The 57,671-nt window shown below is 38.4% G+C and carries 54 protein-coding genes, 1 other RNA gene and 1 other annotated feature (2 of these 56 cut by a window edge); of the genes, 49 read left to right on the top strand and 6 right to left on the bottom strand.

The window, feature by feature from the left end; translation table 11 throughout:
* The 12 genes from mreC to IPU53_RS13755 form a co-directional block, all read left to right on the top strand.
* Positions 1-379 carry the final stretch of a rod shape-determining protein MreC gene (mreC, locus tag IPU53_RS13810; RefSeq protein WP_207451598.1) on the top strand. The gene continues 488 nt to the left of window position 1, outside the view, so 379 of the gene's 867 nt are visible here — the last part of the coding sequence; its start codon lies beyond the left edge, outside the window; the stop codon is at positions 377-379.
* Complete coding sequence (gene mreD, locus IPU53_RS13805; protein ID WP_207451596.1) at positions 376-897, top strand: rod shape-determining protein MreD; 522 nt, start codon at positions 376-378, stop codon at positions 895-897. The genes mreC and mreD overlap by 4 nt, the downstream gene beginning before the upstream one ends.
* A gap of 176 nt (positions 898-1,073) precedes the next feature.
* Positions 1,074-1,754 (top strand): septum site-determining protein MinC, encoded by a 681-nt coding sequence (gene minC, locus IPU53_RS13800; protein WP_207451634.1) that lies wholly within the window; start codon positions 1,074-1,076, stop codon positions 1,752-1,754.
* Position 1,755: 1 nt separating this feature from the next.
* Positions 1,756-2,562 (top strand): septum site-determining protein MinD, encoded by an 807-nt coding sequence (minD, locus tag IPU53_RS13795; protein ID WP_207451594.1) that lies wholly within the window; start codon positions 1,756-1,758, stop codon positions 2,560-2,562.
* A 381-nt stretch (positions 2,563-2,943) separates the two neighbouring features.
* On the top strand, positions 2,944-3,699 hold the full coding sequence (locus tag IPU53_RS13790) for a M23 family metallopeptidase (RefSeq protein WP_207451593.1): 756 nt from the start codon (positions 2,944-2,946) through the stop codon (positions 3,697-3,699).
* Positions 3,692-4,558, top strand: coding sequence for a M50 family metallopeptidase (locus IPU53_RS13785; protein ID WP_207451592.1), 867 nt, complete (start codon positions 3,692-3,694; stop codon positions 4,556-4,558). The genes IPU53_RS13790 and IPU53_RS13785 overlap by 8 nt, the downstream gene beginning before the upstream one ends.
* A gap of 89 nt (positions 4,559-4,647) precedes the next feature.
* Positions 4,648-4,733 (top strand) — a sequence feature (ribosomal protein L21 leader region).
* Between the two features lie 13 nt (positions 4,734-4,746).
* Complete coding sequence (gene rplU, locus IPU53_RS13780) at positions 4,747-5,055, top strand: 50S ribosomal protein L21 (RefSeq protein ID WP_207451591.1); 309 nt, start codon at positions 4,747-4,749, stop codon at positions 5,053-5,055.
* Positions 5,056-5,069: 14 nt separating this feature from the next.
* Complete coding sequence (locus tag IPU53_RS13775) at positions 5,070-5,405, top strand: ribosomal-processing cysteine protease Prp (RefSeq protein WP_207451590.1); 336 nt, start codon at positions 5,070-5,072, stop codon at positions 5,403-5,405.
* Between the two features lie 134 nt (positions 5,406-5,539).
* Positions 5,540-5,821, top strand: a complete 282-nt coding sequence (rpmA, locus tag IPU53_RS13770; protein WP_207451589.1) for a 50S ribosomal protein L27 — start codon at positions 5,540-5,542, stop codon at positions 5,819-5,821.
* A gap of 113 nt (positions 5,822-5,934) precedes the next feature.
* Positions 5,935-6,486: a Spo0B C-terminal domain-containing protein gene (locus tag IPU53_RS13765; RefSeq protein WP_207451587.1), complete on the top strand. Its 552-nt coding sequence runs from the start codon at positions 5,935-5,937 to the stop codon at positions 6,484-6,486.
* Positions 6,487-6,491: 5 nt separating this feature from the next.
* Positions 6,492-7,784 (top strand): GTPase ObgE, encoded by a 1,293-nt coding sequence (gene obgE, locus IPU53_RS13760; protein WP_207451585.1) that lies wholly within the window; start codon positions 6,492-6,494, stop codon positions 7,782-7,784.
* A 12-nt stretch (positions 7,785-7,796) separates the two neighbouring features.
* A complete protein-coding gene (locus IPU53_RS13755; protein ID WP_207451583.1) occupies positions 7,797-8,267 on the top strand; it encodes an ACT domain-containing protein in 471 nt (156 codons plus the stop codon).
* 107 nt (positions 8,268-8,374) lie between these two features.
* Here the strand turns inward: IPU53_RS13755 and IPU53_RS13750 are convergent, their stop codons facing one another.
* Complete coding sequence (locus IPU53_RS13750) at positions 8,375-8,929, bottom strand: transcription repressor NadR (RefSeq protein ID WP_207451581.1); 555 nt, start codon at positions 8,927-8,929, stop codon at positions 8,375-8,377.
* 186 nt (positions 8,930-9,115) lie between these two features.
* Between IPU53_RS13750 and safA the strand changes: the two genes are divergently transcribed.
* From safA to IPU53_RS13735, 3 genes are all read left to right on the top strand, one after another.
* Complete coding sequence (gene safA / locus IPU53_RS25450) at positions 9,116-10,165, top strand: SafA/ExsA family spore coat assembly protein (RefSeq protein ID WP_207451580.1); 1,050 nt, start codon at positions 9,116-9,118, stop codon at positions 10,163-10,165.
* Entirely contained in the window at positions 10,158-11,132 is a 975-nt protein-coding gene (locus IPU53_RS13740) for a phosphotransferase (RefSeq protein WP_207451578.1), read from the top strand. Before safA ends, IPU53_RS13740 begins: the two co-directional genes overlap by 8 nt.
* A 78-nt stretch (positions 11,133-11,210) precedes the next feature.
* On the top strand, positions 11,211-11,939 hold the full coding sequence (locus IPU53_RS13735) for a YebC/PmpR family DNA-binding transcriptional regulator (protein WP_207451576.1): 729 nt from the start codon (positions 11,211-11,213) through the stop codon (positions 11,937-11,939).
* On the opposite strand, the gene IPU53_RS13730 is transcribed toward IPU53_RS13735, so the two are convergent.
* The gene (locus IPU53_RS13730) at positions 11,918-12,262 is read right to left on the bottom strand and encodes a hypothetical protein (RefSeq protein ID WP_207451574.1); all 345 of its coding nucleotides are present in this window, start codon (positions 12,260-12,262) and stop codon (positions 11,918-11,920) included. The two genes, IPU53_RS13735 and IPU53_RS13730, sit on opposite strands and share 22 nt — an antisense overlap.
* A 430-nt stretch (positions 12,263-12,692) precedes the next feature.
* On the opposite strand from IPU53_RS13730, the gene IPU53_RS13725 reads away from it, so the two are divergent.
* From IPU53_RS13725 to yajC, 8 genes are all read left to right on the top strand, one after another.
* Complete coding sequence (locus IPU53_RS13725) at positions 12,693-13,109, top strand: hypothetical protein (RefSeq protein WP_207451572.1); 417 nt, start codon at positions 12,693-12,695, stop codon at positions 13,107-13,109.
* Positions 13,110-13,354: 245 nt separating this feature from the next.
* Positions 13,355-13,912, top strand: coding sequence for a BofC C-terminal domain-containing protein (locus IPU53_RS13720; protein ID WP_242698292.1), 558 nt, complete (start codon positions 13,355-13,357; stop codon positions 13,910-13,912).
* Between the two features lie 102 nt (positions 13,913-14,014).
* The gene (ruvA, locus tag IPU53_RS13715) at positions 14,015-14,623 is read left to right on the top strand and encodes a Holliday junction branch migration protein RuvA (protein ID WP_207451570.1); all 609 of its coding nucleotides are present in this window, start codon (positions 14,015-14,017) and stop codon (positions 14,621-14,623) included.
* Between the two features lie 240 nt (positions 14,624-14,863).
* Entirely contained in the window at positions 14,864-15,865 is a 1,002-nt protein-coding gene (gene ruvB, locus IPU53_RS13710) for a Holliday junction branch migration DNA helicase RuvB (RefSeq protein WP_207451569.1), read from the top strand.
* A complete protein-coding gene (locus IPU53_RS13705) occupies positions 15,862-16,068 on the top strand; it encodes a DUF2905 domain-containing protein (RefSeq protein WP_207451568.1) in 207 nt (68 codons plus the stop codon). The genes ruvB and IPU53_RS13705 overlap by 4 nt, the downstream gene beginning before the upstream one ends.
* A gap of 2 nt (positions 16,069-16,070) precedes the next feature.
* A complete protein-coding gene (gene queA, locus IPU53_RS13700; RefSeq protein ID WP_207451567.1) occupies positions 16,071-17,099 on the top strand; it encodes a tRNA preQ1(34) S-adenosylmethionine ribosyltransferase-isomerase QueA in 1,029 nt (342 codons plus the stop codon).
* A 22-nt stretch (positions 17,100-17,121) separates the two neighbouring features.
* Entirely contained in the window at positions 17,122-18,261 is a 1,140-nt protein-coding gene (tgt, locus tag IPU53_RS13695) for a tRNA guanosine(34) transglycosylase Tgt (protein WP_207451566.1), read from the top strand.
* 30 nt (positions 18,262-18,291) lie between these two features.
* Positions 18,292-18,570: a preprotein translocase subunit YajC gene (yajC, locus tag IPU53_RS13690; protein WP_207451565.1), complete on the top strand. Its 279-nt coding sequence runs from the start codon at positions 18,292-18,294 to the stop codon at positions 18,568-18,570.
* Between the two features lie 42 nt (positions 18,571-18,612).
* Here the strand turns inward: yajC and IPU53_RS13685 are convergent, their stop codons facing one another.
* The gene (locus IPU53_RS13685; protein ID WP_207451564.1) at positions 18,613-19,005 is read right to left on the bottom strand and encodes a TIGR04086 family membrane protein; all 393 of its coding nucleotides are present in this window, start codon (positions 19,003-19,005) and stop codon (positions 18,613-18,615) included.
* Positions 19,006-19,197: 192 nt separating this feature from the next.
* Between IPU53_RS13685 and IPU53_RS13680 the strand changes: the two genes are divergently transcribed.
* The gene (locus tag IPU53_RS13680; protein WP_207451562.1) at positions 19,198-19,851 is read left to right on the top strand and encodes a DUF421 domain-containing protein; all 654 of its coding nucleotides are present in this window, start codon (positions 19,198-19,200) and stop codon (positions 19,849-19,851) included.
* 107 nt (positions 19,852-19,958) lie between these two features.
* Here the strand turns inward: IPU53_RS13680 and spoVB are convergent, their stop codons facing one another.
* Complete coding sequence (gene spoVB / locus IPU53_RS13675; protein ID WP_207451560.1) at positions 19,959-21,506, bottom strand: stage V sporulation protein B; 1,548 nt, start codon at positions 21,504-21,506, stop codon at positions 19,959-19,961.
* A gap of 114 nt (positions 21,507-21,620) precedes the next feature.
* Here spoVB and IPU53_RS13670 point away from each other — a divergent pair, with 114 nt between their 5' ends.
* The 6 genes from IPU53_RS13670 (at position 21,621) to dtd (ending at position 30,330) form a co-directional block, all read left to right on the top strand.
* The gene (locus tag IPU53_RS13670; RefSeq protein ID WP_207451558.1) at positions 21,621-21,944 is read left to right on the top strand and encodes a post-transcriptional regulator; all 324 of its coding nucleotides are present in this window, start codon (positions 21,621-21,623) and stop codon (positions 21,942-21,944) included.
* Positions 21,945-22,075: 131 nt separating this feature from the next.
* Entirely contained in the window at positions 22,076-24,346 is a 2,271-nt protein-coding gene (secDF, locus tag IPU53_RS13665; protein WP_207451556.1) for a protein translocase subunit SecDF, read from the top strand.
* 216 nt (positions 24,347-24,562) lie between these two features.
* On the top strand, positions 24,563-26,923 hold the full coding sequence (gene recJ, locus IPU53_RS13660) for a single-stranded-DNA-specific exonuclease RecJ (protein WP_207451554.1): 2,361 nt from the start codon (positions 24,563-24,565) through the stop codon (positions 26,921-26,923).
* Complete coding sequence (locus IPU53_RS13655; RefSeq protein WP_207451552.1) at positions 26,914-27,426, top strand: adenine phosphoribosyltransferase; 513 nt, start codon at positions 26,914-26,916, stop codon at positions 27,424-27,426. The genes recJ and IPU53_RS13655 overlap by 10 nt, the downstream gene beginning before the upstream one ends.
* A gap of 258 nt (positions 27,427-27,684) precedes the next feature.
* A complete protein-coding gene (locus tag IPU53_RS13650; protein ID WP_207451549.1) occupies positions 27,685-29,877 on the top strand; it encodes a RelA/SpoT family protein in 2,193 nt (730 codons plus the stop codon).
* Between the two features lie 15 nt (positions 29,878-29,892).
* Positions 29,893-30,330, top strand: coding sequence for a D-aminoacyl-tRNA deacylase (gene dtd / locus IPU53_RS13645; protein ID WP_207451547.1), 438 nt, complete (start codon positions 29,893-29,895; stop codon positions 30,328-30,330).
* A 504-nt stretch (positions 30,331-30,834) separates the two neighbouring features.
* Here dtd and IPU53_RS13640 read toward each other — a convergent pair.
* Entirely contained in the window at positions 30,835-32,070 is a 1,236-nt protein-coding gene (locus IPU53_RS13640) for an N-acetylmuramoyl-L-alanine amidase (protein ID WP_207451545.1), read from the bottom strand.
* A 569-nt stretch (positions 32,071-32,639) separates the two neighbouring features.
* Here IPU53_RS13640 and IPU53_RS13635 point away from each other — a divergent pair.
* The 9 genes from IPU53_RS13635 to IPU53_RS13595 all read left to right on the top strand — a co-directional run bounded on the left by IPU53_RS13635 (position 32,640) and on the right by IPU53_RS13595 (position 44,323).
* Positions 32,640-32,816 (top strand): hypothetical protein, encoded by a 177-nt coding sequence (locus tag IPU53_RS13635; protein ID WP_207451543.1) that lies wholly within the window; start codon positions 32,640-32,642, stop codon positions 32,814-32,816.
* Positions 32,817-33,425: 609 nt separating this feature from the next.
* On the top strand, positions 33,426-34,688 hold the full coding sequence (hisS, locus tag IPU53_RS13630; RefSeq protein ID WP_207451540.1) for a histidine--tRNA ligase: 1,263 nt from the start codon (positions 33,426-33,428) through the stop codon (positions 34,686-34,688).
* 14 nt (positions 34,689-34,702) lie between these two features.
* Entirely contained in the window at positions 34,703-36,472 is a 1,770-nt protein-coding gene (gene aspS, locus IPU53_RS13625) for an aspartate--tRNA ligase (protein ID WP_207451538.1), read from the top strand.
* Positions 36,473-36,844: 372 nt separating this feature from the next.
* Positions 36,845-37,033, top strand: a non-coding RNA gene (gene ssrS, locus IPU53_RS13620) — 6S RNA.
* A 177-nt stretch (positions 37,034-37,210) separates the two neighbouring features.
* Positions 37,211-37,978 carry a tRNA threonylcarbamoyladenosine dehydratase gene (locus IPU53_RS13615; protein ID WP_207451536.1) on the top strand — a complete coding sequence of 256 codons (768 nt, stop codon included), beginning with the start codon at positions 37,211-37,213 and terminating at the stop codon, positions 37,976-37,978.
* A gap of 365 nt (positions 37,979-38,343) precedes the next feature.
* Positions 38,344-39,309: an ABC transporter permease gene (locus IPU53_RS13610; RefSeq protein ID WP_207451534.1), complete on the top strand. Its 966-nt coding sequence runs from the start codon at positions 38,344-38,346 to the stop codon at positions 39,307-39,309.
* 188 nt (positions 39,310-39,497) lie between these two features.
* Complete coding sequence (locus tag IPU53_RS13605; RefSeq protein WP_207451532.1) at positions 39,498-40,355, top strand: carbohydrate ABC transporter permease; 858 nt, start codon at positions 39,498-39,500, stop codon at positions 40,353-40,355.
* 84 nt (positions 40,356-40,439) lie between these two features.
* Positions 40,440-41,942 carry an extracellular solute-binding protein gene (locus IPU53_RS13600; RefSeq protein WP_207451530.1) on the top strand — a complete coding sequence of 501 codons (1,503 nt, stop codon included), beginning with the start codon at positions 40,440-40,442 and terminating at the stop codon, positions 41,940-41,942.
* Between the two features lie 152 nt (positions 41,943-42,094).
* Positions 42,095-44,323 (top strand): helix-turn-helix domain-containing protein, encoded by a 2,229-nt coding sequence (locus IPU53_RS13595; RefSeq protein WP_207451528.1) that lies wholly within the window; start codon positions 42,095-42,097, stop codon positions 44,321-44,323.
* A 44-nt stretch (positions 44,324-44,367) separates the two neighbouring features.
* On the opposite strand, the gene IPU53_RS13590 is transcribed toward IPU53_RS13595, so the two are convergent.
* The gene (locus IPU53_RS13590; protein WP_207451632.1) at positions 44,368-45,618 is read right to left on the bottom strand and encodes a replication-associated recombination protein A; all 1,251 of its coding nucleotides are present in this window, start codon (positions 45,616-45,618) and stop codon (positions 44,368-44,370) included.
* Between the two features lie 535 nt (positions 45,619-46,153).
* Here IPU53_RS13590 and IPU53_RS13585 point away from each other — a divergent pair.
* From IPU53_RS13585 to alaS, 10 genes are all read left to right on the top strand, one after another.
* The gene (locus tag IPU53_RS13585; protein WP_313886496.1) at positions 46,154-46,813 is read left to right on the top strand and encodes a YczE/YyaS/YitT family protein; all 660 of its coding nucleotides are present in this window, start codon (positions 46,154-46,156) and stop codon (positions 46,811-46,813) included.
* Positions 46,810-47,229: a cysteine metabolism transcriptional regulator CymR gene (gene cymR / locus IPU53_RS13580; protein ID WP_207451526.1), complete on the top strand. Its 420-nt coding sequence runs from the start codon at positions 46,810-46,812 to the stop codon at positions 47,227-47,229. Before IPU53_RS13585 ends, cymR begins: the two co-directional genes overlap by 4 nt.
* Before the next feature lie 41 nt (positions 47,230-47,270).
* A complete protein-coding gene (locus IPU53_RS13575; protein ID WP_207451524.1) occupies positions 47,271-48,413 on the top strand; it encodes a cysteine desulfurase family protein in 1,143 nt (380 codons plus the stop codon).
* A gap of 14 nt (positions 48,414-48,427) precedes the next feature.
* Positions 48,428-49,543, top strand: a complete 1,116-nt coding sequence (gene mnmA, locus IPU53_RS13570; RefSeq protein ID WP_207451522.1) for a tRNA 2-thiouridine(34) synthase MnmA — start codon at positions 48,428-48,430, stop codon at positions 49,541-49,543.
* Between the two features lie 159 nt (positions 49,544-49,702).
* Complete coding sequence (locus IPU53_RS13565) at positions 49,703-50,371, top strand: tetratricopeptide repeat protein (protein WP_207451520.1); 669 nt, start codon at positions 49,703-49,705, stop codon at positions 50,369-50,371.
* Between the two features lie 20 nt (positions 50,372-50,391).
* Entirely contained in the window at positions 50,392-52,791 is a 2,400-nt protein-coding gene (gene recD2 / locus IPU53_RS13560) for an SF1B family DNA helicase RecD2 (protein ID WP_207451518.1), read from the top strand.
* A gap of 26 nt (positions 52,792-52,817) precedes the next feature.
* Positions 52,818-53,333, top strand: coding sequence for a PRC-barrel domain-containing protein (locus IPU53_RS13555; protein WP_207451516.1), 516 nt, complete (start codon positions 52,818-52,820; stop codon positions 53,331-53,333).
* A complete protein-coding gene (locus tag IPU53_RS13550) occupies positions 53,305-53,493 on the top strand; it encodes a hypothetical protein (protein ID WP_057989149.1) in 189 nt (62 codons plus the stop codon). The genes IPU53_RS13555 and IPU53_RS13550 overlap by 29 nt, the downstream gene beginning before the upstream one ends.
* Before the next feature lie 252 nt (positions 53,494-53,745).
* Complete coding sequence (locus IPU53_RS13545; protein ID WP_207451514.1) at positions 53,746-54,816, top strand: AI-2E family transporter; 1,071 nt, start codon at positions 53,746-53,748, stop codon at positions 54,814-54,816.
* Between the two features lie 309 nt (positions 54,817-55,125).
* A protein-coding gene (alaS, locus tag IPU53_RS13540; RefSeq protein ID WP_207451512.1) for an alanine--tRNA ligase crosses the window boundary here: on the top strand, positions 55,126-57,671 show its 5' portion. The gene runs 79 nt beyond the window's last position; 2,546 of the gene's 2,625 nt are visible here — the first part of the coding sequence; its start codon is at positions 55,126-55,128; the stop codon falls past the right edge of the window.

Here is a 57,671-nt window from a genome sequence, read left to right as displayed (position 1 = left end):
TGTCTCCAAAATGACGGCGACAGTTGAGTTATTGACATCAGAAAATACACAAAATAGAGTATCAGCTGAAATACAAGGAAAAGAAGACATCTACGGGTTGATAAATGGGTATGATGCCGACAAAAAGCTATTATTAATGAAGGACATCCCGGTTGATAAAAAATTAAAAGAAGGACAAAATGTAGTTACCTCTGGGCTTGGCGGGGTCTTTCCAAAAGCACTTGATATTGGAAAAGTAAAATCGGTAGAAATGGATCGTTTTGGTCTAACCCAAATTGCTTATATTGAGCCATCAGCTCAATTTTATGATTTTGAACATGTTATGGTTGTCGCACGCACAATGGGGAAGCAAACCGATTTAGATGAGGGGGAAGAATGATGCAACGATTGATTCTTCCTCTTCTTTTAACAGTATGCTTTTATTGTGAAAGTGTTTTTGTCGAGCTAACTCCACCTGGAACAATTAAAAACGATATTCTATTGGTCCCTCATTTTTTGTTAGTCCTCTTGATTGTTATGGGGATTTTCTATCTGCGAAACCGAACCCTGATTTATGCAGCGATTTTTGGTCTTTTATTCGATGTGTATTATACGGAGATTATTGGTGTTTATTTATTTCTACTCCCAATTGTTGTCTATTTAGCTTCTAAGATGGCTAAAGTGGTCCAAGTAAACATTCTTACCACCTTTTTTATTGCTCTTTTATCTGTGGGAATAGTTGAATTTGTTGTATATGGTTTGAATGTATTTGTACTTCAGCATAATATGGGGATTCAGGAATTTCTAAATCGAAGACTATGGCCTACACTGATCGTCAATCAAATCTTTTTCTTGATTATTTATTTTCCATTTAAAAAATTATTGACGCAACGTAAAAAGATTGAACTGCATGAATAAAAATCTTGCGCTTTTCTTAAAAAAGAGGGTTTTTTCAAGATTTGTCGAATGAGCAAGAGATGACGATTTTGGTTATTTGCGTTAAAATATAGGAAATGAACCACGATGGAAGTTAGTTGTTGAAAGGAGATAAGAGGGCACAGTCAACGATTGAACGTCTCCTTTGCCCGCTATATATGAAAAATAGACAAAATGTCATGATAAAAGGAACGAAAGATGGTCTTTCATTACAATTAAATGATACTTGTTCTTATGAAGCATTATTACAAGAGCTGGACGAGAAGTTAGTGAATTTACATGGGCGAGAGAACGATAGTCCGCTTATTTCTGTACGCATTCTCGCTGGAAATCGATTGTTAACGGAAGAGCAACAGCAGGAATTGAAGGAACGAATACGCGATCAAAAAAACCTTGTAGTGGAAGAAATTGTGAGTAATGTTTTAACAAAGGAAGAATCGCAGCGAATTATAGATGAACAACTGATTACCTCTGTTACGACAATTGTCAGATCAGGACAGGTCTTGGAAGTGGCAGGTGATTTATTACTTGTAGGAGATGTGAACCCTGGTGGAACCGTTCGAGCTGGTGGGAATATTTTTATCATGGGCGCTCTCAAAGGAATTGCCCACGCTGGTTTCGCAGGTAAAAAGGAAGCAGTCATTGTCGCTTCTTTTATGACACCTTCACAATTACGGATTGCTGACTGTATCACACGTCCCCCTGATGATCGTGATCAGGAAGGACATCATCAAATGGAATGTGCCTACATAGATGAATCGCAACAAATTATGATTGATAGATTGCAAAATTTGAAACATATTAGACCAAATATTACAAGATTCAAAGGGGGACGTTAAAATGGGTGAGGCGATTGTGATTACATCAGGTAAAGGAGGAGTTGGGAAAACAACTACCTCCGCAAATCTTGGAACAGCCCTTGCCCTGCAAGGGAAAAAGGTATGTTTAATTGATACGGATATAGGCTTACGTAATCTTGATGTTGTATTAGGATTGGAAAGTCGCATTATTTATGATCTTGTTGATGTTGTGGAAGAAAAATGTAAACCGCATCAAGCCTTAGTGAAGGATAAGAGATTTGATGATCGTTTATACCTATTACCAGCTGCACAAACAAGTGATAAGACTGCTGTATCGCCTGAACAAATGAAACAACTCATCTCCAATATGAAACAAGATTATGATTATATTTTAATTGATTGTCCAGCTGGAATCGAGCAAGGATACAAAAATGCAGTCGCTGGTGCAGACCGCGCCATTGTTGTCACTACACCTGAAATTTCGGCTGTCCGTGATGCAGATCGGATTATCGGCTTATTGGAAAAGGAAGACACATTAGAACCGCCAAAATTAATTATAAATAGAATCCGTAGCCAAATGATGAAGGATGGCGATGTCCTAGATGTTGATGAGATCGCCCAGCATTTATCGATTGATCTACTGGGGATTGTTCAAGATGATGCAGAAGTGATAAAATCATCGAATCAAGGAGAGCCGATTGCGCTTAATCCTAATAGTAAAGCTTCCATTGCATATAGGAATATAGCCAGACGAATTTTAGGAGAGTCTGTCCCCTTACAATCGCTTGATGATGAAAAAACAGGCTTCTTTGTAAAATTGAAGAGGTTATTTAGTAGCTCATCCTAAATCTACCAACGAAACTTTCACATCTTTTGATGTGGAAGTTTTTTTGTATTGCAAGATAAAAAAGTATAAATTTTGGCTAGTGCTTGATCCAGCTCCAGGCGCCATCGGCTTGAGGCTCGCAGGAGTGATTCCACCGGCGTTGCGACGTACAGGATGTGACTAGTGCAGACGAAGCGACAGGACATCGCGCTTGAGTCTGCCGCCAGGACGTGGCGACCTTAGCTGATGTTCGAAATAACCTGAACCGAAGAAAGGCAAAGAGCGCCTTCCTTTGGTTCAGAACATTTGCTTGTCGGGCGCCTTGCGCTTTTCCTAACTTATCGCATATTTGCTCTGGACAAGTCATATGGTAGTAAAAATGGCTAAGGGGGATGGGGGAGAATGGACCGCCATAAATTGGAACAAATTCGGAGAGAAATGAATAAAAGAAGGAAACAATATGGCATTACTCATGATCGGAAATTAGAAGAGACATTTTTTCAACAGGATGATGGGGAAAACTCTGTTTTTGAATCAGACCCTAACGAATCGGTGCATCCACTTTTTAAAAAGGAAGTCTTTTTTATGAAAATCTTTATTTCAGCCATTCTTGTCCTGCTTGTTGCTATTATTTTTCAATCACCCTCTTCAAAGATGGAAGCGGCAAAGGCTGAGATAAAAAAAACATTTGAACGTGAATTTCAATTCGCGGTTGTAGCAGATTGGTATGAAGAAAAATTCGGACAACCATTGGCCCTTTTTCCTGCACAATCGGATTCTAACAAGGAGGAACTGAAGGAAAACTTAGCTATGCCTGTAACAGGAAAAATACTAGAACCTTTCTCCGAGGAGCATCAGGGAATTATTATGGAGACAGGAACTGAAGCGAAGGTGGAGGCAATGTCATCAGGGACGGTCACGTTCGCCGGAAAGAAGGAGGGAATCGGCAATACCGTTATTATTCAGCATCCTGATTATTCTGAATCATGGTATGGTATGCTGGATCATATCTCTGTCAAATCAATGGAAAAAGTGACGGCGGAACAACTGATTGGCACTGTTTCTTCAGGGGAAGATGGAGAAACCGGGCAGTTTTATTTTGCGATTAAACAACATGATACATTTATCGATCCTATCCAGGTGATGAAATTTGAATAAGTATGGGCGCCTTTTTACAAAAATAAGAATTCATCCATTAATGTGGGGAATAGCTGGGCTAAGTGTGCTCACTGGATACTTCTGGGAGTTACTCGCCCTTTTCTCGATCGTCTTTATTCATGAAATGGGTCATGCTGTTGTCGCTCAATTTTTTAATTGGAAGATAAAAAAGGTCATGCTTCTCCCCTTTGGGGGTTTTTGTGATGTTGATGAGCATGGAAATCGAACGCTGGTTGAAGAGTTTTGTGTGATTATCGGAGGGCCCCTTCAACACCTATGGATAGCTGGAATCATTCCTCTTCTTCATATGGGCGGACTAATATCAGCAGAGTATGCCCAGCAAATTAGCCACTATAATTGGATGATTATGATCTTTAATCTTCTGCCAATTCGCCCACTTGATGGTGGGAAATTAGTTCATTTATATCTCTCAACTTATAAATCTTATCTTGATTCCGTACGAATGTCTGTAGTTATTTCATTTGTTATTTTATTGATGTTCCATATACTTGTTCTTTTGGTGGCACCTCTTCATATCAACATTTGGGTGATTTTAATGTATTTAAATGTTTGTTTATGGACGGATTGGAAACAGCAAAAATATCTCTTAATGAGATTCTTGTTGGAACGCCATTTTGGAGAACAACAAAGCATTTCACGATTACAAACAATACAGGCTGATAGCGAGGATTATGTTTTTGATATATTAAGCAAGTTTAAACGAGGCTATAAACATTTAATTGATATTGATGGAAAAACGGATCGTGAATGTCAATTAGATGAAAATGAACTCCTCCATGCGTACTTTTCGGAGAAAAAAGTACGAGCGCGCTTAATCGATCTCATGTATGCAAGCTAACGATTTTTGCCATGTATATCTTTTATACTTAAACCGCTATTGACAGTTGAACATTGTATATGCTAAAATTTTTATGTTAGTTTGTAGCGCCTGAGCTACAACCGCGCATACCAGGTATGAAAGTTTCTATTTTTTGAAAATAGAGCACCTGCAAATGGCGAGTCTTAGTCTAATAAGGAGGTGCGATTATGTACGCAATTATTGAAACTGGTGGAAAACAAGTAAAGGTAGAAGAAGGACAAGTAATCTACGTTGAAAAGGTAGATGCGACTGAAGGAGATTCCTTTACTTTTGACAAAATTCTTTTCGTTGGTGGCGAAGATGTAAAAGTAGGGAGCCCATTTGTAGAGGGAGCTACTGTTACAGCTAAAGTTGAAAAACAAGGCCGTCAAAAGAAAATTGTTGTTTTCAAATATAAGCCGAAGAAAAATTATCATAAAAAACAAGGGCATCGTCAGCCTTACACAAAACTTGTCATTGAAAAAATCAATGCTTAAGAGAAGATGTTCCTATGATTCAAATTAGAATTAGCCGTACAGCTGATGGCGACATTAGTGGCTTTACAATGCAAGGTCATGCTCAATTTGCCGATAAAGGGAAAGATATTGTTTGTGCAGGTGTTTCAGCTGTCGCCTTTGGCAGTTTAAATGCAGTTATTGCCCTGACTCCAATTGAACCGGATATCACGATAGAAGAAGATGGTTTTCTAAAGTGTTCCCTTTCTCAGCCTTTGGAAGGAGAAGGGAACAAGCAGGTTCAATTATTATTAGAAGGAATGATTGTTTCCTTACAAACAATTGAAAGAGAATATCCTGAGTATGTAAAAATTAAATTTATGAAAAGTTAATTTGGCTAGAATTAGATCTAGCTCCAGTGCCAAGCCACGAAAAAAGTCAAAACCGGACTTTTCCCGTCTCAGAACATTTGCTTGTCGGGGCTGATCAAAGCACTTGCGCTTTTCTAAAAATGGAGGTGAATCAAATGCTAAAATTGGATCTTCAGTTTTTTGCTTCGAAAAAAGGAGTAGGTTCTACTAAAAACGGTCGTGATTCAGAATCAAAACGATTGGGTGCGAAACGAGCAGATGGTCAACTTGTATCAGGTGGCTCGATTTTATACCGTCAACGTGGAACAAAAATTCATCCAGGGGAAAATGTTGGCCGTGGAAGTGATGATACACTATTTGCCAAAACAGATGGTGTGGTTCGCTTTGAACGTGTTGGTCGCAACAAGAAAAAAGTCAGCGTATACCCAGTAGCATAAGACAAATCACAGAAAGGCTCTAACCAACTATGGCTAGAGCCTTTTTTATTTCTACTCATTCGCTTCTTTTTATTATACAATAGAGACGATTGAAGAATGTTGGGAAGGATATAATGATGAAAGATAAAGAAGAAACACTTACTTTATTACAGCACGCTCGCCATGATTGGTTAAATCGAATTCAATTGATTAAAGGCTATCTAGCTTTAGGAAAAACGGAAGAAGCTGAACGAGTGATTGAAGAAATCGTTTTAGAATCTCAACAGGAAACGAAATTAACAAAATTAGGTTTGCCAGAATTTGCGACATTGTTTCTGCTTCATAATTGGGGCTGGGAAGGCCATACATTTCAGATAGAATATGAGTTCATCAATGATTTACCTGCCCAATTCATCAATGATGTAACATTGACGGATTGGATGAAAAGCTTTTTTCAAGTAATCTCAGATGCTCTTCATCCATTATATGCGAATCAATTATATGTTTCGATTGAACCGTTGGAAAAAAGCCTTTCCTTGCATTTTGATTTTGAAGGAAAGTTAAAGGATTTAAGAAGTTTAGAGAAATGGTTATTACATTATGAAGATAAACAGATTCACATTAACCTTAAAGAAGTAAGTGAAACGAATTTTATTTGTAACGTTATTTTTAGTGGAATGGAGTGATCATTGTGTTTGTCGATCAGGTGAAGGTTTATGTGAAGGGTGGAGATGGCGGCAATGGGATGGTTGCCTTCCGCAGAGAAAAATATGTAGCGATGGGCGGACCAGCTGGTGGAGATGGCGGAAAAGGCGCAGATGTTGTTTTCCAGGTAGATGAAGGATTACGTACGCTCATGGATTTCCGCTATCAACGGCATTTCAAGGCGCTCCGAGGTGAGCACGGGATGTCTAAAAGCAAGCACGGAAAGGGTGCAGAAGATTTAGTTGTCAAAGTACCACCAGGAACTGTTGTAAAGGATCTTGTAACAGAAGAGGTGATTGCCGACCTTGTCGAACATGACCAGCAAGCTGTAGTGGCTAGAGGAGGACGTGGAGGTAGAGGAAATGTCCGCTTTGCTACACCGGCAAACCCAGCTCCAGAAATGGCAGAAAATGGAGAGCCGGGACAGGAAAGAGATGTTGTTCTTGAACTAAAAATTCTTGCTGATGTAGGACTTGTTGGTTTTCCAAGTGTGGGGAAATCCACTTTGCTTTCTATTGTTTCAGCAGCCAAACCTAAAATAGCAGAATACCATTTCACAACCATCGTTCCGAATCTAGGTGTTGTAGAGACTGAAGATGGTCGTAGTTTTGTTATGGCTGATTTGCCAGGCTTGATAGAAGGGGCTCATCAAGGAGTGGGGCTTGGTCATCAATTTCTTCGCCATATTGAGAGGACGAGAGTAATTGTTCATGTGATCGATATGTCTGGTATGGAAGGAAGAGATCCATTTGAAGATTTCCAGACCATTAATCAAGAATTAGAAAGATATAATCTTCGCTTGCTTGAGCGCCCGCAAATTATTGTGGCTAATAAAATGGACATGCCTGAAGCAGAGGAAAATTTAGCTGTTTTTCGTACTAAACTTAAGGAAGAGTATCCAATCTACCCAATCTCCGCGTTGACAAGGAGTGGAATCCGGGATTTATTATTTGAAGTAGCGAATCAATTGGAAACAACCCCAGAATTTCCGCTCTATGAGACCGAAGACGCTGATTCGGACATTCATCGTGTTGTATACCGCTATGAAAAAGACCCGGATCAATTTTCGATTACAAGAGACCCAGATAGTGCTTTTGTGATAAATGGAGATTCAATCGAGCGTCTGTTTAAGATGACAGATTTCTCAAGGGATGAATCGGTCCGCAAGTTCGCTAGACAAATGAGGGGAATGGGCGTCGATGATGCATTGCGAGAACGTGGAGCGAAGGATGGAGACATTATTCGAATTCTAGAATTTGAATTTGAATTTATTGAATAACACCTATGGTGAATGGGGGAGAGGATATTGGGAGAGAAAGAATATCAAAAAAAGTTTTATCTGGTGCGAGAAGATGTTTTACCCGAAGCAATGAAAAAAACATTGGAAGCAAAAGAGTTAATTGAGCGGAAAAAGTCCGTTTCTATTTGGGATGCTGTCCAACAAGTTGATTTAAGTCGTAGTGCGTTTTATAAATATCGAGACACAGTTTTACCTTTTCACAGGGTTGTAAAAGAGAAAATTATTTCGTTGTTCTTTTATCTTGAAGATCGGCCAGGGTCTCTTTCTACATTATTAGCAATTGTTGCCAAACATGCTTGCAACGTATTAACCATACATCAAACGATTCCTTTACAAGGACGAGCAAATGTAACTCTTTCACTGGATATCGCGAATATGAGTGATGAAATTGATGATCTCCTTGCCGAACTGAATCGACTGGAATTTGTTGATCGAGTTGATGTATTGAGTTCAGGTGGATAATCACATCAGAAGTCAGATCCCACTAAATCTCACTTAGATGAAAATTTAGTGGGAAAGATGAATTAGATTGTTGCAAAAGAAACACCTTATCCAGAATCATGGTCTGGTTAAGGTGTTTCATTTTCATCGACAAGTATCCCTGCGGCTTTTAATTCTTTTTCCGCTTTTTCGATAGCTTCCTTACTAGGTGCTGCTATCGTATGTAAATGAATACCTGATGTGAGATCCGCCAAAAGGGAGGAATTCGTTAATTTTACTTTATTGAGGAAATGTTCCACTTCTTTTCGATTAGAGACCATCAGGGAGGCAGTAAGATCTCCATAAATGGGATGTTCGACAGCCACAGTCTTTACTGTGATGCCGTGATCGACTAAAATATTCAGTTCCTCTTCTGTTTGGCTACGTGCGTGTAGGCAAACGATGGTTTTTTCAATAAGAAGGTTCTCCTGAGGGGAGCGCATATACAAATAGCCTTGACTTGTAGCAATAATAGGGATATTCCGTGCCTTCAATAAATTTATATCTCCAACGATAACTTGTCGACTGACCCCTGTTTTTTCGGCTAACTCACTTCCCGTAATGGGAGAATTCTTTTCTTTTAATAAAGAAAGCAATGTTTCTCTTCTTTCTTCTCCTAGAATCTTTTTTCCTTCCTTCTGCATTTAACCCCTCCATTCCATATTTTAAGCCTATTTTATCATATTCTTTGTTCTTTCTTCATTAATGAAGAAGGACAAACTAGATTTGTCATAAATAACCGCCCAATCTCATAAGTTTTGATGAAGATTATTAGCATTTTGCCCAATCATTCATACACTATATAGACTGAGCTTGAGGAGGGAAAATTTGTGAAGATCCATATTGTACAAAAAGGAGAAACATTATGGAATATTGCCCAAAAGTATGGTGTGAATTTTGATGAACTGAAAAAGTTAAATGCGCAATTGTCCAATCCAGAAATGATTATGCCGGGAATGAAAATTAAAGTCCCTGGTCATTCAGGTGGAGGGGCGAAGGAGAAACCGGTTCATCACCAGCAATCCGGACAGAAGGAAATGCCTAAGGCAGAACATCCTTTTGCGCCTAAAAAGGAAGCACCGATGCCCGTTGCGAAGCCACCGAAGGAAAAGCCAAAGAAGGAGAAACCACAGTATATCTATCAACCGGTAATGCCTCAACCACAGCCATTACCAGAGATTGATATTAACAATTATTATACGATGAATATGCAACAAATGCAGAGTCAACAAATGCCACAACCGGTGCCTCCAAAGGAAAAACCTGTACAACATGAAGAGGAATCTCCTATACAGGAAATGCCAGTTCAGCAACCTATGTATGGGTGTTATCCGATGCCACAACCGTGTTTTGATCCTTGTTATCCGTATCCACAACCGCAGCCATATCAAGGATATATGATGCCACAAGTGCAAGGGGCGATGACAGGGGCTCCGATGATGCCTTATCAACCTCACATGCCGATGCCTGGTTATGGCCCGCAAACGCAATGGGAAGTGGATGAATCTTCGGATGACTATGTAGGAATGCAACAACCATATTATGGTGGGACACAGCATCAAATGGAAAGTTCTTCCGATAATCAACATATGGGAATGGGAATGATGCATGGTATGGCTCAACCTTACCCCCAACCTGGTATGCAAATGGCTGGCTTCCAACAACCGATGCCACCACAAGCTAACTATATGAATCAAGCAGGGGGGGATTGTGGGTGTGGAAATCAAATACCTCAGTTCCATCCACACCCCTACGGTATGCAAGGACAGCCAATGCCTATGCAAGGGCAAATGTATCGAGGATATCCACCTGTAGGAACAGCAATACCGCCCACCTATGCTATGCCTGTTCGTCCCAATCATGGGGAAGGAAATGAATAATAATTTTTCAGAAGAGAGAGACGGGATACAACGCCGTCTCCTTCTTTTATTGAGGGAGAATTTTGAACTTCCTTTTATTCGAATCAAGCCAATAAAAAAAATGGTATGGCAAGCTAGTACAAAAAATCAACATTGGATTTTGAAAGAATTTTCTACATTGTCCCTTTTTAAAAGACAAGTATTTTTTACAGAAGAATTAAAGGAGAATGGATTTACCCAAACCTATTCCATCCACCCGAAACCAATTATACTAAGCGATAGAGTTTTTGGACTCATCCAATTTATCGAAGCTGGGTCAGGGGGGAACGTTAATTATCAGCATAGATCTGATATTAAGGATGTTTTCTTATTGCTGCAAACATATCATCAAGCAACCAGCAATATATCCAACACCGTAAGAGAGCAAATGCCTGTTTTTGAACAAATAAATAAATGGAAAAAAAGATTAACCGACTTTAGGCAGACACTTTCTCTATATACTCAGCATCCGCTCCGTCCTCAGTTAAGTTATTTTGCAGATCTCGGCGATTGGGCTCTTGATAAAATGCAAAAGCAGGCTTCCTTTTTCACGGAAGAACCCCATTGTATTATACATGGAGATGTCGCTAGTCATAATTTTATTCGTGATAAAAAAAATCGATTATGGCTAATTGATTTTGATTTAATTGCTTTAGCACCAGCACATATTGATTATTTGCAGCTTTCTAATCGGATTCTCCCCCATCTGAATTGGGAGCTTGAACGTTTAATTTCATTTCAGCCTATCCAGCCATTCCAAACAAAAGCAGCATTTATAACAGCCCTTGTGTACCCAACTGATATTTTTAGAGAGTGGCTTCATTTTACACGGAGTCATTCACTTGAGCAAAAAAGAAGATGGCCGATGATGGAGACTTTATTACTTAAACAATTTAAGCAAAGAATGAAATTTAATAAGGAGATCATGAAGAAAGTTGAATCTTTATAATATGTGTGGAAAGATTGCTCGTTATTCCAACTTTCGATATAGTTAAGGAAATGAAGTCATGGGAGAGGGGAGTTTAACATGGCAGGACATTCGAAATGGAAAAATATTCAAAATAGGAAAAATGCACAAGATGCCAAACGGGGGAAAGTATTTCAAAAATTAGCCAAGGAAATCTATGTGGCCGCAAAATTGGGTGGTCCTGATCCAAGTACAAATCCTTCCTTGCGACTTGTGGTGGAGAAAGCAAAGGCAGAAAATATGCCTAACGATAATATCGGGCGGGCGATTGACAAGGCAGCTGGGAACAAAGATACGGAACATTATGAAGAGATTATCTATGAGGGATATGGCCCAAGTGGTTCAGCTGTGATGGTGATGTGTTTAACCGATAATAAAAATCGAACGGCGACAAATGTGAGAGTGGCATTCAATAAAAATGGCGGGAATCTTGGTGAAACAGGCTGTGTCGCTTATATGTTTGATCGAAAGGGATATTTAGCCATAGATCGTCAAGATATAAATATAGCCGAAGATGATATGCTTTTATCAGTCATTGAAGCAGGTGGCGAGGAAATGGAAACAAGCGAAGAAGCTTTTGAAATTTATACAGATCCTGAAAGTTTCATAGAGGTAAAAGAAACCCTAGAAAACCAAGGTTTTACGTTTGCCACTGCTGAAATCACAATGGTGCCACAAACCTATACGCAACTTGAGGGTGAACAAGCGGAGAAAATGCAAAAATTGTTAGATGTGCTGGAAGATGATGACGATGTGCAGGAAGTGTATCATAATTTTGCAAATGAATGATAACCTTGAGCATCATTTTCGGATGGAGGAACTGCGCCGTCCCCCGGATAATGGACGAAAAGCTGTTCATCCGGGATGGCTTCGATCATGGAGTCGACCCGGGCGACATGGTGCTCCGGAATCAATGATTCGACATCCAGGATGACGAAGGACTGGCGGTTGTTGTAGGGGCGGAATACAGGCGCAAGCTTGCGTTTCGGTCGTTCACAGGCTATCTCTTCTATCTTTATCGAAAAAGCCAATTGTGTGGGATACTCTTCAGTAGCAGTCTTCGGATTGCACATAAAAAATCGCTTCTTTGGATGTTGTGGTGGTAACTTCATTCTACTAAAGGAAGCGATTTTTTCTATTTATCCCGCATTAACGGGCAGTAATACCCCCCACCTCAAGAATTTAGAGATTACGGAGAAGCATAGGTGTGGGATACACTGCCCGTCCGTTGCTGGGAGTGCAGAGGCCGACTCCTGCGGGACAAGCATCCCGCAAGGCGCACAGCGACTGAGGAAGCTCAAGCCTTGCCCCGGAACGGAAGGCAACCGGAAACCGCACACCAACTTTTACATACTTAGAAAAAGGGTTGTCACAGAAAAGCTCAGTTTTCACTGACTTTCTGGACAGCCCCATTATTTAATATAGGATTGAAATCCGAATGAAGGTCTGCGGCTTGGACACTTTTCTACTATAGGGACAGCCCCAATCATGACTTATAAATACTGCGCTATTTTTTGGAAACAATATCATCGAGGTGTCCAAATGCTAAAAAAGATTCTGGTTTATATCTTTGCTTTTCATTTTATTGCAACTAACCCTATGGCGCAAACTAACCCGCAAATAGAAATATTCGATATACAGCAAGGTAAGGTTATAAAATATGTACAAAAAGACACAGATATACAAGAAGAAGTAGAGAAATTTCTTGAAGGTATAACAGGTGTATATGTTCATCACAACCCGATTCCAAATAAAGGGTGGATGATCAGAATTCCTTTGGAGCCTAATATTATGGTGAAAAACCAATGGTTTGATGATCTTGTAGATGAAGTGATTATTATTTTTTCTGGTCAAGAAAGTCCATATTTAATGATGCTTGACGAGGAAAACAAACCATATTTCTTCACATTTGAGGGCAATACAGCAAATTTAATGGCATTATTAAACTTTAAACCATAGATCTAGCCATGGACTGATGTGCTATTGCAATGAACTGATGTGCTATTGCAATGAACTGATGTGCTATTGCAATGAACACATGCAACCCAGAAGCAACTCTCTCTATTTAACAGTTCAATTATTTGGGCATTCGGATTCCTGTGTGGGAATATGAAAAGAGTCAAAATAAAAATATGGATATGAATGTTATTTTATGGGCAATATAGATTCTAAGAATTAAATTTATAGGCAAAGAGGTGATCCGTATGAAACTTACGGGAAAATTGCTTATTTCATTTATGATCTTAGTAGTAGTGAGTTTAGCGAATCAGCCATCATTAGATATGCAGAGGACTCAAGCACAATCAACAGCTGAGGAAGATCCAGTTTACATCCCTGAAAGCCCGCTTGAGATTGAGGTTTTGCTAAAAAGGAAATATTTAGATGGCGACATAAGTGAAGAAATAGTAAGCGAAACCATATGGGCACTAGAGGATTTTTGGTCTAAATATGAAAAATGGCAGCTAATTGATATAGATGAAAAACGAGTTATTTTTGAAAGGGAAGTAAATGATATTTCCCCCTTATTAAAAGTCAATGGCTTCTTTGGTCTGCAAGAGGACGGTACCTTATCGATTTTTAATGGCAGCCCTGATCAAGAGGATATTATCCATTCCTTTTTTCAAATTGATATGAAAAAATTAGAAGGGAATAAAAGGGAAGAGCTTAAGAAGGGAATCCCGATCCAAACAAAAGAGACCTTTACAGAAGTATTAGAAACAATGAAACAGTATTCAACTGAAAAGAAAAGCCTGACTTTTTAGGGAGTCAGGCTTTAAGTTTGCAGTAACAGAAGGAATTTTATCCCTCATTAATGGAAAGTTTTATGTTACAATAAAGGTTAGTATGAAAGAGGAGAGAAACTAGTGTACGAGTATATAAAAGGGATAATTGAACACACTGGACCTGAGTATATTGTGTTAGAAAACAATGGGATTGGCTACCAAATTTTAACACCTAATCCATTTGTTTTTTCAAAGAATCAGGACGTTGAAACGATTGTTTATACATATCAACATGTTCGGGAAGATCTTATCGCATTATATGGTTTTACGACATTTGAAGAAAAGATCCTATTTAAGAAGCTTTTGAATGTCTCAGGGATTGGCCCCAAAGGAGCATTGGCCATTTTGGCTTATGGAGAACCGGCTCAGGTGATCCAGGCAATTGAAAATGAAGATGAGAAGTTTCTTGTTAAATTTCCTGGTGTAGGAAAGAAAACAGCGAGGCAAATGATCCTTGATTTAAAAGGAAAATTACAAGATGTTGTGACTTTACCTGAAGTGGCTGCGACTGTTCAAAGAGAAGAGGCTGTACTAGATGATGCTGAAGATGAGTTGAAAGAAGCATTATTAGCATTGGGCTCACTTGGCTACTCCGAACGTGAACTAAAAAAGGTCGAACCAAAACTACAAGGAAAGGACTTAACAACAGATCAGTATATTAAACAGGCTTTACAATTATTGATGATTTGATAGATAAGGATGTTCAAAAAGTCCATGAAAATGACACTGCAGGATATATGATCTTCGACTAAGTGCCGACACATCCTGTGTCGAACGTCGAAGTCAGCATAACACGGGCAAGTCCGCCTTGAATTTTCGACGTACAGGATGTACTAGTGTCGGCGTTAGTGATTGACGTCAGCGTCGTAGTCGCCGACTTGGTCCTTTTTATCCTTCTTTTTGAACATTCATTAGAAAGGAAGAGATGGGATGGAAGAACGAGTATTATCTAGTGAAGCAATAGTAAATGATCTTTCTTTTGAACAGAGTCTCCGTCCGCAAACTTTATCCCAGTATATCGGACAAAATGAAGTAAAGAAAAATTTAGCTGTTTTTATTGAAGCAGCAAAATTAAGAAAAGAAACCTTAGATCATGTGCTTCTCTATGGACCGCCAGGACTTGGGAAGACGACTCTAGCGGTTGTGATTGCTAATGAAATGGGCGTCAATGTGCGGACAACTTCTGGACCTGCTATTGAAAGACCTGGTGATTTAGCAGCTATCTTAACGTCTCTTGAACCAGGAGAAGTATTATTTATCGATGAAATTCATCGTTTACCTAGAGCAATCGAAGAAGTGTTATATCCCGCAATGGAAGACTATTGTTTAGATATTGTCATCGGAAAAGGGCCAGAATCTCGATCTGTTCGTCTTGATCTTCCACCTTTTACGCTTGTAGGGGCAACAACAAGAGCTGGTTCCGTCTCAGCACCATTACGCGATCGTTTTGGGGTATTAAGTCGTTTAGAATATTATACTGAAGATCAATTAACAAATATTATCCATCGTACAGCGGAAATATTAGAAACAGAGATTGAGGGGCAAGGTGCAATTGAAATTGCTCGGCGCTCACGTGGAACGCCAAGGATTGCAAATCGATTATTGAGAAGGGTTCGTGATTTTGCGCAAGTGAGGGGAGATGGAGTAATCACTCAACAACTTGCAGATCAAGCCTTAGAGTTATTACAGGTCGATCGTTTAGGTCTTGATAATATTGATCATAAGCTTTTAAAAGGGATGATTGATAAGTTTCGAGGAGGGCCGGTTGGATTAAGCACTATCGCCGCGAGCATCGGGGAAGAAGCGATGACCATAGAGGATGTCTATGAGCCTTATTTAATGCAGATCGGCTTTTTGCAAAGGACACCAAGGGGAAGAATCGTGACAGAGCTTGTGTACGAACATTTTCATTTAGAGGTGCCAGAACGGTGAATGGAGCAGCAAAAGTTCTTATGATTATAGGAGGAGTTATTTTTGCGATTGGTTTTATTGCGCAATTTGTAAAAATAGGTAAACTACCTGGAGATATTATTGTTAAGAAAGAAAATTTCACATTTTACTTTCCAGTTGTAACATCCATTCTCCTAAGTGTAATATTAACAGTGGTGCTGTATTTGATTGGGAGGTTTAAATAGTTGTGAAATTGGATCAATTTGATTTTGAATTGCCGGAAGAATTAATCGCACAAGTCCCGCTGAAAGACCGCGCATCCAGTCGTTTGATGGTTTTAGATAAACAGACAGGAAAGGTCACACACGAGACTTTTCATAACCTAATGACTTTTTTACGCAAAGGCGATTGTTTAGTTTTAAACGATACAAAGGTGCTCCCTGCGAGATTATTTGGTTTAAAAGTTGAAACAGGCGCGAAAGTTGAAGTATTATTGTTAAAACAATTAAATGGGGATCAATGGGAAACATTAGTAAAGCCTGCTAAGCGTTTAAAAAAAGGCATGACATTAACTTTTGGAGACGGTCAGTTAAAAGCGGTCTGCCTAGATGAATTAGAGCATGGTGGACGTATTCTTGAATTCCATTATGATGGAATTTTTTACGAAGTGCTCGATCAGCTTGGTAAAATGCCGCTTCCCCCTTATATTAAAACACAACTTGAAGATCAAGACCGCTATCAAACCGTTTATGCAAAGGAGCGAGGATCGGCAGCAGCTCCAACAGCTGGATTGCATTTTACCGAAGAGCTCCTTGAGGAAATACGTGAAAAAGGAATACATATTGCCTATATTACTCTTCACGTAGGACTAGGAACATTTAGGCCAGTTAATGTTGATGATATTGAGGAACATGATATGCATTCAGAGTTTTATCGAATATCAGAAGAGACGTCGGCGTTATTGAATCAGACAAGGAAACAAGGGGGAAGGATTATTTCGGTGGGCACGACTTCTACAAGAACCCTTGAAACGATTGCATCCGCTCATAATGGTTATTTTACCAAAGGCAATGGGTGGACTGATATTTTCATTTATCCCGGTTATGAATTTAAAGGCATAGATGGAATGATTACAAATTTCCATTTGCCAAAATCGACCCTCATTATGCTTGTGAGCGCACTTGCTGGTCGAGAGCAGGTCCTCCATGCATATGAAGAAGCAGTGAGAGAAAAATATCGTTTTTTTAGCTTTGGAGATGCAATGTTATTGATTTAAGTTGTAGAAAGGATTGGAAAGCTTGAGCGCGATCACATATGAATTAATAAAAACATGTAAACAAACTGGCGCCAGACTAGGAGTCCTGCATACTCCTCATGGGTCTTATGAAACTCCCATGTTTATGCCTGTAGGAACACTTGCGACAGTCAAAACGATGTCACCTGAAGAATTGAAAAAAATGGGGGCAGGTGTGATATTAAGTAATACTTATCACCTTTGGCTCCGGCCTGGGCATGAACTTATAAAAGAAGCAGGTGGCCTACATTCTTTTATGAATTGGGATCAAGCGATCTTAACAGATTCAGGTGGGTTTCAAGTCTTCTCTTTAAGTGAATTTAGAAGGATTGAAGAGGAGGGCGTCCATTTTCGCAATCATTTAAATGGGGACAAACTGTTTCTTTCTCCCGAAAAATCGATGGAAATTCAAAATGCCCTTGGCTCAGACATTATGATGGCTTTTGATGAATGTCCACCATATCCTGCTACGCATGAATATATGAAAAAATCAGTTGAACGAACTTCCCGCTGGGCCGAGAGATGTCTAAACGCTCATAATCGTACAGAAGATCAGGGGCTTTTTGGAATCGTCCAAGGCGGAGAATTTGAGGATCTTCGGAAACAAAGTGCTAATGATTTAGCATCTCTCGATTTTCCTGGTTATGCTGTTGGTGGATTATCCGTTGGTGAACCAAAAGATATTATGAATCGAATGTTAGAGTATACTACACCCTTATTGCCTAGTAACAAACCGCGTTATCTTATGGGTGTTGGCTCTCCGGATTCTTTAATTGATGGGAGTATACGGGGGATTGATATGTTTGACTGTGTATTGCCAACAAGGATTGCTAGAAATGGAACATTGATGACGTCGAATGGTCGCTTAGTCGTAAAAAATGCAGCCTATGCCCGTGATTTTAATCCAATCGATGAAAACTGTGATTGCTATACATGTAAGAATTATAGCAGAGCCTATATTCGTCATTTAATCAAATGTGACGAAACGTTTGGAATAAGACTTACGACTTACCATAATTTGCATTTTCTGTTAAAATTGATGGAGCAAGTCCGACAAGCGATAAGAGAAGATCGCCTAGGTGACTTCAGAAAAGATTTTTTTGAGCGTTATGGATTTAATTCTCCCGACGCGAAAAATTTCTAATATAGATTTTATAAGAAAAGGAGGGTTTTTATGGAACAATTAATCGGTTTATCACCTTTTATTATTATGATCATCTTGTTTTACTTCTTATTGATCCGGCCAAATCAAAAGCGTCAAAAGGCTGTGAATTCAATGCAAAGTAGCCTACAAAAAGGAGATAAAATTGTCACGATTGGCGGCTTACATGGTCGAATCGAAGCATTGGATGAAGGAACTATTGTAATTAAATGTGGCGATGGCAGTAAACTTACATACGATCGTAATGCGGTCCGTGAAGTGTTAGAATCAAATAATAGTATACAATCCTAAATCTTTTAAAAAGAAGCTGCTCAATGACAGCTTCTTTTTTCTTTATTTATGATCTGAATTGGATAAAATATTTACCCCAAGAACACCTCCCATTGTTGCTGTTAAAATATAACAAATGTGATAAACCAATTGTTCTAAGGAGAATAAAGAGCTATGTCCTAAAAATTGGTAAGATAAGAGGATAAGCGAGTATAATATCCCTGTGGCTCCCCCAATGATCCAACCTTTTTGTTTTCGTTTTCCTCCACTTATAAAACCACCGAAAAATACAGCGAAAAATGAAATAATTGTGATTAACAGGCTTACAGATTGTTCTTGCGTATTACTAAAATACAAAATGAGTGAAAAAATAAGACTGGATAGTACTGCAAAAACTAGGATGGTCATTAATCCATAAATAATTGAAACAGCAAAGTTTTTAATTTCGATTCCCAATCTCTCCCTTCTACCAACACCATATATCCCTCTGTACAAGCATATTCACAAAAGAGTTTTTTAGAAGTACTTGTCTCTCTTTTTTAGTAGGATTCATAAAACAAATGACCTTTTTGTTATGATGAAGATTCTTTCATAATTCTTTTTTTTAGTCACATACTAAAAATGCGATAAATGAGGGGGGATTGTGATATGGAAAATTTTTTTGTTATTATTGCACGAGTGGTTGTTTTATATATTGTATTACTTGTCATTTTTAGATTGATGGGTAAGCGGGAAATCGGTGAGCTAAGTGTTTTAGATCTTGTTGTATTTATTATGATGGGGGAAATGGCGGTTATTGCGATCGAGCAACATGAAGATCCTTTAGCCCATACTATTATTCCAATGGTCACACTTATGTTAATTCAATTAGGATTAGCGGTAATTTCTTTAAAAAGTCGCAAGTTTAGAAGGCTAATGGATGGAAAGCCTGCTTTAATCATTAACAAGGGAAAAATCGATGAAAAGGAAATGAAAAAGATTCGCTATAATTTTGATGACTTGCTTATGCAGTTACGACAAAAGGATGTTGCTAATATTTCTGATGTTGAATTCGCTATTCTAGAGCCTTCGGGTAACCTTTCTGTCATTAAAAAAGATAAAAAGACCAAGACAGGATCTTACACCCTCCCTCTTATTCTTAATGGCGAAATTCAACAAGACCATTTGGAAGAGGTAAGAAAGGATGAATCTTGGTTAAGAAAAGAATTAGAACGACGCGGTCATCAAGATATCGAGCAAATTTCCTTTTGCAGTTTTCAGGACGGAAAGTTCTTTATTGATTACGATGATTTAAAATCATGACAACGCCGTTAAAAAGTCTCACTCTTACAGGAGGATGTAGGGATGTAGACGAAGCGACATGATGACACTGTTTAGTCTGCGCCAGGACGGCACGAGTTTAGCATTTTTTATTTAAGAATCCGATTAAACAAAGGCAAGCGAATGAGATCACTTCTTGTTAATAATTTAAAACAAAATATAAATATAAGATAGATGAAAGTGACGAGCACAATCCCAATAACTAGGAAAGGAAGAGTATGGTATTGCTCAAGCACATATTGCATATAAAGAATACCTGAAATCCCGGATAGTAAGGTGGCGAAAATAAATTTTGCATACATGCCTAAATAGACAGTGAATTGTATTTTTTTTAGTACGGTCGCAAAATGTAAAAGTGTGACAAGCACTGTCCCTGCAGCCATTCCTAGAGCGACGCCATTTATACCAAACGCCGGTTGTGAAGCAAATACAAAGATAACGAGTATTTTTAGAACTGAACCGATAAGACTATTGATCATCGCTGCACTGGCTAAATTTAGCGCTTGTAATATGGCGCTGAATGGCCCTTGAAAATAGGTGAATAAAAAGAATGGAGCCAGAAATTGAATGAATTCATAACCATCGGAAGTTCCGTAAAACCATTTCATCAAAGGTTCAGCAAACACATATAAAATCACCGTTGATAAACAGCCAGCCATTAAGACGAAACGTAAAGATTGCTGAAAGCGGTATTCTACCATCAATTGGTTTCTATTGGCATTAGCCTCACTAATAGCTGGTACTAGAGAGGTGGATAATGAATGTGTAAAAAAAGAAGGGAGGGATAGTAAAGGTAATGCATACCCCGTTAAAAGCCCATATTGCTTTGTCGCTATCCCGGCTGCTATTCCAGCTAAGAGTAAGCTCTGTGAGACAACAATCGGTTCTAGAAACCAGGTAACCGATCCAATCAATCTCCCACCAGTTGTCGGCAATGCTACATGCATAAGTTCTCCTAATGTTTTCTTTCCATCATGTACAGATTGAAAAAACCTTTTACGAACTCTAAATTTTTTCTTTGCTTTAAACATAATAAATAAGTAAATAAACGAAGCTAGTTCGCCAATGACGGATGCGCCCATTGCTGCCGCTGCCGCATATTCAATCCCCATTGGTAGAAATTGTTTTGCCAGAACGGCGATTAAAGAGATTCTGACAACTTGCTCTAATACTTGAGCAATCGCCGAAGGTTTCATATTCTGTTTTCCTTGGAAATACCCACGAATAACCGATGAAATAGCGACAATCGGGATAATCGGGGTAATGGCCATCAATGGATACAGTGTTCTCGGGTCTGTGAATAAGGTCTGGGATAAGAGCGGTGAAATCAACATTAAAGTCGGTGTGAAAATGAGTGATAATGTCCCAGTTACAGCTAAAGAAACTGCTAATACCTTTTTCGTTTTCTTTCGATCCCCTTTGGCTTCCGCCTCTGCGACAGCTTTTGAAATGGCAACAGGCAGCCCCATTTGTGTAATGGTAATAACAAGAATAAGGGTAGGATAAGACATCATAAATAATCCGACTCCTTCTGCTCCAATCATGCGAGCAATCACAATCCTGTTTATAAAACCAAGAAGTTTTGTGATAAGTCCTGCAGCCATTAAGATGATCGTTCCTTTTAAAAATTTATTCATTACCTTCCCTGCCTTCTCAAAACTGTTCCATTGGATTACAATGAGTATATGCTAATAGGTGGACAAAGCATGACAAGTTATCTGTGAACATTTTATAAAACGGGGGCGGAGACGATGAACGCTAAACAAGAGCATCCTTACGATTCTTACTTTCATATACTTGACCTTGCATTACAAAGTAAAATCGAAGAATTTACTGTTTTAGGCTATGGGACTATTGAAAAAAGGGATTTATGGACGTTTCTTATACAGAAGAAATGGAAAAAATATAAAGAAGGTATTAGAATGTATGAATTAGTCTCAGATGTTCTTTCGGTGAAAATTGGGGATTATATGAATTTTGCGACCGTTGAGGCCTATAAATCTCCTGATTTGTTCTCGGATTTAGATTCTAATGAATTAGAAGAATTGCTCCATACTAAAGATAAAGTCGATTAAATAAGCGATGAAATACATACAGAAATGATTGACAGCTTTTTTTGACTGATTCATAATAATCATATTGACTTCATTCTGAGAGTTTACATATAGGTTTTTGTGTTCATTATGGCGAGGAGGATTTATCAATAATGGTAAAAAGAAGTAGAATTGTTGTCTTTTTCCTAATTATCCTGTTATTTGCGGGTTTAGGTGGTTCAACAACAAATGCGATTTTAAAAAATATAAATTTAGGCCTTGATTTGCAAGGAGGCTTCGAAGTCTTATATGAAGTAGAAGCTGTTAATACAGATCAAAAAATAGATAACGATACTCTTATACATACAACAGAAGCATTAAATAAACGGATTAATGTTTTAGGCGTAAGCGAACCCAATATCCAAATAGAAGGAACGGACCGGATTCGTGTACAATTGCCAGGGGTTGAAGACCAAGACCAGGCTAGAGAAACACTCGGTACGCAAGCTGTTTTAACCTTTAGAGATGTAAATGACGAGGTTAAGTTAGATGGAACAGATTTAGTAGAAGGGGCGGCTGAACAGTCGTTTAAAGCAAATACGAACGAGCCAATTGTCCTAGTTGAAATGAAGGATCGGAAAAAGTTTCGTGATGTCACTCAAGATATTGTTGATATGGCACCGGATAATATTCTAGCAATTTGGCTGGATTTTGAAGAAGGAGTGGACTCTTACGAAGAAGCGTCCAAAACTGGGAGTTCTAAATTGCTCTCAGATCCGTATGTAAGGCAAGTTTTTAATGATACTAGTGTATCAATTGAGGGTAATTTTACAACACAAGAAGCAAAAGACTTAGCCAATCTTTTAAATGCAGGAGCATTACCTGTAAAATTAAAAGAGGTTTATTCTACTTCAGTCGGAGCTTCGTTTGGAGAACAGGCTTTAAATAAAACAGTGAATGCAGGTATTTTAGGTGTTTTGCTTATTTTTATCTTTATGATTGCTTATTATCGCCTACCTGGTCTAGTTGCAACCGTCACACTCTCCATTTATATCTATTTAATACTGCTCGTGTTTGATTTAATGGGAGCTGTATTAACCCTTCCGGGAATTGCTGCATTGATACTGGGAGTCGGGATGGCGGTAGATGCGAATATTATTACATATGAGCGGATTAAGGAAGAGATGAAAGTAGGAAGGTCGCTTTCTTCGGCTTTTAAAGCAGGAAGTAAGTCATCCTTTACAGCTATTTTAGATGCTAATATTACCACATTACTAGCTGCAGGCGTTCTATTCTATTTTGGAAACAGCTCTGTTAAAGGTTTTGCAACAATGTTAATCGTTAGTATTTTAATGAGTTTCTTTACAGCTGTTTTTGGCTCAAGATGGTTGCTAAGCTTATTAATTGACAGCCGCTTTTTTAAAGAGAAACCAGGCTGGTTTGGTGTGAAACGTGGAGCTATTTTTAAATTAACCGAAAATAAAACAACACATGATTTGGCAACACCATTTGATCGCTTTGATTTTGTTAAACATCGGAAGAAATTCTATATGTTTTCATCGGTTTTAATTGTTGCTGGAATTATTGTTTTAGCAGTCTTCCGCTTGAATTTAGGAATTGATTTCTCAAGTGGGACAAGGGTTGAAATTAATGCAGGCAAGCCTATCACTACTGAAGAAGTGAGTTCTGATTTGAAAGAGTTTGGCATCGATACGCAAGATATCGTATTGGCTGGAAATAACAATGAAATCGGAGTCGCGCGTTTCAAGGATGAAGTATTGGATCGTGAAGAAATCGCTCAATTAAAAGCATACTTTAATGATAAGTATGGCGAAGAACCAAATGTAAGCACCGTATCCCCAACAGTAGGGAAAGAACTAATCAAAAATGCCTTTTTTGCTCTGTTTATTGCAGCGATTGGTATCATTATTTATGTGTCCTTCCGGTTTGAGTCCGCGATGGGCTTTACGTCCATAATAGGGCTGCTTCATGACGCATTCTTTATTATCGCGGTATTTAGTTTGACCCGGTTGGAAGTGGATTTAACCTTTATTGCCGCCGTATTAACGATTGTTGGTTACTCGATTAATGATACGATTGTCACTTTTGACAGAATAAGGGAGAACATGACAGCAAAACGCCGATTAAAAACGGAAGAAGATATTGCGATGGTCGTGAATCAGGGATTACGGCAAACATTGACACGCTCGATTAATACAGTATTAACAGTTATTGTAACAGTTGTTGCTTTATTAATTTTAGGAAGTGAGGCGATCCGTAACTTCTCCTTTGCTTTATTAGTAGGTTTACTAGCAGGAACCTATTCGTCCATCTTTATTTCAGCTCAACTATGGTATGATATGAAAGTAAGAGAGTTAAAAAAGAAAGGGCCAATCGACACGGTCAAAGAGAAAAAGAAATGGACAGATGAGCCACAAGTATAAGAAGTACATCAAGTGCATCGATCTTTTGCATAAGAAACGTTGATAGCCAAGGTAAAACCGCAGGATACTGCGGTTTTACCTATTAATCCGAGTCTACTTATTCTAAATATAGGTTAGAGGTAAAACGGAAATTAATGAATAATCCTCATGTACATAATGTCTTCGTTCTTCTTAATCCGTATAACCCAATCGAGTAATTCTTAAAGGAGTGAAAAGATGTTAAAGCCAAGTAGTCGCTGGATCGTGCGGGAAACGAATCAGCAGCTAACCAATGAATTATCACAACAACTCGATATTCCTCCTCTCGTAGCAACCTTGTTAGTGAATCGTGGAATATCTACGAAAGGAGAAGCAGAATCTTTTATGTATGCAGAAAGAGAAGAGCTATATGATCCTTTTCTTTTCTCAGATATGGAAAAAACAGTTGAACGAATCCAACTAGCCATTCATGAACAGCAGCCAATCTTGATATTCGGCGATTATGATGCCGATGGTGTTACAAGTACAACCGTTCTGTTAGAAACCTTATCAAAAATGGGAGCCAATGTTACTTATTATATACCCAATCGTTTTTCAGAAGGATATGGACCAAACAAGGAAGCTTTTCAGAAAGCATATGAAGATGGGGTGCAATTAATCATTACAGTCGATACTGGCATTGCCGCCTTAGATGAAGCGAGGCAGGCAAAAGAATTAGGCATCGATTTAATTATTACAGATCACCATGAAGCTGGGGAAGAGCTCCCAGAAGCCTTTTCGATTATCCATCCAAACATTCCAGGCTCTACATATCCATATGCAAACTTAGCTGGAGTGGGGGTTGCTTTTAAGTTAGCCCATGCATTAAATGGAGATCTTCCAGAAGATTTACTTGATCTAGTTGCAATTGGAACGATTGCGGATTTAGTCCCTCTTTATGGGGAGAATCGTACACTTGTTAAAAAAGGTTTAAAGAAATTAGCGAATACCCCGCGTCTTGGCTTACAAGAATTATGTGAATTAGCAGGGAATACCATTTCTGAGATCAATGAAGAAACAGTTGGATTTACGATTGGCCCGCGTTTGAATGCTCCTGGCAGGCTAGAACATGCCGGTCCTGCTGTTCAACTGTTACAGACCAATAATGCCTCAGAGGCAAAAATGCTGGCTGCAGAGGTAGATCAAATGAATAATGAACGTAAGCATATTGTCTCATCCATTGCTGATGAAGCGATTCAAATGGTTCATGATCATTTCAATCTTGCGGAAAATAAAGTCCTTGTTATCGGAAAAACAGGTTGGAATGTGGGGGTTATCGGGATTGTGGCTTCTAGGCTAGTAGAGAAGTTTTACCGGCCAACGATTATTCTAAGTTTTGATGAAGAAACGGGGATGGCGAAAGGATCTGCTCGAAGCATACAAGGCTTTAATCTCTTTGATAATTTATCCACTTGTTCTGACATCCTTCCTCATTTCGGTGGGCATGCCATGGCGGCAGGAATGTCTTTAGCAATTGATGATGTTGATACACTGCGGCAAAGATTAAACAATTCAGCTAAGGATCAATTGAACTCGGAAGATTTAATACCTATAACAGAAGTAGATGCAGCCATTTCGCTCACAGAGATTGATCTTAATTCTATCGCCCAATTAAATCACCTGGCTCCGTATGGAATGGGGAATCCCAAACCACAAATCCTGATTGAAAAGGCAATGATTACATCAACTAAAAAAATTGGTGCAAACAAAAATCATTTACGGATGACCTTAGCACAGCAGGATCAATCCCTTGATGGGATTGGATTTCAGCTGGGACATCTTGCCCCAGATCTCTCACTTGGAGCTACGACATCTGTTATCGGGCAACTTTCTATAAATGAATGGAATAATCAGAGGAAGCCCCAGATATTCTTGAAAGATGTTTCGATTGAAGAATGGCAACTATTTGATTTACGGGGAAATCGCCAATTTGAACACTGGATGACTTATTTAAAAGAAAAAGAAGGATTGTTTATCTTTTTTTCAGAAAAGCATTTTAAGGCATATGGCGCTAATCTCGAAAGCAAATGTATAACAGAGAAAGAAGATGCCAATCATTTAGATATAAATGGAAGAAATATCATCTTATTTGACCTGCCGTCACAAATTTCCTGGATAGAGGCGCTTGTAAAAGATAAAATGCCGGCATCGATCTATACCCATTTTCTCCAAGAAGAAGCTCACTTTTTTGCGACTGTACCGACGAGAGATCATTTTAAATGGTATTATGCATTTCTATTAAAAAGAGGGACCTTTGATCTGAAAAAATATGGAAAAGATCTAGCTACTCACCGTGGCTGGTCCAAAGAAACCATTTTATTTATGTCAAAAGTGTTTTTTGAACTAGATTTTGTTACAATAAAGGATGGGCTCATTAAAATAAATCCCCAAAAAGGAAAAAGGGATTTAGATGATTCACCTACATACAAAATGAAGTTAGAACAAATAAAAGTGGAAAGGGAATTTACTTATTCCACATATGATGAACTAAAAAAATGGTTTGATGAGAGGCTTGCACAAAAGGTGTTGGCAGAGGAGGAAGTAAGCACATGGATTTAAAACAATTTATCACGATCGTACCTGATTGGCCACAAGAAGGGGTAGTATTTAAAGATATTACAACTTTAATGGATAATGGGGAAGCCTATCATTATGCAACAGATCAAATTGTTCAGTATGCAAAAGAAAAAGAAGTGGATGTCATAGTCGGCCCAGAAGCTCGGGGCTTTATTATTGGTTGCCCTGTGTCCTATGCATTAAGCTTAGGATTTGCTCCTGTTCGAAAAGAAGGGAAGCTACCACGCGAAACAATCAAAGCCGATTATGGCAAAGAATATGGGAAGGATATATTAACCATCCATAAGGATGCCATCAAGCCAGGCCAACGCGTGTTAATAACAGATGATTTATTAGCTACAGGCGGAACCATTCTCGCAACGATAGAATTAGTCGAAAAATTAGGCGGGATTGTGGTTGGAATCGCTTTCTTAATAGAGCTTTCCTACTTGAACGGAAGAGAAAAGCTTGATCGTTATGATATACTTTCATTAATGACGTTTTAACTCATATAGTCAGAGGCTGTCCAATGTAACTTACTCTCAAGATTAGAGGAACATTGTGACAGCCTTCCTTATTCTTTAATAGCTAAGTATCGAAAACATACAGCTCTCGGCTAAATACGAATAGTTAGTCTATATGAAAATAGTGTAATCAAATTCTTTTGGAAAAAAAGTGTCATTTTATTCCAGAATGTCTTAATATTCGATAATATAGATAGTAACACGACATGGTAATTATTATTTAAATAAAAGGTGATCCTCATGGCAAAAGACCAAAACATATCGGCAGAAGATGTACTCAATAAGACAAGTGAATATTTAAATGAGGAAAACGTTGCGTTTGTTAGAAGGGCTTATAAGTTTGCTAAGAATGCTCATAAAGATCAATTTCGTAAATCCGGTGAACCTTATATTATCCATCCTATTCAAGTGGCTGGCATTCTAGCTGACTTAGAGATGGATCCAGCAACAATCGCGGCGGGTTTTCTTCATGATGTGGTAGAGGATACGGAATTGACGTTAGCTGATATTTCCAATGATTTTTCCAGTGAAGTGGCGATGCTCGTTGATGGAGTCACAAAACTAGGGAAAATTAAATACAAATCACACGAGGAACAACAAGCTGAAAACCATCGGAAAATGTTTGTCGCTATGGCCCAAGATATTCGCGTGATCCTAATTAAGCTAGCTGACAGACTTCATAATATGCGAACTCTAAAACACTTACCAGCTCCTAAACAAAGAAGAATCGCAAACGAAACACTTGAGATATTTGCTCCACTTGCGCATCGTCTCGGTATTTCAAAGATTAAATGGGAACTAGAAGATACGGCTTTGCGCTATTTGAATCCACAGCAATACTACCGAATTGTCAACTTAATGAAGCGGAAAAGAGAAGAGCGAGAGCAGTATTTAGAAGACGTCATGACAGGCGTAAAAGCAAAATTAGACGAGATGGAAATAAAGTCGGAGGTATACGGACGCCCTAAACATATTTATTCCATTTATCGTAAGATGGTTGTTCAACATAAGCAATTTAACGAAATTTATGATTTATTAGCCGTGCGGATTATTGTCAATAGTATTAAAGATTGTTATGCCGCTTTAGGAATCATTCATACTTGTTGGAAGCCAATGCCTGGTCGCTTTAAGGATTATATTGCGATGCCTAAGCCCAATATGTATCAGTCTCTTCACACAACAGTGATTGGGCCAAGAGGTGAGCCTTTAGAGGTGCAAATTCGTACGAAAGAAATGCATCGTATTTCTGAATACGGGGTTGCAGCCCACTGGGCTTATAAAGAAGGAAAAACAAATGATTCAAAAGATACATTGGATAAAAAATTGAGTTGGTTCCGTGAAATTCTTGAGTTTCAAAATGAAACAGATGATGCAGAAGAATTCATGGAATCTTTGAAAATAGACTTATTCTCGGATATGGTTTTTGTTTTCACGCCAAAGGGCGATGTCATCGAACTTCCAGCTGGTTCTGTACCAATAGATTTTGCCTATCGTATTCATTCTGAGATCGGGAATAAAACGATAGGGGCTAAAGTGAATGGCAAGATTGTAACACTGGACTATAAGTTGAAAACAGGGGATATTATTGAAATATTAACGTCCAAGCATTCCTATGGACCTAGCCAAGATTGGTTAAAGCTTGCCCAAACTTCCCAAGCAAAAAATAAAATCAAACAGTTTTTTAAGCGGCAACGTAAAGAGGAAAATATAGAAAAAGGCCGAGAATTAATTGAGAAGGAAATAAAAGAGCTAGATTTTGAAGTAAAAAAGGTTATGACCTCTGAAAATCTTCAAAAAGTGGCCGACAAATTTAATTTTTCAAATGAAGAAGATATGTTCGCTAGTGTAGGATATAATGGTATTTCCGCGCTCCAAGTGGCAAATCGCTTAACTGAAAAATTAAGAAAGCAGCGAGATCAAGAAGAAAAAATAGAAGAAATAATGATAGCTGAAACGAAGACAGACTCTCGTCCCAAACGCCATGATGCAGGTGTAAGAGTGAAAGGAACAGATAATCTTTTGATCCGTCTTTCGCGATGTTGTAATCCTGTACCTGGAGATGACATTATTGGCTTTATTACAAAAGGGAGAGGTGTTTCTGTTCATCGTGCTGATTGTCCAAACATTGATACAGAGGGAATGAGTAATCGCCTTATTGAGGTAGAATGGGAAACGGCTACCTATCAACATAAAGAGTATAAGGTTGATATTGAAATTACTGGGTTTGATCGTAGTGGAATACTAAATGAAGTTTTGCAAACAGTCAGTGCAACGAAAACAAATATCACAGCTGTTACTGGACGTGCTGATCGAAATAAAATGGCTACGATTCTGATGACCATCTCCATTCAAAATATTAGCCATTTGCACAAGGTTGTCGATAAAATCAAGCAAATACCGGACATTTATTCCGTACGTAGGATTATGAATTAAAGGGGTTTAGCTAGAATGAAGGTTGTCTTACAAAGATGTAAAAAAGCAAACGTTACGGTAAATGAAGAAGTTGTAGGAGAAATCGGGCGTGGGTTCATGTTATTAGTTGGTTTTCAAGAAGGGGATACAGTGCAAGCTTGTGAGTGGATAGCCGAAAAAATCATTCATCTGCGTGTATTTGAAGATGAGAATGGGAAAATGAATCGCTCTTTATATGATGAAGAAGGTTCTATCTTGTCTATTTCTCAATTTACACTCTATGGGGATTGCACGAAAGGGAGGCGCCCTAATTTCATGAAAGCGGCCAAGCCCGAAGAAGCAGAAGCATTGTATGATTATTTCAATAATATTTTGCGAGAGAAAGGCCTGCAGGTTGAAACAGGCGTTTTTGGCGAAATGATGGATGTATCGCTTGTGAATGAAGGACCTGTTACATTGGTTCTTGAAAAATGAATATTATAGCAAAGAAGGAGCTATCCAAAAGATCAATGACCTACTTTTGGAGGCTCCTTTTTTAAAAGATAAGAAAGTATAAAATTTTGGCTAGTGTTTTGATCTAGCTCCAGCGCCTAGCCCCTCGAGGTCAAATAACCTGAGCCAATAAAAGTTAAAACCGGACTTTTCTTGTCTCAGAACATTTGCTTGTCGGGGCTGAGCAAGGCGCTTGCGCTTTTCTTAAATTAGAAGTGGATAGTTGATTTACGCAGAAGTGCTAATTTTCCGTGTGAAAATGTCAAACCTCTTCTGTTTGAAGAATATGATTAATAATTTTTTTAGTGTGTCTGTTTTCACAGGAAACTGGCTTTATATGCCGTTGAAGTATAGCAATAGGTATACCAAGTATATTGAATATTTGGAGAACACAGAAAAAAGAAAATAAATTGGGCCAAACATATAGGGAAATCACAGGCTCTGATTCGTGCGTCAGCCTGTGATGTTTTATGATCAAACTCCATTCTATTCATTAAAATACTTATTCAATCCTTTAACGACTGCATCGGTTACTTGCTCGTGAAATGATTGTGAATTCATAATCTTTTCTTCATGAGCGTTACTGATATATCCTAATTCTAGCAAAATGGCTGGTTGTAAATTCTCTCTTAGGACGTAAAAATCTCCGGAACGAGCTCCGCGATCATGTAGCTCGACCATATTTGTAATTTCATTATGGATTGTTTGTGCTAAAACCTTATCTTGCTCATTATAATAGTAAGAAGTATGCCCCACAACTTGTTGATCTTCAATACTGTCAAAATGTAAACTGATAAAGGCATCTGCCTGTTCATAATTTGCTTGTTCTGTCCTTGATTCTAAGCTAACATACTTATCTGTGGAACGAGTGAGAACGACATTGAAGCCTGCCTTATCTAATTTACGTGCAAGCAGATTTCCTACTTCCAAGTTTAGAGTTTTTTCAAGACTGCCATTGACACCAGTGGCTCCTTGATCTCTTCCACCATGCCCGGGATCAATCACGATTGTTTTAGCACCTGGTTTTCCTTTGAATTGTAGATCCCCTTCATAGGCGCTGACAATCCAACTTGCTACATATCCTGTTTTTCCACTAGCATATTCAATTTTATACCAGTCTCCTTTTTTTTCTAACGGATAAAAGGTATCACCTGCTGAAACTTGTGTCATAATTTTGGATTTTAAGGCAGGTTTTTTCCGGACATTCGTCCCGTCATACAAAATTCTAATCGGATTTTCATCAGTTGTAGTAGATACATGTTCTTCTATACTTAAATAGGCACTATTTACCCAAGCCTTCTTAGATTGATATTCAATTTGGCTCCAGTCATTTTGTTCCCCAATTTTTTTCACTTGATCCCCTTGATGAAGAACCCCAATTTTCGAGCTAGTTGAATCTGCTTCAGCCCTAACATTCAAAATATCGGTATTGACTGTTGCCATTACAGTCTTTGCATTCGCTTGTTGTTCCGCTAACGAGCTTGCAATCCAACCAGTTTGATTGGAACTCAATTTAATTTTATACCAGTCATCTTTATGATCTATTAGAGTATAGGTTTCTCCCTGATGAATTTGGGTAACAATAGAATAAGTTGTCCCAGGCTGTTCGCGAACATTGACAATCTCACCTGTAATCGTCACTTTTTCGGAATCTGCTGATGTGACAGGAGAAAAATACATAATAATTGCTACAAATAATGCTGTGATTATTAAAAAAATCATTCTTTTTTTCACCGCAAATAAAACCGCCTTTCTAATGAGGTAAGAAAGTATAAATTTGGCTAGTGTTTGTATCTAGCTCCAGGCGCCATCGCTTCTAGGCTCGCAGGAGCGAGAGTCCATCGGCGTTACGAACTAGTGTAGACGAAGCGACAGGATGTCGCGTTTGAGTCCGCCAACAGGATGTCTTCCCTTTAAGCCGATGTTCTACTTAATAACCCTTCCCTTCATAGGTTCAGGACCATTTGCTTGTCAGGCTGATCAAGAAGCTTGCGCTTTTAATCAGATTCACCTCATTGTACCAGCTTGCATAGTTCATTATCAATGTAAGTATTCTTGATATTTGTTCAAAATCCTTTTTTTATCCCGAATTAACTGGCAGTAAGACCCCCATTTCAAGAATTCGAGGTGAAAACGAGAATTGTAAGTGGGGGACAACTGCCAGTAAATCCCCGATTGGTTCAACTAACATTCAGTGGGGGATGAAAAAATCCCCACTGAATGAAGTTTCACTTTATAAAACTTTTTTTACAGGACATACTATTAGAAACTTGAAAGAGAGGAAAAAATAAATGAGAGCGAATGAGAAAAATCAAACATTAATCTATAGCTCTTCCCAGATCATTCAAATGGATTTGCAAGATAAGTGTGAAAAAAACAATATGGATCTATTACATGAATCCATTCACGAAGCTGGTTTAACTTTATCAGAAATAAAGGCTTGGAAAAAAAGTCTTTATCGTTCTTAAAATATTTGGAAGCTATTGACAAAGAAGCACGAAATTCGTATGATAAAATAATCAAATTACAATATTAAGCTGATGAGGGAAAAAGTAATTAAGAATGGTCAGAAAGAGAGGAAATGCCTCGGTTGAAAGCATTTCTCTGATATATTTCTTAATGAAGCACATTCCGTAGGCTTCCTCTTCGAACCCATAAAGTGTGTGTTCAAAAAGGAGGATAAAAAGGACCAAGAAGTTCAAGGCGGCGCAGTTTTAAGCAGTGGACTTGTACAGGATGTACTGACTTCCGTGTTGCCCACAGGACGTGGGCGGTTTTAACGGAAGATCCTTATCACCTGATACATGAGCAGCGCAGAAACAAGCCAACGAAGAAATTCGAAGTGTCATTTTTACCGGACTTTTTGAACAACCTCTTAAAGATAGTAGAAGTTGGACGTACACAGGCGATAACGGTTAAAGTGAAAGCTGTTAAATATATAGCTTTAAAAAGGGTGGCACCGCGGGAAATAAACTCTCGTCCCTTGTTTTTCGGAACAAGGGACGGGAGTTTTTTTTGTAGAAAAAATGTCCGTTTAGCTATATATAGTCATGAAAAAATGTAAGGGGGATTAAACATTGGCGATTCAAATACCTAGAGGCACACAGGATATTTTGCCAGGAGAAGTAGAGAAGTGGCAATGGATTGAAGAAACAGCTAAAAAAGTATGTCAATTGTATCAGTATCAAGAAATAAGAACACCCATTTTTGAACAAACAGAATTATTCCAACGAAGTGTGGGGGATACGACTGATATTGTTCAAAAAGAAATGTATTCCTTTCAGGATCGTGGGGGGAGAGATCTGACATTACGTCCAGAGGGAACAGCTGCGATTGTGCGTTCTTTTACGGAAAATAAAATGTTTGGGTTACCCAATCAACCTGTTAAGCTTTATTATCTTGGACCTATGTTTCGCTACGAACGCCCACAGTCAGGTAGATACAGACAATTTGTACAGTTTGGTGTAGAGGCACTAGGCAGTAGGGATCCAGCCATAGATGCAGAAGTGCTTGCTCTAGCAATGCAATTCTATCGTAGCTTAGGCCTTAAACGATTGAAGCTTGTTATAAATAGTCTTGGTGATCGAGAAAGCAGAAAGGCTCACAGAGATGCATTGATTCAACACTTCCGACCACGCATTGATGAATTTTGCTCAGATTGTCAAGAAAGATTAGAAAAAAATCCGCTTCGGATTTTGGATTGTAAAAAGGATCGTGATCATGAGTTAATGGCATCAGCTCCATCTATTCTCGATTTTCTAAACGATGATTCAGACACTTATTTCAAGCAAGTTCAACATTATTTACAGGGCATGAACATTGAATTTGTTGTCGATCCTACTCTTGTAAGAGGTTTGGACTATTATAATCACACTGCTTTTGAAATTATGAGTGAAGCGGAAGGGTTTGGAGCGATTACAACTCTTTGCGGCGGTGGCAGATACAATGGCCTCGTACAAGAAATGGGGGGACCTGACACTCCTGGAATCGGTTTTGCTTTAAGTATAGAACGATTAATTCATGCCTTAGAGGCAGAAGCTATTCCAATGGAAAAAAACAAACAAATCAATGCTTATATTATTGCTCTAGGCGAAAAAGCAAAAGATTATTCGGTTGCGTTGTTGGAAAATTTACGTCGTGATGGTCTATCTGTTGAACGAGATTATATGAATCGGAAATTAAAAGCACAGTTTAAAGCTGCAGAGCGTCTTGGTGCACAACATGCCGTGATCATTGGGGATGATGAATTATCCTCAGGTGTAGCAACAGTGAAAAACCTTGCGAACGGAGAACAAAAAGAAGTCGCCTTGGAGCATCTTAAAGAGGAATTGTTAAGTTGATGGGGGGAAAAGAGATGTTTGGAAGATCCTATTATTGTGGAGAAGTAACAGAATCGGCTGTTGGAGAGTCCGTTGTTTTAAAAGGCTGGGTTCAAAGACGAAGAGACTTAGGCGGACTAATCTTTATTGATTTACGTGACCGTTCAGGAATTGTACAAATTGTATTTAACCCTGATATGTCAAAAGAAGCTTTGGAAAAAGCAGAAAAAGTAAGAAATGAATACGTACTAGATGTACGTGGCCAGGTTGTGAAGAGAGAGGATAGTACAATAAATCCGAATATTTCTACTGGGACAATTGAAGTGCTCGTATCTGATATCACCGTGCTGAACGAAGCCAAAACGCCACCATTTATGATTGAAGATCGAACAGATGCCGCTGAGGAAATTCGTTTGAAATACCGTTATCTCGATTTGCGTCGGCCCGATATGTATTCCGTATTTAAAATGCGTTCCGATATCACGAAAACGATTCGTAATTTTCTAGATGACGAAGGGTTCTTAGATATGGAGACACCGATTTTAACAAAGAGCACACCTGAAGGAGCAAGAGATTATTTAGTTCCAAGTAGGGTACATGCTGGCGAGTTTTTTGCATTGCCTCAGTCTCCACAATTGTTTAAACAATTATTGATGGTAAGTGGATTTGATAAATATTATCAGATTGCCCGTTGTTTCAGAGATGAAGATTTGAGAGCAGATCGACAGCCAGAATTTACACAAGTGGATATTGAAGCTAGTTTTATGAGTCAAGATGATATTCGAAACATGATGGAAGCAATGATGAAAAAAATTATGCGTGCAACGAAGAATATTGAGATTGAAACACCATTCCCAATTCTAAAGTATGACGATGCAATGGCGAGATTCGGTTCTGATAAGCCTGATACTCGTTTTGGAATGGAACTAAATGATGTATCTCAACATGTAAAGGATAGCGGCTTTAAAGTATTCTCAGGAGCAGTGTCATCAGGGGGACAAGTAAAGGCAATTGTGGTGAAAGATGGCAATCAGCACTATTCTCGAAAAGATATTGACGCCCTTGGAGAATTTGCAGCAAGATATGGAGCAAAAGGATTGGCTTGGATGAAAGTCGAAGAAACCACTTTGAAAGGGCCGATTGCAAAATTTTTCTCGGAATCAGAGCAAGCTGAATTATGCCAAACGCTCTCCGCTCAATCTGGAGATTTAATTCTATTTGTGGCAGATAAGAGTTCCGTTGTTGCAGATGCCTTAGGAGCTTTACGTCTAAAATTAGGCAAAGACCTGAAATTAATTGATGAATCTGTGTATCAATTTCTTTGGGTTGTGGATTGGCCATTATTAGAATACGACGAGGAGGAAGGTCGTTATTCCGCTGCCCATCATCCTTTTACGATGCCTGTTCGTGAGGATATTGATAAGCTAGAAACGAATCCCGCAGAAGTAAAAGCACAGGCTTACGACCTTGTGTTAAATGGATATGAGCTTGGTGGAGGATCTTTGAGAATTTTTGAAAAAGATATCCAAGAAAAAATGTTTAAGGCACTTGGATTTTCAGAAGAGGAAGCGAAAGAAAAATTTGGTTTCCTGCTCGAAGCATTTGAATATGGAACTCCTCCACATGGTGGAATCGCCCTTGGCTTAGATCGGCTAGTCATGCTTCTTTCCGGTAGTGGTAGCTTGCGTGACACGATTGCATTTCCGAAAACAGCAAGTGCGAGTGACCTATTAATGAAGGCGCCAGACATCGTAAGTGAACAACAGTTACAGGAATTACATTTGCATTTGGTGAAAGAGGATTAAGAAAAGCGCAAGCGCCTGTTTAGCGGTGTATAAACTTAGAGGATAAGGTTGAACGGCTAAATTCGTGCCGTCCTGGCGGCAGACTCAAACCGCGACGTCCTGTCGCTTCGTCCGCACTCGTACATCCTGTACATCGCAACGCCGTTCTAATCAACATCCAGTTGGCCAAAGATAAAGGAAACCCGATGAGCCTGTCGGGGAATCGCTGTTGACTTATCGTAGTAAGGTACTGAAAGTTTGCTAGTCGTTGGGCGCTGGAGCTAAATAAGGCATTAGCCAAAATCTATATTCTCTTATTAAAAACAGGGAGAAATCCCCATTTCGCTCCATTTGAAAAAATAAATAACCTGTGATAATATTTTATTAACAGGATAAATCCTGATGTGTTCGTCCTAATGCCTTATCGTTTTGACCGACAAGTTATAATTACGGGAGTCTGTTTGTCTACCTTTCGAGTATAAGCCTCCGCTTGAGAGGACATATGAGGTTTGTAGCAGGACACCCACCTGCCTAGAGCGGGTTCAAAACAAAGGTTAAAAAGACGGCATAATCGGGATTTATCCATTTTTTTCAATGATACAACCAGCTGGGGAAATGTTGGTTGTTTTTTTACTGTGTAAAATGAACTTTTTTAGCTTGCGATGGTTTCACACGATCTCGTTATTTTATCTAGCAGTGAAATCTACGAGAAGATATTATATTTTTTGAAAGTAAACTGATTATACGGAGTTGAACAAGATGTTACACCAATTTTCGCGCAATGAATTAGCGATTGGACAAGAAGGGCTTGACCGACTGAAGAACAGTACAGTAGCTGTTCTAGGGGTAGGTGGGGTAGGTACTTTTGCAGCAGAAGCTTTAGCTCGATCTGGAGTTGGAAAACTGGTTTTGGTTGATAAAGATGATGTAGATATAACCAATGTCAATCGACAATTGATTGCGTTATTATCAACTGTCGGTCAACCGAAAGTTGATTTAATGGAGAAAAGGATTCAAGATATTAATCCCGAATGTAGAGTGGTTTCCTTGAAAATGTTTTATACAGAAGAAACCTCAGACCTGTTTTTTGAACAACAACCTGATTTTGTAGTAGATGCCTCAGATACAATTAGTTACAAAATTTTATTAATGAAGGAATGTTTAGAGCGGAAAATTCCGATAATCTCCTCCATGGGTGCAGCAAACAAGATGGACCCTACACGATTGAAGATAAGTGATATCTCGAAGACCCATACGGATCCGATTGCAAAAGTCATTCGGACGAGGTTGAAAAAGGAAGGGATCGGAAAGGGAATCCCGGTTGTTTTTTCGGATGAGAGCCCGATTGTGATCAAGGAAGATGTTCGAAAGACCGTGGGGAATGACGAATCGGATATTCGAAAAGCGCAAACGCCTCCTTCTTCCAATGCCTTCGTTCCTTCAACAGCAGGTTTAATTGCGGCTAGTTATGTCGTAAGGGAAATTATTAAAGATATTACAATCGAACGAATAAAGGATCGTAAATAGTTGAACAAATGAGTTTTTTTATGGACCGAAACGAAGAAACATAAATTATTTTCGATTTATGTTTCTTTTGTTTCGGTCTTATTTTCTTTTTGGGTTTTAGGAGAAATAGGAGTGGCACATAGCGGCCGCTCACAGCCTTCTATAGATCATGAAATGGATAGTTAAGGTTAAGAGATGTATGTTTATTTTTCGGATTTATAAATGCAATGTATGGCTTGTATGCCTCATAAAGATTCTGTAAATAAGGTAATAAGATGGATGTAGACTGTAATTAGCGGCTTTGTTAATTTATATATAGGCAATGATCTTATTGGGAGAGGAATTTTTGGTAAATTGAAAATCAGACAAGAAAAGGAGGTTTATCTATGAGTTCTAAAGCAACGCCGCTAGCTGAGACTACTCAGCAGAGATTTTTATCACCAAAAGGGAAACCGCTTACAATACGTTTGTGGAAAGATCGATGGCTTTATTTATTTTTATTACCAGGTCTTGTCTATTTTCTTGTTTATAAATATCTGCCAATGTGGGGAGTTTTAATGTCTTTTCAGAACTACCAGCCCCACCTAGGTATATGGAATAGCCAGTGGGTAGGATTCAAACATTTTGAAAGGTTTTTTAGTGAACCTGAGTTTTGGATGTTGTTTAGAAATACCCTATATATTGCGTTTCTAGACTTAATGATTTTCTTCCCTATCACCATTATTATTGCCCTTTTATTGAATGAAGTTAGAAAAGAAATGTTCAAACGTTTTGTTCAAACCATGGTTTATGTTCCCCATTTTCTATCATGGGTTGTTGTTGTTGGGATCAGCTATATTTTATTAACTACAGAAGGTGGAATCATAAATGAACTTATCTCTTGGGTGGGAGGCGATAAAATCCCGTTTTTAATGAGTCAGGATTGGTTTCGTCCGCTTATCATCATTCAAATGATTTGGAAGGATGCTGGATGGGGAACAATTATCTTTCTTGCAGCTTTAGCGGGTGTGAATTCACAACTATATGAGGCTGCGCGGATTGACGGTGCTAATCGGTGGCGACTATTATGGCATATTACCTTACCTTCTATCCGTAGTGTCATAGTGATCTTGCTTATTCTCCGTCTTGGGAATTTCTTGGATTTGGGCTTTGAACAAATCTTTCTTATGTTAAATGCAATGAACCGTGAAGTTGGAGAAGTCTTTGATACTTACGTATATCAAGTTGGGATCAGACAAGGGCAATTTAGCTACAGTGCAGCAGTCGGTCTATTTAAATCGATTGTAGGTTTTATATTAGTTATAGGAGCCAATTCATTGGCAAAGAAATTTGGTGAAGAGGGGATTTATTAGTGCGTGCTCAAAAAGGAAGATAAAAAGGACCAAGAAGTTCGAGGCGGCGCAGTTTCGAGCAGAGGAATGTATGCTTTTAAATACATGAGCAGCGCAGAAACAAGCCAACGAAGAAATTCGCAGTGTCATTTTTACCGGACTTTTTGAACATCCTCTATTAGCAAAAAAGCGGGAGGGAGGAATAACACTTGATTCAGGATAAAACGATTGGAAGTAGAATATTCGATGTATTTAACCACCTGATTTTATTTATTATTGCCTTAGTAACTGTTCTTCCGTTTTTATATGTTGTAATGACATCCTTTTCCAATTCATCATCGATTATTCCAACGGGTTTTTCTTTAGATGCATACCGTTATATTTTTTCAACTGAAACATTTGCCAGAAGTATGGGCGTCTCGGTTTATATCACCATTTTAGGAACATTTATTAACTTATTTTTTACTTCGTTAATGGCCTATGCTTTAGCACATACTCATATTGCGGGTAGGCGGATCATTTTGCTGCTAGTAATCTTCACAATGTTATTTAATGGGGGGATGATCCCTACGTATTTTATCGTCAAAGGGACGGGACTAATAGATTCATTATGGGCATTAATGATTCCTAATGCTATTAGTGCTTTTTACCTTATAATTATGAAAAACTTTTTTCAAGGGATACCGGAAGAATTGAAGGAATCGGCGAGAATGGATGGATGTCATGAAGTGGGTATTTTATTTAGAATCGTCATCCCTCTATCATTGCCGGCAATGGCTGCTTTTGGTCTTTTTTACTCAGTTGGATTATGGAATCAGTATTTCAATGCTGTTTTATATATTAATAATCCATTAAAATGGCCGGTGCAAGTATTACTTCGACAAGTTGTGATCTTAGCTCAAGGTTCAATTGGAGACTCTTCTGAAATTGCAGATGATGCAGTTGTTTTTTCGGAAGGAATTAAGATGGCAGTTATTGTGATTTCCACCGTCCCTATCCTGTTAGTATATCCTTTCTTACAAAAACACTTTGCAAAAGGGGTATTACTTGGATCTGTTAAAGGATAAAGTGAAACTTTAATCAACAGGCTGTAACAGACAGTTAACACGGGAATAAATCAATTTTGTCTGAAAAAAGGAGGAGAAAGAGCCATGTTGAAGAAATTATTTGTTTTTATGATTGGGTTGGTGTTACCTGTAATTTTTTTAGTAAGTTGTAGTGGGAAAGAGCAAGTGGCTAGTGAAAAACCTAGTTCTAACCAGGATGGAGAATTAGAAATAAGTATTATGATGCATTTCGATGGCATCGAATTTCCGCAAAAAGGAAATGATGTTGAAAAAGCGATAGAGGAATATACAAATACAAAATTGGATATCCAAGCTGCTCCAGGTGCAACCTTTTCAGAAAAGTTACCGGCTGTTATTGCTTCAGGAGATATGCCTATGGTCATCGGTATGAATCAGTTCAGAGAGCCATATATGATTAATGCGTTTAGGGGCGATCTGTTTTGGGAAATTGGTCCTTACTTAGATAAATTTCCAAACTTATCAAGCATTAATCCGATTATTTTCGAAAATATTTCCACCGATGGAAAAACCTATGGGCTTCCGCGGATGCGACCCTTAGCCCGTGATATTTATACCTACCGAAAGGACTGGTTGGATAACTTGGGAATGAAGGAACCACAAACGATTGAAGAGTTTTACGAAATGCTCCATGCCTTTACCTATAATGATCCTGATCAGAATGGGAAGGATGATACGTACGGTATGACTGTGGAAAAGGAAGGATTGATTAATCGGTTTGCTCCTCTATTTGGTGCACCAAATGGTTGGGAAGAGAAAGATGGAGAGTTTATTCATACAACATCTACCCCAGAATATTTGGATGGGTTGAAATTCTTTAAAAAGTTATATGACGATGGATTAATTACAGAAGATTTTGCTGTTATTGAGCGTTCTCAATGGGAAGAAGCCTTTTCACTGGGAAAAGCTGGAGTTTGGCCTGATACGAGTAATTCGATTGTACGTATGTATAATCGAATTAGAGAACATGACCCAAATGTAGAATTGGCAGCATTCAGTTTACTTGAGGGGCCTCACGGAAAGAGGGTTCCTGCAGGAGGAGGACATAATGGGATATTTGTTTTTCCAAAGTCAGCTATAAAAACAGAAGAGGAATTACTTCAAGTTTTAGCCTTTTTTGAAAAACTTCAGGAAGAGCCGATGCATACATTATTTAAATGGGGAATTGAAGGAAAGCATTATGACTTGGTTGATGAGAAGCCTGTTTTAAATGAGGGAGCAGACCTTCATAATGATGTCATTCTTCCTTACACATTACCACTTGGAATTGTACCAGCGGAAACGAATGCGCTAGAAGGTGATATTTCGGCGCTAGAGAAGGTAGAAATAGAACTTCCGATTGAAAATGAATCTTTTGCTATTCATAATCCTGCAACTAGATTAATTTCAGACACACAAGCCGATAAAGGACCACAATTAAATACGACCATTTCTGATGCAAATATAAAGTTTATTATGGGGCAATTGGATGAAGATGGTTGGAAAAAAGAAATAGAAAAATGGAGAGCTAGCGGTGGAGACAAAATGGGCAAAGAGTATGCCGCAGAATATGCTAAATTAGAACAATAAAATTGGCATATAAAATTAGAGACAGGTATCTTTTGCTGCCTGTCTTATTACAATGGAATCCCCTAAAAGTCACTTGAAATTTTTAAAATATTAAGATTAATATATTAGGAGAGCCTGAATACAATGGTGAAATAAGGGGGATCTTAATTAAGATGAAAAAATCAAGATATTATAAAAAACTATTTATATTTAGTCTATTATTATCAACTATCCCTGTCATTATATTAGGCGTTCTATCTTACTACAAGGCAGCGAGCGAAATAGAAGAAAAAGTTGCAAAAGAAAATATGCAAGTTTTACAGCAGACTAAGATGAGTCTAGAATATCACCTAGAGTCACTAGACAATAATGTAACGCAATTTATTTTGTCCCCCTTATTTACCTCTAACTATGAACGTAGGTTAACTTCTAAAGATTTTGTAACATATCGAGATTTATTAGCTGCGATGAAAAGATTTCAAACAAACAAATTATGGAGTGATGAGATAGAACTAATTAATTTTAGAGAAAACTGGGTGATTACGAAAGCTGGATTAAATTATCCTAGTGAAACGGGGTATTTTAGAAAATACTCCAGTGTAAAAGAAATTCCCAATTCTTCAACTTGGATGACGATTTCGCAAGACAATGTGGAATCTGTCAACTTAGTAAAAAAACTACCTTTGTTAACGAATGAACCAAAAGGGCTAATAAGGATATCAATTCCGAAGAAGGAAATTAGCAAGTTAATGAATCGGAATAAAAATATAGAAAATTTCTTTGTATTGGATAGTGATTACCAACTAATTTCTGAAAGTAGATCTTGGAATCACCTTCTTACATCAGATAAGCTGATTAATGAACTGAGAAGAAAAGAAATGGAAAATGGTTATTTTACGTTGAAAATAAATGATGAGCATGTTGGCGTTAATTTTAGTAAATCTTCTTATAATTATTGGACTTATTTATCCATTGTCCCGATAAGAGCTATCACCAAGAACTCAAAGGATATCGGCTGGTATACGGCAATTGTGTGTGGAATTATTTTGCTTGCTACAATTATCGCTGTCTCCTTATCTTCCAGGCATTTATATCAGCCAATTCTTCACATGTATCAATCTGTTGTGTCTCACGAAGGTAGTAAAAACATTTTAAATCTAAAGGATGAATTTATAAGTATACGGAATGGGATTTCTCAATTTCAGGATCAGATTGAAACTCAAAGAGAACATTTAAAAGAATTCTTTGTTTTAGGTTTGTTTATGGGACAACTAAAAGTTGAAAAAATCAATGAAATGGTAGAGGATCTAGAATTTAATACAGATTGGCAATCACTGGCTGTCCTCGTTATTGAAAATGATATGCTGGGAAAAGCTAAATACAAAGAAGCAGATAATGAATTAATATTATATTCAATTAAGAATCTAATCAGCAAATCGGTCCCTATCGGAGTACGCTTTCCTCCGGTAGTTTTGAATGATTACCAAGTGAACATCATACAAATCCATGAAAAAAATCCGAAAGATCATAATAAATATTTATACAGTTTGGCTGAAGAAATTCATCGTTTGGTTCAGAACTATCATGAATTAAATATTCGTATTGGAATTAGTCGCCCTTATAGGAATCTAGCTAACACCGAATATGCTTATAATGAAGCAACAGAGGCACTTAGGTTTTATCAGAAAATAGAACCTAGAACGATCATAAATATTGATGATGTTGTTCTAGTTCACACTGAAAAAAGCATTTTTCCGAAACAGGTTTGTCAGGAGCTAATAGATTCGATAAAGGGTGCACATACAGAAGAGGCTGAACGATCAATAAATGAATTTATGGTAACGGTTACAAAATATAATATTTCTTTTCAGCAGTATCAAAACATAATGGTTCAATTACTATCTAAGCTTTTGGAGCTTGTTGAAGAATTGAATGAAACTTCGGAAGCCCTTTTCGGCAATAAACTATTATTTGAGGAGATACTACGGCACAAGAATATTGATGAAGTTAGAAGTTGGTTTACAAAGACTATACTACCACCGATTTTGGAAAAGTATGCCGAAAAACAAAGGAGCGCACAAATTAATATTACAGTAAGTGTCATATCCATTATAGAAAAGGAATTTACTAGCAATTTAACGCTTGAGATGATAGCTGCTAAGATAAATTTCCATCCTAGTTATATTAGCAGAGTATTTAAAAAGGCAACGGGACTAAGCTTCAGTGAATACCTTTTAAAGTTTAGAGTAAAAAAAATGAAACAAATGTTAAGAGAAACAGATTTGAAGATTTCTGAGATTGCGGAGATCTTTCATTTCAATAGCTCGGCTTCTTTTATCCGTTCATTTCGAAAGGTGGAAGGCATGACACCTGGACAATATCGAAAAAAATACCATTCATAATGCTACCAGGAATGATGCCTCCAGCTTTTAAGTTTGTGCTATTTTTATTCACGATTATTCTTCCTAATTTTCTCATAGACCGTTGCTAAGGCCTGTTCAAATTTACCTGTCTTTTTAGGATCATAATATTGTTTGTGCTTTAGTTTATCAGGGAGGTATTGCTGTTTCACCCAGCCACTCTCATAGTTATGAGGATATTTATAATCAATTCCTCTGCCGAGTTTTTTGGCTCCTTGATAATGTGCATCCTTTAAATGAAGAGGAACCTCCCCGCTTTGTCCTGCTCTAATATCACTAAGTGCTTGATCTATAGCGGTTATGGCTGAATTCGATTTAGGGGACAGGCATAATTCAATCACAGCATTGGCCAGCGGAATACGCGCTTCAGGAAATCCGATTTTTTCAGCTGTTTGGATCGCAGCAAGGGTTCTAGATCCCGCTTGAGGATTGGCAAGACCAACATCTTCATAGGCAATTACTAAAAGCCTTCTAATAATACTTGGCAGATCCCCAGCTTCGATCAACCGCCCTAAATAATGAAGAGCTGCATTGACATCACTGCCCCTAATCGACTTTTGGAAACCACTTAAAACATCATAATGAGCATCGCCATCTTTGTCATGGGCTAGGCTTTTTTTCTGTAAGCATTCTTCTGCGACGTTCACCGTAATATGAATTTGACCGTTTTCAGCAGGATCAGTTGATAAAACAGCTAGCTCTAAAGCATTTAAAGCGCTTCTAGCATCCCCATTGCTTGCCGTAACAAAATGATCTAAAGCCTGTTCTTCAATGGAGATGGAATAAGTACCAAGCCCACTCTCTGGATCTTCTAATGCTCGTTTTAATGTCTGTTTAATTTCATCTTCACTTAATGGAAATAATTCGAAAATTTGACAGCGGCTTCTGATTGCTGGATTAATCGCATGGTAAGGATTGCTTGTTGTGGCTCCAATTAAAATAATTGTACCGTTTTCCAAATAGGGAAGTAAGAAATCTTGTTTTGCCTTGTCAAGACGATGAACCTCATCAAGCAAGAGGATTACTTTTCCACTCATTTTCCCTTCAGCGGCGACCACTTCTATATCTTTTTTATTATTTGTCACGGCATTTAAAGCACGAAAAGCATATTGTGTGCTTCCAGCAATCGCGCTGGCAATCGATGTTTTACCGATTCCAGGAGGACCATATAAAATCATGGACGATAATTGCTTTGCCTTGACCATTCTTGCTATAATCTTGTTTTCACCAACTAAATGTTGCTGTCCCATCACCTCATCGATGTTTTTGGGACGCATTCTAAAAGCTAAAGGTTGTTTCTTCACAAATATCTCTCCAAACTGCTTGAGTACTATAAAATCTTAGCTTATGGATAACTTTAAGGTTGTAATTGACATCCAGCTCCAGCGCATAGACCCGAGAAACTCACAAGATGTGAGTTCATCGGCGTTGCGATGTACAGGATGTACTAGTACAGACGAAGCGACAGGACGTCGCGGTTGAGTCTGTCGCCAAGACGGTGCGAATTTAGCCTTTCTCCCTAGATCAAGGCGCTTACGCTTTTGTTTTGGCTTAGGAAACTATAAAATTGTCGCTTGTGAATAAGTTGAAATTTTGAGTTTTGTGTCGTCTAGCTCCAGGCGCCATCGGCTCGAGGTCAAATAACCTGAGACAATGAAAGGCAAAAAACGCCTTTCTTTGTCTCAGAACATTTGCTTGTCGCCGATAGGCGGGCGCCTTGCGCTTTTGTTTTTATCATACCAAAATAGTCAGATATATGCATTCAATATGATGGATATGCTATAATAGTGAAATGCGAAGGAGTCTGATGAGGTGAAAAATGTAGAGCTATATAAACGATTCTTCCTTTTTGTGATCGGGCTTCTCATTATGTCTTTTGGGATTGTCCTTATGATCATATCAAATTTTGGAGTATCTCCATGGGATGTTTTACATGTTGGTCTCTATTATCAACTTGGTTTAACAATTGGAACATGGTCTATTCTCATTGGATTCATTGTGTTAGGAAGCTCGTCTTTATTAATGAAAAGATGGCCCAAATTTGGCGCCTATTTGAATATGATTCTTGTTGGATTTTTCATTGATATGTATATGAAAATTCCCTTTCTGGTCGAACCAGATCATATGGTCGAGAAGTTTATCATGTTTTTTATTGGGATGATCATTAACGCATATGGAATGGGAATCTATCTTTCAGCTGAAATGGGGGCTGGTCCTCGAGACAGCTTCATGCTTGCTTTACAGGAAAAAACAGGCTGGAAAATTGCGACAGTGAGACGAATCATGGAAGTGATTGTCCTTGCAATTGGCTGGATTTTAGGAGGACCTGTTTTTTATGGAACGATTATCTTTAGCCTAACGGTAGGTACTTTTATTGGATTTGCATTACCTCAATGTCAGTTTATAGCAAGAAAGTTTTTAAAGGTGAATAATAAATTAGATCAAAGAATAGAACGGAGTGCAGAATTATGAAAATCTCAACTAAAGGAAGATATGGATTAACTATAATGATTGAATTAGGTAAGAAATATGGAGAGGGCCCGATTTCACTAAAATCAATTGCCAAAACACATAACCTTTCTGAACATTATTTAGAGCAGCTTGCTGGGCCATTACGAAATGCTGGTTTAGTGAAAAGTGTCCGAGGTGCTTATGGAGGGTACATCCTCGCTAATGAACCAGCGAAGATTACGGCAGGCGATATTATTCGTGTATTAGAGGGGCCGATTAGTCCAGTTGAAGGCATTGAAGAAGAAGAACCTGCCAAACGCAATTTATGGATGAAAGTCCGCGATGCAGTGAAAGATGTTTTAGATAACACGACCATTGAGGATCTAGCTAATTATGAAGAGGATGGAACAGAGACCCCTTATATGTTTTATATTTAAATCTGTTCAAGGGTCAGTTTGAAATGAAATAGGTGAGAGAATTGGAAAGAATTTATTTAGATCATGCAGCAACGACTCCGCTGCATCCACTCGTACTAGATAAAATGACAGAGGTCCTAAATACAACATTTGGAAATCCCTCTAGTATTCACTCTTTTGGCAGAGAATCACGGAAACAATTGGATGATGCTCGGTTGATAGTAGCTCAAAGTATCGGGGCTACTCCTGATGAAGTCGTGTTTACGAGTGGGGGAACAGAAGCAGATAACTTAGCCATTTTAGGAACAGCTCAAGCAAAGAAACATTTTGGTAAACACATTATTACCTCTAAAATCGAGCATCATGCTGTTCTTCATACATGTCAGTATCTGGAGAAAGAAGGGTTTGACGTCACCTATTTAAGTCCTAATGAGCAAGGAGAAATTCTTCTAGACTCAGTAAAAGCGGCCCTCCGTCCTGATACCATTTTAGTGACAATTATGTATGGAAATAATGAGGTAGGATCATTGCAACCAATAAGGGAGATTGCTTCTTTATTACAATCCCATCAAGCGCTTTTTCATACAGATGCTGTTCAAGCATATGGAGTAAAACCGATTGATGTCACCGAGTTAAGCGTTGATTTGCTGTCGGTAACAGCTCATAAAATCAATGGTCCAAAAGGAATTGGCATGCTATATATAAAGGCTGACACAGGCATTGTCCCTATTTTATATGGCGGAGAGCAGGAAAGAAAGCGGAGAGCTGGTACGGAGAATTTGCCGTCCATTGTTGGTTTTGCCAAAGCGGCTCAAATCGCAATGGATGATTTAGAGAAGAAAGCAGAATTTTTTTCACAGCTAAAAGCTACAATGATCAAAACATTCGAAGCGGAAAAAATTGATTGGAATTTAAATGGTGCGCTTACTGAAGGTTTGCCACAGATCCTGAATATTAGTTTCCCGCAAACCGATGTGGAATCAATGCTTGTGAATCTTGATTTAGTCGGGATTGCGGCATCTAGTGGTTCAGCCTGTACAGCAGGTTCAGTCGAACCTTCCCATGTTTTAGTTGCGATGTTTGGCGAAGGATCGGAGCGGGTTCGCAATTCGGTTCGCTTTAGTTTTGGGATTGATAATACAGAAGAACAAATGGTGAAAGCAGGAAAGGAAATCGCTAAAATCGTTCGTAGGTTTCAAAATTGAAAGGAAGATTTAAGATGAAAAAAGCACCAAAAGATACCCGAGTAGTTGTCGGTATGTCTGGTGGCGTTGACTCTTCTGTTGCCGCTCTTTTATTAAAAGAGCAAGGCTATGAAGTTATCGGTATTTTTATGAAAAATTGGGATGATACTGATGAAAATGGAGTCTGTACAGCAACAGAGGATTATAATGATGTCATCAAAGTCTGTAATCAAATTGGCATCCCTTATTATGCCGTAAATTTTGAAAAGGAATATTGGGATAAAGTATTTACGTACTTTCTCGATGAATATAGGGCTGGGAGAACACCTAACCCAGATGTGATGTGTAATAAAGAAATTAAATTCAAAGCCTTCTTAGATCATGCGATGAATCTTGGGGCAGATTATCTTGCTACAGGACATTATGCTCAAGTAACCAATGATGGAAAAGAAGTTAAAATGTTAAGAGGCTTGGATGAAAATAAAGATCAAACATATTTTTTAAACCAATTAAGTGGGCAACAATTGGAAAAAGTCATGTTTCCATTAGGGGCATTATGTAAAAAAGAAGTACGTGAAATAGCTCAAAAGGCTGGGCTTGCTACAGCTTCGAAAAAAGATAGTACAGGCATTTGTTTTATCGGTGAAAGAAATTTCAAGGAATTTCTACAAGGCTATTTACCTGCACAAAAGGGCCGGATGGAGACATTAAATGGACAAAAGATGGGGCAACATGATGGGCTCATGTATTATACGATTGGTCAACGTCATGGCCTTGGGATTGGCGGAGAAGGTGAGCCATGGTTTGTGGTTGGAAAGGATCTAGAAAGAAATATATTGTTTGTTGAACAAGGATTTCATCATCCAACCCTCTACTCAGATTCCATGATTGCGACAAATATCAATTGGATATCTACTATACCAAAACCGGCAATTTTTGAATGTACAGCTAAGTTCCGTTATCGCCAACCAGATGTAAAGGTGGAAGTGCATATTTTACCAGGAAAAGAAGTAAAGGTGATCTTTAAAGAGCCTGTAAGAGCTGTTACACCAGGACAAGCGGTCGTTTTCTATCAAGAAGATGAATGTCTAGGTGGCGGAACAATTGATCAGATTTATAAAGAGGATTCTCAACTTATGTACGTTGGGTAGACAATATACAATATATAACTTTTAGAAATGTCAGTCGACCACGGCTGACATTTTTGATTGAAAATTAACGATTCTCATCAGGTAATGAGATCGTTGAGAAACCATCAGCAATCAATTTTATGCTATAATTTCATTAGAAAATGGTTCGGAGTGTGAAGTATGGATAAAAATAAACAGGCAATCGAGTTATTACAAGAAGGAAAGATTGAAAAAGCAGTTCAATTATTTACTGAAGTGATTGAAGAGAACCCTAAGGATCCCGTCGGGTACGTGAATTTTGCTAATGTACTGATCTCGATTGGAGAAACAGCACGTGCTGAATCGTTTTTACAAAAAGCGATTGAACTTGATGATCAGGCTGCAGCCGCTTTTTATAGCTATGGAAATTATTATTTTAATCAAGAAAAATATGATCAAGCTGTAGGGATGTTTGAGAAGGCGCTCGCAAATGGATTGGATACCAATGATTTGTATTATATGCTTGGTATGTGTTTTATGTCCTTAGGTAAATTTACCCTTTCGCTTCCCTATTTACAAAGAAGTATAGAATTAAATGAGGATGATGTAGAAGCAAGATTTCAATATGGTTTGGCATTAGCCCAATCTGAAGCCTATAAAGAAGCGATCGACCAACTACAAATCGTCATAGAAAAAGATCCACAACATGCGGATGCTTATTATAATGTAGCAATCGCTCATGCGGTTACAGAAGCAGACCCCGATTACATCCTCACATTATTAGATCAAGCAGTAGCCATTCAACCAGATCATGTATTAGCCCTAAATGCAAGAAAGGCTGTTGTAGAATTATTGGAAAGTAAGAAATAAAGCTGTTAGGAGAGAGAAGTATGGATGTGCGGCAAGACTCGCTTGATCTTTTTTCTGAGCAGGAAAAATATATTCAAGGACATCACCTTGTGACTATTTTTCATAATGAAGAAAATTTCTATTCTGTGGTCAGAATAAGGATTGAGAAAACAGATATGGAAATAAAAGATAGAGAAGCCGTAATTGTCGGCCATTTTCCAAAATTACAGGACGAAGAATCGTATGTTTTCTATGGGCAAATGAAGGAGCATCCTAAATTCGGTCTGCAATTTAGTGCAAGTCATTTTAAAAAGGTAATGCCGCAAACCAAGCAAGGGATTGTGACTTACTTGTCCAGTGAATTATTTAAAGGAATTGGCAAAAAGACCGCCGAAAGAATTGTAGAAGAGCTCGGAGAAGCTGCGATTAGTCGAATTCTTGAACAACCATCCTTACTTGATTCGATTCCAAAATTAGCCCCAGAGACGGCAAAAGATTTGTATGAGACATTACTGGAACACCAGGGGCTTGAAAGAATTATGGTTGGGTTAAACCAATATGGATTTGGTCCACAAATCTCTATGAAGGTTTACCAGGTTTATAAGGAAGAAACCTTGACTATTTTGGAAAGAAATCCTTATCAATTAATTGAAGATGTAGAAGGGATTGGATTTGGACGAGCAGATGAGTTAGGTTCACAATTGGGGATTACTGGGAATCATCCGGATCGAATTAAAGCGGGCTGTCTCTATTTGCTTGAGCAAGATTGTTTGAAAAATGGACATGTGTACCTTGAATCAGAAGAATTATTAGAAAAAGTAAAAGGATTATTGGAAGATAGTCAACATATAGAAATTCCCTATGATAATATTGCACAAGCGATTATTAGTCTTGAAGAAGAAGGGAAAATTATAGGCGAAAAAAAGAGGATCTATTTACCTTCGCTTTATTTTGCCGAAAAAGGAATTGTAACAAATCTTAACCGGGTGATGGAACAGACGGAATATGCTGATCAATTTCCTGAATCGGAGTTTTTATTAGCATTAGGGAAATTGGAGGAACGATTAAATGTTCAATACGCACCGTCACAAAAAGAGGCTATACAAACGGCTTTGACTAACCCGATCATGATTTTAACAGGTGGGCCAGGTACTGGGAAAACGACCGTTATTAAAGGGATTGTCGAACTTTATGGTGAGCTGCATGGCTGCTCGCTGGACCCAAAAGCTTATAAACAGGAAGAGCCGTTTCCTATTCTGTTAACAGCACCAACAGGTCGAGCAGCAAAAAGAATGTCAGAGTCAACGGAATTACCGGCCATGACCATTCATAGGCTCTTAGGAATGACAGCACAGGAGAATCTCGATTCTGATGGAGAGCGGGAATTAGAAGGTAAATTATTGATCGTTGATGAAATGTCGATGGTTGATACATGGCTAGCACATCAATTATTTAAAGCACTTCCTTCTCAAATTCAGGTGGTATTGGTAGGTGATGAAGATCAATTACCTTCTGTTGGACCAGGACAAGTATTAAAGGATTTATTAAAATCACATGCGGTTCCAGTTGTTCAATTAACGGATATTTATCGGCAAAAAGAAGGTTCTTCCATCATCGAGCTTGCACATCAAGTGAAAAAAGGTGAAATCCCCACTGATCTATTAGAACCACAAAAGGACCGCTCTTTTATCAAATGTCATACAGATCAAATGAGTGATGTGATCAAACGAATTGTTTTAAGTGCTAAAAAAAAGGGATACACCGCCATGGATGTCCAAGTGTTAGCTCCGATGTATCGAGGACCTGCAGGAATTGATGCAATGAATCAAATCTTACAAGAAATATTTAATCCAAATGAAGATCAAAAAAGAAAAGAACTTTCATTTGGGGAAACGAAATATCGAATTGGAGATAAGATTTTACAACTTGTCAATCAGCCTGAAAAAAATGTTTTTAATGGCGATATCGGCGAAATTATCTCAATTCTAACGGCAAAGGAAACGACCGAAAAACAGGATATGGTGATTGCATCCTTTGAAGGAACAGAAGTCACTTATACAAGAACAGATTTGAATCAAATTACGCTGGCTTATTGCTGTTCCATACACAAATCTCAAGGAAGCGAATTTCCAATCGTCATTATGCCAATCGTGCGTAGTTATTATCGCATGTTAAGAAGAAATCTATTATATACAGGGCTTACCAGAAGTAAAAAGTCTTTAGTTTTATGTGGGGAAGAACAAGCGTTCCAAATCGGGATCCAAAGGGAAGATGATCAACAAAGGAAAACATCTCTTTACGAAAAATTGAGTTCATTGCAATTGAACGAGGAAAAAGAAGTTGGCGAAGAATTATCGGAAGAGACGTGGATGATGATTGATCCGATGATTGGAATGGAAAATGTTACACCTTATGATTTTATGGAGGTCGAGGGAAAATAAAGATGTTCGGAAAGGAGTAGATTCTTTTGCGGACCTTTTCCCTCTTAAAGGACACGCCTATATATGATCATCAAGGTGAGCTTTTCGGCTCAGTTTGTGATATTTGTATTGAAGAGAATGGCCGTGTAACTCATTTATTATTACAGAAAAAAGGGTTAATGGGGAAGAAATTTATTTTGCCAATGGAAGAAGTAACTGCTTGGGAAGAGAGCGGGATCACGCTTCGCTCTGACGACAAACTTAGATCCTATAGCAAAGATGAGCGGACATATACCATGACACATGATCAGCCTCTAACCAAAATTAAGACCATTTCTCAAGAAGGAGAAACCTTAGGTTTATTAGATGATGTATATTTTTTAGAAGAGATGGGCACCATCGTAGGGTATGAGCTGACAGATGGTTTCTTTTCTGATATCACCAAAGGAAAACGAATCATTCGGACTTCACTTCCACCCCAGATTAGAAAAGAGACACTCGTAATGTCAGTGAATAAGTTACGAGGTGGTCATGATGATGAAATGTCCGAATTGCCAAAGTAAGGATCTCGGTAAGATCGGCGTCAATCAATATTATTGTTGGAATTGCTTTATTGAATTATCCATTGGGAAGGAAACAATCCATACTCATCAAGTCGAAGAGGATGGAAGCCTAAGTTCATTGGATGATTTATTTGATGAGCAACTCCGCAAGCTTAGTTAATTAGCAAGAGGCTGGACAAAACTAAAAAGTTAAGCTCTAAAACCGTCCTGGCGCAATGCCTTCCTGGCCTACATCCTGTAAGCCTGAGGAAGCTCACCAGCCGCCCGCGGAAAGCGAAGTATATTTCCGGAGCGGAGGATATGCATTATACTAGTTCGGTTTTTTTGGGTGAAAACACTTTTGTCCCAGCCTCTTTTTTTTTACATAAATTCTCCCTTCGCATGAGAAACTAACAGCGAGGAGGGAGAACCTTTGAAAGAGCGTCATCTCCAATTTATTATAAAACTTAGTATCGCATTACTCATTTTTCTAACTCTTTATTGCTTCCTACTGATCAAACCAGTATGGATACCTCTATTAAGAGCGATAATGATTGGAGTGATGCCTTTTTTATTAAGCGGATTTATCGCTTATCTTCTGCATCCCATTGTTATTCGTTTAGAGAAGTTCGGTATCAATAGAACATTAGCAATTACGGTTATTTATGTGGTCTTTTTTGTAGGAATGGGTTATGGACTTTATGCTGGAATTCCGATGTTTATTCGTCAACTTCGAGATTTTTCAGACCAGCTCCCGATTTTTATCGGACAATACCGAGATTGGATTCATCATCTAGAAGTATCAACATCTCATTTTCCCGACGGCATTCAAGATCAAATTGATGATAAGATTGACGCGCTAGAAAATTGGTTCAATCATTGGATTGAAAAAAGCATTAATTCTCTTGTTAAGTTAATCGACCATCTTGTGATCATTGCGGTCATTCCGTTTATTTCCTTTTATATGCTCAAAGACATTTCGTTATTAAAAAGAGCCGCGTGGTACATAGCGCCAAAAAAATGGCGTGGAAATGGACAGAAATTTCTCGAGGCGGTAAATGAATCATTGGGTGGATATATTCGCGGTCAAATTTTAGTGTGTGCTTTAGTCACTATCTTGTCGGCTATTACCTTGGTCATTTTAAAAGTAAATTATCCAATTATGTTAGGAATTTTTATTGGCGTTACGAATATTATTCCTTATTTTGGATCTATTATTGGCTTAGTTCCCACAGTGGCGATCGCTTTATTAACTTCACCCAAATTAGCGATTATTACCACGATTGCGATGCTTATTATTCAATTTTTAGAAGCGAATGTTTTATCACCATTTATCGTTGGGAAATCCCTTCATATGCATCCGCTATTTATTATGGCAGCCTTAGTTGTTGGAGGGGAGGTCTTTGGAGTAATAGGAATGATATTATCCATCCCAATTTTGGCTGTAATAAAGATCGCGATTGTTCATTCTAGGGACTATTTAATAAAAACTAGACAGTCATAGATTGACAAATCATGCTTCTCTTTCTATAATGCGATTATGGATTAAGTTAATAAATGGAACTTGATGAAGGATCTAGTTGTTAAAAAAGGGCGGATACTAGAGAGGAATTTCCAAGGCTGAAAGAAATTCTATTCGGAGCATTAACAACACGCCAATCCTGAGAGCAGCTAATCCCTGCCGTTTGCTGCGTTAAAGCACTGAGTGGGTCATTGGTTTTATTATGTGACTCATCAGGGTGGTACCGTGAATAATAGCTTCGCCCCTGTATAGGGACGGGGCTTTTTTATATTTTTTTAAGGAGTGAAAGAGATGAAACAATTAACTGGTGCAGAAATTAGACAAATGTATTTGGATTTTTTTCAGGAAAAAGGTCATAAAGTCGAACCGAGCGCATCCTTAATTCCTCAAGATGATCCAACATTACTGTGGATTAACAGCGGGGTTGCCACTTTAAAGAAATATTTTGATGGACGGGTAAAGCCTGAGAATCCTCGTATTGTCAATGCACAAAAATCAATTCGCACAAACGATATTGAGAATGTAGGGAAAACTGCAAGACATCACACTTTTTTTGAAATGCTGGGTAATTTCTCGATCGGTGATTATTTTAAAGAAGAAGCGATTGAATGGGCATGGGAATTCCTAACAGATCCGAAATGGATTGGTTTCGAGGAAGAAAAATTATCAGTGACAATCCATCCTGAGGATGATAAGGCTTTTGCCCTTTGGCATGAGAAAATTGGTTTACCGGAAGAGCGAATTATTCGCTTAGAGGAAAATTTTTGGGATATTGGAGAAGGCCCAAGCGGTCCCAATACGGAGATTTTCTATGATCGAGGTCCTGAGTATGGCGATGATCCAAATGATCCCGAACTTTATCCAGGAGGAGAAAATGAACGTTATTTAGAGATTTGGAATTTAGTTTTTTCTCAATTTAATCATAATCCTGATGGAACATATACGCCTTTACCAAAGAAAAACATTGATACAGGGATGGGCTTGGAAAGAATGACCTCTGTTATTCAAAATGCCCCAACCAACTTTGACACAGACCTATTTTTGCCGATTATTCGTGCAACAGAGAAAATTTCTGGTCAAACCTATGAGGCAGCAACAGGAACAGCCTTTAAAGTCATTGCGGATCATATTCGTACAGTAAGCTTTGCGATTGCCGATGGGGCTTTACCTTCCAATGAAGGCCGTGGTTATGTATTGCGTCGTTTATTGAGAAGGGCTGTACGATATGCTAAACAAATTCAAATTGAAAAACCGTTTATGTATCAATTAGTCCCGACTGTTGCAGACATTATGAAGGATTATTATCCGAATGTTATGGAGAAAACGGATTTTATTCAAAAAGTGATGAAGAATGAAGAGGATCGTTTTCATGAGACATTGCATGACGGATTAGAGATTTTATCTGTGATGATCCGACAGGCTAAGAAGGAAGGCAAGACGGTGCTTGAAGGGGCCGACGTATTCAAGCTGTATGATACGTATGGTTTTCCTGTAGAATTAACGGAAGAGTATGCTGAGGAAGAACAAATGGGCATTGATCACTCTGGTTTTGAAAAGGCAATGGAGCAGCAGAGGGAAAGGGCAAGATCTGCACGTGAAGATTCAGCATCAATGCATATTCAAGGGGGCGTACTAGGTGATATCAACGTGGAGAGTGAATTTATCGGCTACGGACAGTTAAGCGTGGAAACGAAAGTCCAAGCGATTGTAAAGGATGGAAAGCTAGTCGTATCTGCAGCTACGGGAGATGAAGTGGAGTTTATCCTTGAAAAGACACCTTTTTATGCGGAAAGCGGTGGTCAAGTTGCGGATCATGGGCAGTTAACCAGCGGGGATTTACTCGTACAAGTAACAGAAGTTCAGAAGGCGCCAAATGGGCAAAATCTCCATAAAGCAAAGGTAGAGGCAGGAGTATTGAAGGAAGGTATGGCAGTATATGCTCAAGTAGACGAAACGAAACGTCGTCATACTGAAAAAAATCATACGGTTACTCATTTACTGCATCAAGCTTTAAAAGATGTACTTGGACAACATGTAAACCAGGCTGGATCTTATGTTGGTCCCGATCGGCTTCGTTTTGACTTTTCTCATTTCGGGCAAGTAAAGCCAGATGAATTAGCAGAAATTGAACATATTGTGAATGAGAAGATTTGGGAATCATTACCTGTCGTGACTGAAACGATGCCGATTGACCAAGCGAAAGAGAAAGGGGCCATGGCTTTATTTGGTGAGAAATATGGTGAAGTGGTTCGCGTTGTCTCTATTAGTGATTATAGTCTAGAATTATGTGGTGGATGTCATGTCAGAAACAGTGCTTCCATTGGCTTCTTCAAAATTCTCTCTGAGAGTGGAATTGGTGCTGGAACACGAAGAATTGAGGCTGTAACGGGTCAGGCTGCCTATGAACTCGTCAATAGCGAATTAAAGAAGCTTGGTACGCTAGCAGATCGTCTGAAAACAAAACCAACAAATCTCGTTCAGAGAGTGGAATCCCTGTTAAATGAATTAAAAGAAGTTCACCGTGAAAATGAATCTTTATCAGCCAAAATGGCGAATCAAGAAGCAGGGGAAATACTTGATCAAGTCGAAATGATTCAAGGCGTTAAGGTTCTAGTGAGTCAGGTTCATTCAACGGATATGAATACATTAAGAACAACAGTTGACGATTTAAAACAAAAAATATCTTCAGGTATCATTGTTTTGGCTTCAAGTCATAACGGAAAAGTGAATATTATTGCCGCAGTTACAAAGGATTTAACTGAAAAGTATCATGCCGGGAAATTAGTAAAGGAAGTTGCAGCTATTTGCGGCGGCGGTGGCGGCGGTCGTCCAGATAT

It is taken from the genome of Bacillus sp. SD088 (genome assembly GCF_017355205.1).
GTDB lineage: Bacteria > Bacillota > Bacilli > Bacillales > Bacillaceae_C > Lederbergia.
This window is presented reverse-complemented; position numbering and strand designations above follow the sequence as displayed.

Coding starts and splice junctions, on each gene's coding strand:
- minC (WP_207451634.1), top strand. CDS start 1,074: ATGAAAAATAGACAAAATGTCATGATAAAAGGAACGAAAGATGGTCTT.
- IPU53_RS13565 (WP_207451520.1), top strand. CDS start 49,703: ATGGATAAAAATAAACAGGCAATCGAGTTATTACAAGAAGGAAAGATT.
- IPU53_RS13655 (WP_207451552.1), top strand. CDS start 26,914: ATGGATTTAAAACAATTTATCACGATCGTACCTGATTGGCCACAAGAA.
- minD (WP_207451594.1), top strand. CDS start 1,756: ATGGGTGAGGCGATTGTGATTACATCAGGTAAAGGAGGAGTTGGGAAA.
- IPU53_RS13650 (WP_207451549.1), top strand. CDS start 27,685: ATGGCAAAAGACCAAAACATATCGGCAGAAGATGTACTCAATAAGACA.
- mnmA (WP_207451522.1), top strand. CDS start 48,428: ATGAAAAAAGCACCAAAAGATACCCGAGTAGTTGTCGGTATGTCTGGT.
- IPU53_RS13680 (WP_207451562.1), top strand. CDS start 19,198: ATGGAAAATTTTTTTGTTATTATTGCACGAGTGGTTGTTTTATATATT.
- rpmA (WP_207451589.1), top strand. CDS start 5,540: ATGCTAAAATTGGATCTTCAGTTTTTTGCTTCGAAAAAAGGAGTAGGT.
- IPU53_RS13670 (WP_207451558.1), top strand. CDS start 21,621: ATGAACGCTAAACAAGAGCATCCTTACGATTCTTACTTTCATATACTT.
- IPU53_RS13730 (WP_207451574.1), bottom strand. CDS start 12,262: ATGAAGTTACCACCACAACATCCAAAGAAGCGATTTTTTATGTGCAAT.
- IPU53_RS13635 (WP_207451543.1), top strand. CDS start 32,640: ATGAGAGCGAATGAGAAAAATCAAACATTAATCTATAGCTCTTCCCAG.
- IPU53_RS13550 (WP_057989149.1), top strand. CDS start 53,305: ATGATGAAATGTCCGAATTGCCAAAGTAAGGATCTCGGTAAGATCGGC.
- IPU53_RS13600 (WP_207451530.1), top strand. CDS start 40,440: ATGTTGAAGAAATTATTTGTTTTTATGATTGGGTTGGTGTTACCTGTA.
- IPU53_RS13590 (WP_207451632.1), bottom strand. CDS start 45,618: ATGCGTCCCAAAAACATCGATGAGGTGATGGGACAGCAACATTTAGTT.
- IPU53_RS13790 (WP_207451593.1), top strand. CDS start 2,944: ATGGACCGCCATAAATTGGAACAAATTCGGAGAGAAATGAATAAAAGA.
- mreD (WP_207451596.1), top strand. CDS start 376: ATGATGCAACGATTGATTCTTCCTCTTCTTTTAACAGTATGCTTTTAT.
- IPU53_RS13595 (WP_207451528.1), top strand. CDS start 42,095: ATGAAAAAATCAAGATATTATAAAAAACTATTTATATTTAGTCTATTA.
- recJ (WP_207451554.1), top strand. CDS start 24,563: ATGTTAAAGCCAAGTAGTCGCTGGATCGTGCGGGAAACGAATCAGCAG.
- IPU53_RS13720 (WP_242698292.1), top strand. CDS start 13,355: ATGAAACTTACGGGAAAATTGCTTATTTCATTTATGATCTTAGTAGTA.
- IPU53_RS13765 (WP_207451587.1), top strand. CDS start 5,935: ATGATGAAAGATAAAGAAGAAACACTTACTTTATTACAGCACGCTCGC.
- IPU53_RS13750 (WP_207451581.1), bottom strand. CDS start 8,929: ATGCAGAAGGAAGGAAAAAAGATTCTAGGAGAAGAAAGAAGAGAAACA.
- IPU53_RS13610 (WP_207451534.1), top strand. CDS start 38,344: ATGAGTTCTAAAGCAACGCCGCTAGCTGAGACTACTCAGCAGAGATTT.
- IPU53_RS13755 (WP_207451583.1), top strand. CDS start 7,797: ATGGGGGAGAGGATATTGGGAGAGAAAGAATATCAAAAAAAGTTTTAT.
- ruvB (WP_207451569.1), top strand. CDS start 14,864: ATGGAAGAACGAGTATTATCTAGTGAAGCAATAGTAAATGATCTTTCT.
- rplU (WP_207451591.1), top strand. CDS start 4,747: ATGTACGCAATTATTGAAACTGGTGGAAAACAAGTAAAGGTAGAAGAA.
- IPU53_RS13735 (WP_207451576.1), top strand. CDS start 11,211: ATGGCAGGACATTCGAAATGGAAAAATATTCAAAATAGGAAAAATGCA.
- aspS (WP_207451538.1), top strand. CDS start 34,703: ATGTTTGGAAGATCCTATTATTGTGGAGAAGTAACAGAATCGGCTGTT.
- cymR (WP_207451526.1), top strand. CDS start 46,810: ATGAAAATCTCAACTAAAGGAAGATATGGATTAACTATAATGATTGAA.
- dtd (WP_207451547.1), top strand. CDS start 29,893: ATGAAGGTTGTCTTACAAAGATGTAAAAAAGCAAACGTTACGGTAAAT.
- IPU53_RS13740 (WP_207451578.1), top strand. CDS start 10,158: ATGAATAATAATTTTTCAGAAGAGAGAGACGGGATACAACGCCGTCTC.
- IPU53_RS13775 (WP_207451590.1), top strand. CDS start 5,070: ATGATTCAAATTAGAATTAGCCGTACAGCTGATGGCGACATTAGTGGC.
- IPU53_RS13640 (WP_207451545.1), bottom strand. CDS start 32,070: ATGATTTTTTTAATAATCACAGCATTATTTGTAGCAATTATTATGTAT.
- yajC (WP_207451565.1), top strand. CDS start 18,292: ATGGAACAATTAATCGGTTTATCACCTTTTATTATTATGATCATCTTG.
- secDF (WP_207451556.1), top strand. CDS start 22,076: ATGGTAAAAAGAAGTAGAATTGTTGTCTTTTTCCTAATTATCCTGTTA.
- IPU53_RS13615 (WP_207451536.1), top strand. CDS start 37,211: ATGTTACACCAATTTTCGCGCAATGAATTAGCGATTGGACAAGAAGGG.
- spoVB (WP_207451560.1), bottom strand. CDS start 21,506: ATGAATAAATTTTTAAAAGGAACGATCATCTTAATGGCTGCAGGACTT.
- recD2 (WP_207451518.1), top strand. CDS start 50,392: ATGGATGTGCGGCAAGACTCGCTTGATCTTTTTTCTGAGCAGGAAAAA.
- IPU53_RS13725 (WP_207451572.1), top strand. CDS start 12,693: ATGCTAAAAAAGATTCTGGTTTATATCTTTGCTTTTCATTTTATTGCA.